At 38.7% G+C, this 57,671-nt stretch carries 60 protein-coding genes and 5 tRNA genes (1 of these 65 running past the window's edge); 1 reads left to right on the forward strand and 64 read right to left on the reverse strand.

Annotated features, from left to right (window positions below):
- Window positions 1-109: 109 nt before the first annotated feature.
- The 33 genes from EO115_RS06575 to EO115_RS06735 form a co-directional block, all read right to left on the reverse strand.
- Window positions 110-198: transfer RNA gene (locus EO115_RS06575), tRNA-Leu, on the reverse strand.
- Between the two features lie 15 nt (window positions 199-213).
- Window positions 214-288, reverse strand: a tRNA-Cys gene (locus EO115_RS06580).
- 7 nt (window positions 289-295) lie between these two features.
- Window positions 296-370 (reverse strand) — tRNA-Gly (locus EO115_RS06585).
- A 3-nt stretch (window positions 371-373) separates the two neighbouring features.
- Window positions 374-449 (reverse strand) — tRNA-Phe (locus EO115_RS06590).
- Between the two features lie 6 nt (window positions 450-455).
- Window positions 456-531: transfer RNA gene (locus tag EO115_RS06595), tRNA-Asp, on the reverse strand.
- Window positions 532-657: 126 nt separating this feature from the next.
- Window positions 658-1,257: an MBL fold metallo-hydrolase gene (locus EO115_RS06600; protein WP_126938165.1), complete on the reverse strand. Its 600-nt coding sequence runs from the start codon at window positions 1,255-1,257 to the stop codon at window positions 658-660.
- The gene (locus tag EO115_RS06605) at window positions 1,223-2,737 is read right to left on the reverse strand and encodes a TrkH family potassium uptake protein (protein ID WP_126938166.1); all 1,515 of its coding nucleotides are present in this window, start codon (window positions 2,735-2,737) and stop codon (window positions 1,223-1,225) included. The genes EO115_RS06600 and EO115_RS06605 overlap by 35 nt, the downstream gene beginning before the upstream one ends.
- A 29-nt stretch (window positions 2,738-2,766) precedes the next feature.
- Window positions 2,767-4,110 (reverse strand): Trk system potassium transporter TrkA, encoded by a 1,344-nt coding sequence (trkA, locus tag EO115_RS06610; RefSeq protein ID WP_240628983.1) that lies wholly within the window; start codon window positions 4,108-4,110, stop codon window positions 2,767-2,769.
- Between the two features lie 9 nt (window positions 4,111-4,119).
- Window positions 4,120-5,031, reverse strand: coding sequence for a S1 RNA-binding domain-containing protein (locus EO115_RS06615; RefSeq protein ID WP_126938167.1), 912 nt, complete (start codon window positions 5,029-5,031; stop codon window positions 4,120-4,122).
- 1 nt (window position 5,032) lies between these two features.
- Window positions 5,033-5,392 (reverse strand): ribosome silencing factor, encoded by a 360-nt coding sequence (gene rsfS, locus EO115_RS06620; RefSeq protein ID WP_126938168.1) that lies wholly within the window; start codon window positions 5,390-5,392, stop codon window positions 5,033-5,035.
- A 9-nt stretch (window positions 5,393-5,401) separates the two neighbouring features.
- Window positions 5,402-6,502 (reverse strand): LCP family protein, encoded by a 1,101-nt coding sequence (locus EO115_RS06625; RefSeq protein WP_126938169.1) that lies wholly within the window; start codon window positions 6,500-6,502, stop codon window positions 5,402-5,404.
- A complete protein-coding gene (gene yqeK / locus EO115_RS06630; protein WP_240628985.1) occupies window positions 6,503-7,087 on the reverse strand; it encodes a bis(5'-nucleosyl)-tetraphosphatase (symmetrical) YqeK in 585 nt (194 codons plus the stop codon).
- A gap of 107 nt (window positions 7,088-7,194) precedes the next feature.
- Window positions 7,195-7,806, reverse strand: coding sequence for a nicotinate-nucleotide adenylyltransferase (gene nadD, locus EO115_RS06635; protein WP_126938170.1), 612 nt, complete (start codon window positions 7,804-7,806; stop codon window positions 7,195-7,197).
- Window positions 7,807-7,935: 129 nt separating this feature from the next.
- Window positions 7,936-9,192, reverse strand: coding sequence for a glutamate-5-semialdehyde dehydrogenase (locus tag EO115_RS06640; protein WP_126938171.1), 1,257 nt, complete (start codon window positions 9,190-9,192; stop codon window positions 7,936-7,938).
- Between the two features lie 3 nt (window positions 9,193-9,195).
- On the reverse strand, window positions 9,196-10,323 hold the full coding sequence (gene proB / locus EO115_RS06645) for a glutamate 5-kinase (protein ID WP_126938172.1): 1,128 nt from the start codon (window positions 10,321-10,323) through the stop codon (window positions 9,196-9,198).
- A 22-nt stretch (window positions 10,324-10,345) separates the two neighbouring features.
- Entirely contained in the window at window positions 10,346-10,633 is a 288-nt protein-coding gene (gene yhbY, locus EO115_RS06650; protein WP_126938173.1) for a ribosome assembly RNA-binding protein YhbY, read from the reverse strand.
- Between the two features lie 8 nt (window positions 10,634-10,641).
- Window positions 10,642-11,913 (reverse strand): GTPase ObgE, encoded by a 1,272-nt coding sequence (gene obgE / locus EO115_RS06655; protein WP_126938174.1) that lies wholly within the window; start codon window positions 11,911-11,913, stop codon window positions 10,642-10,644.
- 46 nt (window positions 11,914-11,959) lie between these two features.
- Window positions 11,960-13,207 (reverse strand): S41 family peptidase, encoded by a 1,248-nt coding sequence (locus EO115_RS06660; RefSeq protein WP_240628988.1) that lies wholly within the window; start codon window positions 13,205-13,207, stop codon window positions 11,960-11,962.
- Window positions 13,208-13,215: 8 nt separating this feature from the next.
- The gene (locus EO115_RS06665) at window positions 13,216-14,403 is read right to left on the reverse strand and encodes a murein hydrolase activator EnvC (RefSeq protein ID WP_126938175.1); all 1,188 of its coding nucleotides are present in this window, start codon (window positions 14,401-14,403) and stop codon (window positions 13,216-13,218) included.
- Window positions 14,404-14,409: 6 nt separating this feature from the next.
- Entirely contained in the window at window positions 14,410-15,297 is an 888-nt protein-coding gene (gene ftsX, locus EO115_RS06670) for a permease-like cell division protein FtsX (protein WP_126938176.1), read from the reverse strand.
- Window positions 15,287-15,973, reverse strand: a complete 687-nt coding sequence (ftsE, locus tag EO115_RS06675; protein ID WP_126938177.1) for a cell division ATP-binding protein FtsE — start codon at window positions 15,971-15,973, stop codon at window positions 15,287-15,289. Before ftsE ends, ftsX begins: the two co-directional genes overlap by 11 nt.
- A 14-nt stretch (window positions 15,974-15,987) precedes the next feature.
- A complete protein-coding gene (locus tag EO115_RS06680; RefSeq protein ID WP_126938178.1) occupies window positions 15,988-16,920 on the reverse strand; it encodes a transketolase family protein in 933 nt (310 codons plus the stop codon).
- A gap of 2 nt (window positions 16,921-16,922) precedes the next feature.
- Complete coding sequence (locus EO115_RS06685; RefSeq protein ID WP_126938179.1) at window positions 16,923-17,750, reverse strand: transketolase; 828 nt, start codon at window positions 17,748-17,750, stop codon at window positions 16,923-16,925.
- A 38-nt stretch (window positions 17,751-17,788) separates the two neighbouring features.
- The gene (gene csaB, locus EO115_RS06690; RefSeq protein WP_126938180.1) at window positions 17,789-18,880 is read right to left on the reverse strand and encodes a polysaccharide pyruvyl transferase CsaB; all 1,092 of its coding nucleotides are present in this window, start codon (window positions 18,878-18,880) and stop codon (window positions 17,789-17,791) included.
- Window positions 18,873-20,900, reverse strand: coding sequence for a DUF5693 family protein (locus EO115_RS06695; protein WP_126938181.1), 2,028 nt, complete (start codon window positions 20,898-20,900; stop codon window positions 18,873-18,875). Before EO115_RS06695 ends, csaB begins: the two co-directional genes overlap by 8 nt.
- An 8-nt stretch (window positions 20,901-20,908) precedes the next feature.
- Window positions 20,909-21,628, reverse strand: a complete 720-nt coding sequence (locus tag EO115_RS06700) for an LmeA family phospholipid-binding protein (protein WP_164724071.1) — start codon at window positions 21,626-21,628, stop codon at window positions 20,909-20,911.
- Between the two features lie 10 nt (window positions 21,629-21,638).
- Window positions 21,639-22,746 (reverse strand): peptide chain release factor 2 gene (prfB, locus tag EO115_RS06705; protein ID WP_206168432.1). Its coding sequence is split into 2 segments (ribosomal slippage): window positions 21,639-22,688 and window positions 22,690-22,746, totalling 1,107 coding nucleotides; the frame shifts between segments, so codons are not numbered across the junction.
- A 77-nt stretch (window positions 22,747-22,823) separates the two neighbouring features.
- Window positions 22,824-25,262: a preprotein translocase subunit SecA gene (gene secA, locus EO115_RS06710; protein ID WP_126938183.1), complete on the reverse strand. Its 2,439-nt coding sequence runs from the start codon at window positions 25,260-25,262 to the stop codon at window positions 22,824-22,826.
- Window positions 25,263-25,428: 166 nt separating this feature from the next.
- On the reverse strand, window positions 25,429-25,962 hold the full coding sequence (gene hpf / locus EO115_RS06715) for a ribosome hibernation-promoting factor, HPF/YfiA family (RefSeq protein WP_126938184.1): 534 nt from the start codon (window positions 25,960-25,962) through the stop codon (window positions 25,429-25,431).
- Window positions 25,963-26,111: 149 nt separating this feature from the next.
- Window positions 26,112-26,309 (reverse strand): cold shock domain-containing protein, encoded by a 198-nt coding sequence (locus EO115_RS06720; protein ID WP_009354004.1) that lies wholly within the window; start codon window positions 26,307-26,309, stop codon window positions 26,112-26,114.
- A 516-nt stretch (window positions 26,310-26,825) separates the two neighbouring features.
- Window positions 26,826-27,548, reverse strand: coding sequence for an amino acid ABC transporter ATP-binding protein (locus tag EO115_RS06725; RefSeq protein ID WP_126938185.1), 723 nt, complete (start codon window positions 27,546-27,548; stop codon window positions 26,826-26,828).
- Window positions 27,545-28,228, reverse strand: a complete 684-nt coding sequence (locus EO115_RS06730; protein WP_126938186.1) for an amino acid ABC transporter permease — start codon at window positions 28,226-28,228, stop codon at window positions 27,545-27,547. The genes EO115_RS06725 and EO115_RS06730 overlap by 4 nt, the downstream gene beginning before the upstream one ends.
- 66 nt (window positions 28,229-28,294) lie before the next feature.
- Complete coding sequence (locus EO115_RS06735; protein WP_371413264.1) at window positions 28,295-29,110, reverse strand: basic amino acid ABC transporter substrate-binding protein; 816 nt, start codon at window positions 29,108-29,110, stop codon at window positions 28,295-28,297.
- An 808-nt stretch (window positions 29,111-29,918) separates the two neighbouring features.
- Here EO115_RS06735 and EO115_RS06740 point away from each other — a divergent pair.
- Window positions 29,919-30,521, forward strand: a complete 603-nt coding sequence (locus tag EO115_RS06740; protein WP_126938188.1) for an HD-GYP domain-containing protein — start codon at window positions 29,919-29,921, stop codon at window positions 30,519-30,521.
- 3 nt (window positions 30,522-30,524) lie between these two features.
- Here the strand turns inward: EO115_RS06740 and EO115_RS06745 are convergent, their stop codons facing one another.
- From EO115_RS06745 to EO115_RS06895, 31 genes are all read right to left on the reverse strand, one after another.
- Window positions 30,525-31,178, reverse strand: coding sequence for a ComF family protein (locus EO115_RS06745; protein ID WP_126938189.1), 654 nt, complete (start codon window positions 31,176-31,178; stop codon window positions 30,525-30,527).
- Window positions 31,178-33,325: an ATP-dependent RecD-like DNA helicase gene (locus EO115_RS06750; RefSeq protein WP_126938190.1), complete on the reverse strand. Its 2,148-nt coding sequence runs from the start codon at window positions 33,323-33,325 to the stop codon at window positions 31,178-31,180. Before EO115_RS06750 ends, EO115_RS06745 begins: the two co-directional genes overlap by 1 nt.
- On the reverse strand, window positions 33,322-34,089 hold the full coding sequence (locus EO115_RS06755; protein WP_126938191.1) for a shikimate kinase: 768 nt from the start codon (window positions 34,087-34,089) through the stop codon (window positions 33,322-33,324). The genes EO115_RS06750 and EO115_RS06755 overlap by 4 nt, the downstream gene beginning before the upstream one ends.
- A gap of 4 nt (window positions 34,090-34,093) precedes the next feature.
- Window positions 34,094-35,035 (reverse strand): bifunctional riboflavin kinase/FAD synthetase, encoded by a 942-nt coding sequence (locus EO115_RS06760; protein ID WP_126938192.1) that lies wholly within the window; start codon window positions 35,033-35,035, stop codon window positions 34,094-34,096.
- A 278-nt stretch (window positions 35,036-35,313) separates the two neighbouring features.
- A complete protein-coding gene (locus tag EO115_RS06765; protein WP_126938193.1) occupies window positions 35,314-35,820 on the reverse strand; it encodes a hypothetical protein in 507 nt (168 codons plus the stop codon).
- Between the two features lie 44 nt (window positions 35,821-35,864).
- Entirely contained in the window at window positions 35,865-36,764 is a 900-nt protein-coding gene (gene truB, locus EO115_RS06770) for a tRNA pseudouridine(55) synthase TruB (RefSeq protein WP_126938194.1), read from the reverse strand.
- A complete protein-coding gene (locus EO115_RS06775) occupies window positions 36,764-37,705 on the reverse strand; it encodes a bifunctional oligoribonuclease/PAP phosphatase NrnA (RefSeq protein WP_126938195.1) in 942 nt (313 codons plus the stop codon). The genes truB and EO115_RS06775 overlap by 1 nt, the downstream gene beginning before the upstream one ends.
- Window positions 37,705-38,055: a 30S ribosome-binding factor RbfA gene (rbfA, locus tag EO115_RS06780; RefSeq protein ID WP_126938196.1), complete on the reverse strand. Its 351-nt coding sequence runs from the start codon at window positions 38,053-38,055 to the stop codon at window positions 37,705-37,707. Before rbfA ends, EO115_RS06775 begins: the two co-directional genes overlap by 1 nt.
- A gap of 9 nt (window positions 38,056-38,064) precedes the next feature.
- Complete coding sequence (gene infB / locus EO115_RS06785; RefSeq protein ID WP_126938197.1) at window positions 38,065-40,680, reverse strand: translation initiation factor IF-2; 2,616 nt, start codon at window positions 40,678-40,680, stop codon at window positions 38,065-38,067.
- Between the two features lie 13 nt (window positions 40,681-40,693).
- Window positions 40,694-41,005 (reverse strand): ribosomal L7Ae/L30e/S12e/Gadd45 family protein, encoded by a 312-nt coding sequence (locus EO115_RS06790; RefSeq protein ID WP_126938198.1) that lies wholly within the window; start codon window positions 41,003-41,005, stop codon window positions 40,694-40,696.
- Entirely contained in the window at window positions 40,998-41,264 is a 267-nt protein-coding gene (gene rnpM, locus EO115_RS06795) for an RNase P modulator RnpM (RefSeq protein WP_126938199.1), read from the reverse strand. The genes EO115_RS06790 and rnpM overlap by 8 nt, the downstream gene beginning before the upstream one ends.
- A 1-nt stretch (window position 41,265) precedes the next feature.
- Complete coding sequence (gene nusA / locus EO115_RS06800) at window positions 41,266-42,375, reverse strand: transcription termination factor NusA (protein ID WP_126938200.1); 1,110 nt, start codon at window positions 42,373-42,375, stop codon at window positions 41,266-41,268.
- 13 nt (window positions 42,376-42,388) lie between these two features.
- Window positions 42,389-42,847: a ribosome maturation factor RimP gene (gene rimP / locus EO115_RS06805; RefSeq protein WP_126938201.1), complete on the reverse strand. Its 459-nt coding sequence runs from the start codon at window positions 42,845-42,847 to the stop codon at window positions 42,389-42,391.
- Between the two features lie 106 nt (window positions 42,848-42,953).
- The gene (locus tag EO115_RS06810) at window positions 42,954-43,322 is read right to left on the reverse strand and encodes an arsenate reductase family protein (RefSeq protein WP_126938202.1); all 369 of its coding nucleotides are present in this window, start codon (window positions 43,320-43,322) and stop codon (window positions 42,954-42,956) included.
- 79 nt (window positions 43,323-43,401) lie between these two features.
- Window positions 43,402-43,770: a hypothetical protein gene (locus EO115_RS06815; protein WP_126938203.1), complete on the reverse strand. Its 369-nt coding sequence runs from the start codon at window positions 43,768-43,770 to the stop codon at window positions 43,402-43,404.
- Window positions 43,771-43,774: 4 nt separating this feature from the next.
- Window positions 43,775-45,160, reverse strand: a complete 1,386-nt coding sequence (locus EO115_RS06820) for an aminopeptidase (RefSeq protein WP_126938204.1) — start codon at window positions 45,158-45,160, stop codon at window positions 43,775-43,777.
- A 97-nt stretch (window positions 45,161-45,257) separates the two neighbouring features.
- Window positions 45,258-46,115 (reverse strand): 3'-5' exonuclease, encoded by an 858-nt coding sequence (locus EO115_RS06825; RefSeq protein WP_164724072.1) that lies wholly within the window; start codon window positions 46,113-46,115, stop codon window positions 45,258-45,260.
- A gap of 59 nt (window positions 46,116-46,174) precedes the next feature.
- The gene (locus EO115_RS06830) at window positions 46,175-47,218 is read right to left on the reverse strand and encodes a glycosyltransferase family 9 protein (RefSeq protein WP_126938237.1); all 1,044 of its coding nucleotides are present in this window, start codon (window positions 47,216-47,218) and stop codon (window positions 46,175-46,177) included.
- Window positions 47,218-48,237, reverse strand: coding sequence for a glycosyltransferase family 9 protein (locus EO115_RS06835; protein ID WP_126938206.1), 1,020 nt, complete (start codon window positions 48,235-48,237; stop codon window positions 47,218-47,220). The genes EO115_RS06830 and EO115_RS06835 overlap by 1 nt, the downstream gene beginning before the upstream one ends.
- A 209-nt stretch (window positions 48,238-48,446) precedes the next feature.
- On the reverse strand, window positions 48,447-48,965 hold the full coding sequence (locus EO115_RS06840) for a hypothetical protein (RefSeq protein WP_126938207.1): 519 nt from the start codon (window positions 48,963-48,965) through the stop codon (window positions 48,447-48,449).
- 224 nt (window positions 48,966-49,189) lie between these two features.
- A complete protein-coding gene (locus tag EO115_RS06845) occupies window positions 49,190-50,119 on the reverse strand; it encodes a zinc ribbon domain-containing protein (RefSeq protein WP_126938208.1) in 930 nt (309 codons plus the stop codon).
- A 17-nt stretch (window positions 50,120-50,136) separates the two neighbouring features.
- Window positions 50,137-50,877 (reverse strand): DUF805 domain-containing protein, encoded by a 741-nt coding sequence (locus tag EO115_RS06850; RefSeq protein WP_126938209.1) that lies wholly within the window; start codon window positions 50,875-50,877, stop codon window positions 50,137-50,139.
- Between the two features lie 16 nt (window positions 50,878-50,893).
- Window positions 50,894-51,568 carry a zinc ribbon domain-containing protein gene (locus EO115_RS06855; protein ID WP_164724074.1) on the reverse strand — a complete coding sequence of 225 codons (675 nt, stop codon included), beginning with the start codon at window positions 51,566-51,568 and terminating at the stop codon, window positions 50,894-50,896.
- A gap of 278 nt (window positions 51,569-51,846) precedes the next feature.
- Window positions 51,847-52,380 carry a D-glycero-beta-D-manno-heptose 1,7-bisphosphate 7-phosphatase gene (gmhB, locus tag EO115_RS06860; RefSeq protein ID WP_126938211.1) on the reverse strand — a complete coding sequence of 178 codons (534 nt, stop codon included), beginning with the start codon at window positions 52,378-52,380 and terminating at the stop codon, window positions 51,847-51,849.
- A complete protein-coding gene (gene rfaD / locus EO115_RS06865; RefSeq protein WP_126938212.1) occupies window positions 52,380-53,345 on the reverse strand; it encodes an ADP-glyceromanno-heptose 6-epimerase in 966 nt (321 codons plus the stop codon). The genes gmhB and rfaD overlap by 1 nt, the downstream gene beginning before the upstream one ends.
- Window positions 53,342-54,826, reverse strand: coding sequence for a D-glycero-beta-D-manno-heptose 1-phosphate adenylyltransferase (rfaE2, locus tag EO115_RS06870; RefSeq protein WP_126938213.1), 1,485 nt, complete (start codon window positions 54,824-54,826; stop codon window positions 53,342-53,344). The genes rfaD and rfaE2 overlap by 4 nt, the downstream gene beginning before the upstream one ends.
- Window positions 54,819-55,391: a D-sedoheptulose 7-phosphate isomerase gene (gene gmhA / locus EO115_RS06875; protein ID WP_126938214.1), complete on the reverse strand. Its 573-nt coding sequence runs from the start codon at window positions 55,389-55,391 to the stop codon at window positions 54,819-54,821. Before gmhA ends, rfaE2 begins: the two co-directional genes overlap by 8 nt.
- A complete protein-coding gene (nrdR, locus tag EO115_RS06880) occupies window positions 55,384-55,857 on the reverse strand; it encodes a transcriptional regulator NrdR (RefSeq protein ID WP_126938215.1) in 474 nt (157 codons plus the stop codon). Before nrdR ends, gmhA begins: the two co-directional genes overlap by 8 nt.
- 11 nt (window positions 55,858-55,868) lie before the next feature.
- Entirely contained in the window at window positions 55,869-56,786 is a 918-nt protein-coding gene (locus EO115_RS06885; RefSeq protein ID WP_126938216.1) for a DUF535 family protein, read from the reverse strand.
- A 190-nt stretch (window positions 56,787-56,976) separates the two neighbouring features.
- The gene (locus EO115_RS06890; RefSeq protein WP_126938217.1) at window positions 56,977-57,426 is read right to left on the reverse strand and encodes a dUTP diphosphatase; all 450 of its coding nucleotides are present in this window, start codon (window positions 57,424-57,426) and stop codon (window positions 56,977-56,979) included.
- Between the two features lie 12 nt (window positions 57,427-57,438).
- Window positions 57,439-57,671: the 3' end of a polyribonucleotide nucleotidyltransferase gene (locus tag EO115_RS06895; protein ID WP_126938218.1), read on the reverse strand. It continues 1,837 nt past the right edge of the window; only the last 233 of its 2,070 coding nucleotides appear in the window; its start codon lies beyond the right edge, outside the window; its stop codon occupies window positions 57,439-57,441.

Below are 57,671 nucleotides of genomic sequence, written 5' to 3' on the forward strand. Positions count from 1 at the left end.
AAGAATAGCGCTAGCTATTTAGATAGCTAGCGCTAAGAACTTCTTATATGAGCAGCCCCCACATTTGACAAAGAGCCAAAAAAAATAGACCAACCGAAGTTGGTCTAAGTGGTGCCGAGGACCGGAATCGAACCGGTACGGTTATTTCTAACCGACGGATTTTAAGTCCGTTGCGTCTGCCTGTTCCGCCACCCCGGCATGGGTGGAATTTTGTGGAGGCGGCACCCAGAATCGAACTGGGGAATAAAGGTTTTGCAGACCTCTGCCTTACCGCTTGGCTATGCCGCCAAAAAAGTGGAGCGGAAAACGAGATTCGAACTCGCGACCCCCGCCTTGGCAAGGCGGTGCTCTACCGCTGAGCTATTTCCGCAAATGGTGCCTCAGGGCAGAATCGAACTGCCGACACACGGATTTTCAGTCCGTTGCTCTACCGACTGAGCTACCGAGGCAAGTAGTGGCGACCCCGATCGGATTTGAACCGACGATCTTCGCCGTGACAGGGCGACATGTTAACCGCTACACCACGGGGCCAATTGACTACTTTGTTAGTATACCCTATTTCCAATATCTCGTCAATACTTTTTTATAATTTTTCCATACTTTTTATAAAGTTTTAAAAATATGGAAGAAAACAAGTACTTGTGAGACCATTTATTTCTATACATTCGCTAAAAATGGATTTGTTTGACATTCTATATCCAAGGTCGAACTCGAGCCATGACCTGGGTATATAGTATACGAACTATCTAACTCTACCAACTTCTTTAATGTCCTCTGCATATCCTCTGCATTGCCATTGAATGTTTTCACTCTTCCTATAGTCCCATTAAACAGTGTATCTCCCGTAAATAAGGCCTTCTTATAGGCAATGCAAACACTGCCTGCACTATGCCCAGGAGTTTCCCAAATCATAAGGTCAAAAGGACCTACTGATAAATTCCCTTCACGTAGGGGCAGATACGGTGCCACAAATCGTTCCTTATAAGCTGAAGGCATACGTCTCTTTACACGCAACAGTTCATCATCCTTTGGATGCATATATACAGGAATATCGTAGACCTTTACAATCGCATCGACAGCACAAATATGGTCCGCATGTCCATGCGTTATGATAATTCCTACCAGTTCTGTATCTCCTACTTCTTTCATAATATGCGCTCCATGAAAGCCAGGATCAATAATCAATGCTTGCCCTTTATCTTTTATAATATAGCAATTTGTTTTATACAGTCCTTGTGGCGTTCTTACGATGTCCATCGAATCGTTGATATCCTTTCCCAGTCTTGGCAAAATACCCTCTCCAAAATCCTGGATGTAACAATACTAGCAAAGTAAATAGCTCCAGCCTACCCAGCAACATATCAACAATGCAAACTAATTTTGCCACTGGAGAAAGTATAGTAAGTGTTTCTGTAGGTCCATATGTACCAAATGCAAGGCCTACATTTCCTAAACTACCTGCTACTAATGGTAATGTATCTCCCACCGATACACCTGTTGCTGCTATAATAACGCAAGAAATACCAAATACAAGCATATATAAGAAGAAAAATTGTTGAGTAATCTGTAGCCATTTATTAGGCAATACATATCCATCAAGTCGTACCATTTGAACCATATCAGGGTGAATCGCCTTTCGTAGATAAGAAACACTACTTTTCGCTAAAATAATAATACGAATGATTTTCAAGCCACCAGCCGTAGAACCACTACAACCACCAAAAAACATACCCATAAATAAAACCATCTGACCTAAACTTGGCCATAAGTTATAGTCCACAATGGAAAAGCCCGTCCCTGTCTGCATGGAAACAAGCGTAAAGATCGCATCAGAAAAATGTGTTCCCACTATACGACCTTCATCTACTGCCAAAGAAATTAGCACCAATGTAGAACCAATACTTAAAGTTATCAAATATATGCGATATTCATAATCGTGCCAAATCTCTTTAATACCACGTTGCCATACAGATTGATACACCGCAAAATTACCACCTGCCAGTATCATAAATACCGTAAGTATAATAGAGACCGCATAGGAGTCTGCATACCTAAAAAGACTTCCAGTCATAGGCGCAAATCCACCAGTAGCAACCGTGGAGAAAGTTAAATTAATAGCTTCGAATATACCTACTCCTGCCACCCATAACAATAGGGTGCATACAGTAGTAAAAACGAGATAAATACGCAATAAGTTTCCTGCTACAGAACGTATTCTAGGTAGTACAATGCCTGGTCGTGGAACAGATGCTTCTGCCTCAACTAATGATGCCATCCCAGTTCCTAAGTTACGAAGGAAGGAGAGAACTAATACAATCATCCCCATACCACCGATCCAATTAGTAAGTCCGCGCCAAAGAATAAACGCTCTTGGCAATGCACTTACATCATCAATCATAGTTCCACCGGTAGTGGTAATACCTGACACTGATTCAAATAAAGCTTCAATATAACTATCAAAGATACCACTCAAATAGTATGGCAAGGCCGCAAAAATTGATGCTAATATCCATGTGGAACTAACTACTAAAAATCCATCGCGCAAACTATAGGTATTCGATTTCGTACCAAATCGATATAATAGTAAACCTAATACTCCAGTCATCAAAGAAGTGACAGGGAAAGAATAATATGGAACCCTTTCATCTAAAAGACCAAAGAAAAAAGGAATTAAGATGAATGCAGCTAAAACAAATAAAACTTGGCCTACAACACGCATAATAGTTTGAATGCGCATAGTCAGTCTCCTTTCTTCTTCCTAATTCCTTAATCACTTACATAGGAAAGTAAAGCATTTACATGTTCTGGTAATGTAAAGATAACTATATGATCCCCTTCCAGTAGCAGGGTATCCCCTTTAGGTACGATGGTATGATTGCCTCGTACTACTGCTCCTACCAAAGACTTTCCAGGGAACTTTAAATCTTTCAAATACTGATTCATCAAAGAGGAAGTCGCAGTAATTTCAATCTCCACAGCCTCTGCCTTAGAACCTTCAAAGGTAGATATATTAATTAAATTTTCCCCTTCCCGAATCAACCTTAGAATTTGACCAGATGTTAATAGGCGAGGTGAAAACGCTACATCAATACCAACTTGTTCCATCAAGGTAATATATTCTAATCTTCCTACGCGTACAAAGGCTTTAGGAACACCTAAATGCTTCGCCAACAACGCTACCAAGAGGTTTAATTTATCATCATCTGTCAAACAAATAATCACATCATTATCGCTGATTTCTTCTGCTTCCAATAAGTCAATATCTGTACCGTCACCATGAATGACAATGGATCGATCGACTTGCGCTGCTAATTGCTCACAACGATCTAAATTTTTGTCAATAACCTTCACATCATAGCCATCTTTTTCTAACAGAAGTGTCAAGTTTCGACCAATCAGACCTGCTCCAATAATAACCACTCGTTGTGTTGGTCGGCTCGTTTCATGTAACCATTCCTCCACTTCTCCAATGCTGTCCTTAGCACCAAGAAAAAACACGTTATCTCTATATTCTAACGTACTTTTACCATGAGGAATAATCATTTCTCCACCACGCATGATACCTACAACAAGAACGTTGGAAGGCAATGTTAAAGAATACAAGGGAATACCTGTAATATCTAGATTATTTCTGATTTTAAATTCTGCTAATCGCACAGCACCGCTGGCAAAATCTTCCACATCAAGAGCTGCCGGTGTCTTTAAGATTTTATAAATCTCACGGGCCGTTACCATTTCAGGATTGATAAATAAGTCGATACCAAGTCTTTCTCTAATAGATGCATTGATATTACTTTCATATTCATTATCCCGTACGCGAGCAATCGTTTTAGGAATCCCCGCTGCTTTTCCTATCATACAAGCTAATATGTTGACTTCATCTGAATCAGTGACTGCAATTAACATCCCAATATCTTCAACACCGATTTCTTGCAACAAAGAGATGCTACTACCATTTCCTTGCACTAGATTCACATCGAGATTATTTTCCAGATTTTTAATACGCTCTGGGCTTTTTTCAATCAAGTATACATCATGTTCATCTTGTACTAAACGCTGTGCGAGGGAATATCCTACTTTACCAGCTCCTACTACTACAATTTTCATCATGTAGCCTCCTTATTCAGCTGCATCAGATGTAACATGCTCTGCCTCTGCTACGATGGCTTTTCCTTTATCAGTCAATACAGTCCAACCATCTTCTTGCACAATCAATCCAGCTTTCATCAGATGTCCTAGAGCCCGTTTAAAAGCAGCCTTACTGATGTTAAATTTATCTTTAATAATCGGAGCTGACGTAGTATCACCATACGGCATACGACCATGTCGGCCACCTAAATAGGTCATGATGTAGGCTCCATCCGTAGCCAACGCCTCTTCTTTGACAGGGCGCATTGAAATATTGATACGTCCATCGTCACGTTTAAAAGTAATTCGGCCTTCGACCATTTCGCCCACCTTCAAACTTCTTGTCATTTCACTACGATGCATAAAAGCAATCCAACGTTCTGGTGTAATTAAAAATGCCCCTTCTGATGTCATATTATAAATGGCACCTTTCACGGAATTACCAATTTTCGCCTCTGTAGCCGGTTTAGAAGCTCGGCGCATTGCGTCATCCACATCCATAGACACAGCTAAACGTCCCGATTTATCACTATATAGTCGTACCCAAACTCGTTCACCATTTTGTGGCCGGCCACGCATTTCTGCATGGGGCATAAAAATCCCACGTTCTGTTCCCACTTCTACGAAGCAACCAAAGTTTGTTGTATTAATGACCTCTACATATCCAATTTGTCCTTCTTTCATAGCTGGCAAACGCATACTCGCAGTTAAGCGGCCCTTTGGATCTTTATATAGAAATACTGTAACTTCCTCACCTATTACTACTTCACTAGTTTGTTGATCTTTATGCAATAGAATATCATCATTCGTATTTCCCGTTTGTCCATCTAAAAAAGATCCTTGCTCACTTTGTCGAAGTACTTTTAAGGTTGCAATTGTATTTTCTGATAAGCTTGTTGCCATATTAGACTCCTTCAAAGGATTCTCTCGGTGCATCCTTCCATAATTCTTCTAATCCATAGAAGTGACGATATTCTCCTGAAAATACATGGCAGATGATATCCCCAAAATCAAGAAGAATCCAATCTCCCTCACGATAACCTTCGCGATGTAATACAGTCATGCCCTGTTCTGCTCCTGCATCTTCAATAGCATCTGCTACACTTTGGGAATGTTTGATATTATTGGCAGATACCACTAAAAAGTAATCTCCTAGCATGGTTAGTCCTTCCATATCCATAATGGAAATATCTTCACCTTTTTTATCGTATCCTGCTTGGGCTAAAACTTTTACTACCTCTAAAATTTCTTGCTTCTTTTTCATTCTAACTCCTTATCTACTTGTGGGACTTCCTGGCTCTGTAGTCACACCATCTTCATTTTTCCGTTGTATATCATCTTGTGCATTTTTATCATCATGTACATTCTTATCATCATGTTTCGGTGACTCTCCTATAACAGGTGTCACCTCTCCATCAATAGGGATATCTCCTACTGTGATTCCTACCAATTGTTGTAACTCGATAGGATCTACATTCCAATAGTCAACCCCTTTAATAGTCTCCGGTGATCCTGGCAGAATATACCAACGAACTTTTTCTTTTGGGAAATCTACTACTTTAGTTAACAATCGAATCCCATCCCAAGTGCTTACGTTAGTACTCATATGGCTCCATTGTCGCCACACACGGAAAGCTGTTCCTAGACTAACATGATTTCTTTCTCGCTCAAAAATAGCCTTTAGCAATCGTTCCTGATGCATTGTTCTAGTTAAGGTATTAGTACCATCATCTAAATAGCGCATATAACCATAGGCTGTTTCACTGGTCAAATCTTGATATCCTTGGTGAATATTGATGTCAATTTGCCCCGTTGTATCATCACGATGAACCATAGATTTTTCTACATACAAGCTAGGCGTCCCAAATATATCTAGCATCGAATGAAAGCTATTACGATCTACTACTGCATAGTAGGGAATCGTGATATGAAACATATCCTCTACCACTGCTTTTGTTAACTCTAATCCTCCCTGCGTATACATAGTGTTAATCTGTTGAGGTTCATCATTATGACGGTTTATAATTTTGCTATTACTAGGAATCCCAATAATCTGCATTGTCTTTGCATCCATATTAAAAGCTACCAAGTAGATAGCATCTGCTTGTTGCGGTTGACTGGAGTCTACACCAACAATAAGCATATAGGAAGTTTTAATTGAGTTCAAATCTACAGAGGCCGTAGCATTAACAGCCGGTAAATTTTGTATTTCATTATTACTTGTATCTGTTGAACTAGCAACTCCTAGTAGACTTCGTATACCGATGATTAGCGCTCCTACCAAAGCGATTGCTACTACTAGAGCAGTAAGTATACGCCCCCAACGCATTGATTTGCGCTTTGGTCGCACCTTGCGTCGTCTTTGTTCTTTCATTTATAATTCCGACCTTTCTAGTAGTACACTATTTCTACCTCGAATTGTATCTAAATGTATAGTAAGACCAAGATCTAGCAAGTGTCGAATTGTCCCATCATAGGCTGATATAACTGCTCGATTTAAATCTATAAATGCCAACTGTCTCAATTCGTCTACACCAGGAAAATTACGGTTAGGCTCAATGTAGTCAGCTAAAAATATAATCTTATCTAAGATGCTCATAGACGTGCTACCTAATGTATGTACACGAATGGCTTCACAAATATCTACATCCACGATCTGAAGACGTAACTTTGCATAGGCAGCTCCTGCTGGACCATGTAAGAGTGCTCCATTGTTCAACATCTCCTGGTCTACTTCTATATGCCCCTCTTTCACCATGTCTTGCATCTCCTGTAATGGTGATTCTTTCATCACATCATGTAATAATGCAGCCATGTGCGCTTGTGTTTCATCGACATGATACGTTCTTGCTAACTTTTTCGCCATTTCCACTACACCTAATGTATGTGTAAAACGTTTAGGTGACAATTTTCCTTTTACATGTTCTGTTGCTTTTTCTATTGTTATAGTTTGTATCACAAATCTATACCTTTCTATTTACCTAAAGCTTTGCATTAACTTCATGATCTAAATACATATGTACCACTATTAACTACCACTAGGGCATATACTACAGAGAGCCAAATTTATACACCATACATCTTATGCTCCTTAATATATTGATATACCAATCGTGGTAGCATATATCTTGTGGATAATCCATGTCGCAAACGATAGCGAAGATCTGTAGCCGATAATTTCATTTCAGGTACTTCTAAGATATGAATTCGACTGCCCCGTTGACCAAACCATTCAATAGTCTCACCTATATCATCAGTAGCACCAGGCCGAATAGCACCAATAAACTCGCATATATCCAATAGGTCTTCAATATATTTCCAAGAGGGTAAGCTCTGTATTGTATCAGTACCAGCAATAAAGAAAAATTCCGTATTCTCTCCATATACCTCACGAAAATAACGCAGTGTATCAATAGTATAGGACTTACCGTCACGTTTCATCTCCACATCAGATACCACAAAATTAGGATTATCCAATACTGCTACTTGTACCATGTCCAATCGATGCTTTGCATCAATTACATCAGTCTCTTTATGCGGAGGTTCTTTTGCTGGCACAAAAATAACTCTATTTAAACCAAATGCTTCTAACGCCATTTCTGCAATCATCAAATGTCCTAAATGAATAGGATTAAAGGTGCCCCCCAAAATGCCGATTCTCTTTTTCTTATCTACCATGTAACCACGCCCCTACACACACTAGAGATACCATGAAAATTATAGCTAATACAAGGCCATAGTACTTCCATTCATAAGCCCCTTTAGGCGATTTCATATACTGAAAGTATGCTTTTATATGCACTAGTTTCATCGTACCTGCCCATAGCCATAGACAAAATATTTATAGCTTGTTAAGGCATCTAACCCCATTGGTCCACGAGCATGCAGTTTTTGTGTACTAATGCCAATTTCAGCTCCTAAGCCAAATTCGAATCCATCTGTAAATCGAGTAGATGCATTCACATAGACTGTAGAAGCATCCACTAAGTTCATAAATCTCTCTGCCTCTATTGGTTTTTCTGTAATAATCATTTCAGAGTGTTTTGTACCAAATGTATTAATATGAGCAATAGCATCATCAATGGAAGATACTACTTTGAAGTTCACAATATAGTCATTATATTCTGTAGACCAGTTATCTTCTGTGGCTGTCTTCACTCGCGAAGACAAACTTTGCACTTTTGTATCTCCATATATGGTAACGCCTTTTTCTTCTAACATAGATACAATCTTAGGTCCTAAATCTTGGAATCTCGCTTCATGTAATAGAATTGTTTCCATCGCATTACATACAGATGGTCTTGATAATTTTGCATTTTCTAGCACTTTTAGAGCCATTGATTCATCAGCAGAAGCATCTACATAGCCATGAACAACACCACTACCTGTTTCTATAACAGGAATTTTGCTGTTGTTCACTACAAATTGAATCAATCCTGCTCCACCACGTGGAATCATTACATCAATCCATTTACGTTGTGCTAAGAATTCACCTACAGCTTCTCGCTCAAGAATAGACACTAATTGAACCAGCTCTTTAGGCGCCCCACAGCGTTCTAAGGAACCTTGCATAATGCCTACCATCGCTTCACTTGTGTGGTATGCTTCTTTACCACCACGAAGAATGATGGCATTGCCTGTCTTTATAGCTAAGGCAGCTGCATCCACTGTCACATTGGGGCGTGCTTCATAAATCATGCCAATGACACCAATAGGGATTTGGCGCTTTTCTATACGCAATCCATTGTCTAAAGTTCGAGTTTCTAACACAGTACCAATTGGATCTCGTAAGGTAGCTACCTGACGAACTCCTTCACAAATTCCTTCGATGCGTTCCTTCGTCAAACGAAGACGATCCATCATCACAGATGGAACTCCATTCTCTTTAGCTTGAGAACAATCCATAGTATTCGCTTCCAAAATAGTTGGGATTGCCGTTTCTAAATCACAAGCAATTTGTTCTAAGATACAATTTTTATCTTCTGAACTTAACACTTGTCCTGCCATAGAAGCCGACCGTGCTGCTTTGCCTAAACTTTCAAAATATGCAGTATATGGATTCATAATTTACTCCTGTCGTAAGACAACTAAGTTATCTCGATGTACCACTACATGATAGGTATCACGAACGCCTAATATAGTAGGGATATCCTGTGATTTACGTCCTTTAATCTTTAATAAATCAGAAAGATTAAAATTTACAATACCACGAGCAATTTCTTCCCTATCGTGAACAATCGAAATCGTATCCCCTTCTTCAAATTGTCCTTCACAAGATAGAATACCTACTGGCAACACGCTAGATCCATTAGTGAGTAATGCATCGCGGCATCCCTTATCTACATGAATGGTACCTTGCAAACGTGTGCCAAATGCCATCCACCGCTTTTTAATTTGTGGTACATCACGATGAGGCCAGAAGTGCGTGCCTCGTTCTTCTCCATTCATAATGGCTTTAATGCTATCTGAATGATCCCCAGAGGCAATCACCATATGAACACCAGAATTTGTCGCAATATGAGCAGCTTGTATCTTCGTATACATACCACCTGTACCTAAAGAGGACCCAGCACCACCTGAAATTTCATAAATATAGGGTGTTAATGCCTCTACTTCGTGGATTAATGTAGCATTTGGATCCGTAGATGGATTAGCCGTATATAGCCCTTCGATATCAGATAAAATAATTAATGCATCTGCATCAATAATGCTGGCAATGTTAGCAGATAATGTATCATTATCACCAATTTTAAATTCATCAATAGCCACCACATCATTTTCATTAATAATAGGAATTACACCTAACCCAATAAGGGCCGTCAATGTATTCCTTAAATTTAGATAATGACTGCGTTTCACCGTATCTTCCCGTGTTACCAAAATTTGTCCTACTGTATGTCCATACTCAGCAAATAGTTTTTCATACATATGTAGTAAAATCCCTTGTCCCACAGAAGCAGCTGCTTGTTTCAAGGCAATATCATCAGGCCTAGATGTAAATCCCAATGAGGGAAGACCGGCGGCAGTAGCCCCAGAAGAAACTAAAATCATTTCTTTCCCTGCATTGGCTAAATTACAAATTTGGCGGACTAATACTTCCATTTTATCAATATTAATTCGTCCATTTGCATGCGTTAGTGAACTTGTCCCTACTTTGACAATCACACGCTTCGCCTGTCGTAGCTCTTCTCTCATCGCTTCACCTCATCTAAATAGATTATCTTGGCAACTCAATTTTTGGATCTTTTGCTTTTTTGTACAACACACCATTATGTCCAATAATTTGTACTAATTCTGCGCCTAACATATCTGCTAAGTCTGGTAAAATTTCTTTTGGGTCTTCTAAGCAGTTATTTAATACTTTCACTTTAATTAATTCACGCTTTGTAATGGCTGCTCTTGCACTGTCGATAACTGGATTTTCCAATCCTCCTTTACCAATCATAACCACTGCTGGCATAGTGCTGGCCAAAGCACGCAAATATCGTTTTTGTTTTCCTGTCATTCTATCTCCTAATCATGGAATGTAAATCGCTGTTCACCGATGACTACTTCATCACCATCTTGGATGCCACGTTTTTTCAATTCCGCATCTAAATCCATGTATCGCCAAATTTTTTGGAATCTTCGTAGAGCTTGCTCATCATCAAGATTTGTCATAGCCACCAATTTTTCAATACGGGAGCCACTAATAATGTAGGATGCATCGTCACCTCGAGTGATGACAAAGTCTGTATCAGGTTTTGCTTCATAGTATACAGTGTCATCCACTACTTCTGGCTCTGGTACATAATTTTCCACATAGTACCACGCACGTTCTACTAATGCAGGCAAGCCTTCTCCAGTCAATGCATTCACCGCAAATACTTCGTAGTCTTGATCAGCGAAGTATTTTGTCACTCTTGGCAATGTTTCTTCATCTTGTAACAAGTCCGTTTTGTTCAATACAATTAATTGTTTTTTCTTACTTAATTTTTCGCTATATTTGGCTAATTCTTCGTTAATTTTATGGAAATCTTCGATAGGGTCACGACCTTCTAATCCAGATACATCCAACACGTGTAGCAGAATATTACTACGTTCTACATGGCGCAAGAAGGAATGTCCTAAGCCAATGCCTTCACTAGCCCCTTCAATCAAGCCTGGAATATCTGCCATAACGAAGCTTTTACCTGGTGCTACAGATACGACCCCTAATACTGGAGTTAAGGTAGTAAAGTGGTACGCAGCCACTTCTGGTTTTGCAGAAGACACTTTGCGGATGATAGAAGATTTACCCACGCTTGGGTACCCCAATAATCCCACATCAGCTAACACTTTTAATTCAAGGTTTAACCAACGTTCTTCACCTGGCTCTCCTTTTTCAGCAAAAGTTGGTACACGATTGGCACTGTTTTGGAACCGAGCGTTACCACGGCCACCTCGACCACCTTTGGCAACCATGTAGGTTTGTCCATCTTCCACTAAGTCCGCCATTAATTTACCAGATTCTTCATCTGTTACCGTTGTTCCCAAAGGAACAGAGACAATTAAATTTTCAGCGCCACGGCCATGCTTGTTGGCACTTTGTCCAGCACCACCAGTATCGCCTTTGAATTGACGTTTATATCTAAAATCAACAAGTGTATTGATATTTCTGTCAGCTTTTAAAATGATGTCAGCACCTTTGCCGCCATCGCCACCATTCGGTCCCCCTTGTGGTACATATTTTTCTCGACGGAAACTACTCATACCGTTACCGCCATCTCCCGCTTTCACTAATATACGGGCACGATCTATAAACATATTTTTATCCTCTAGCCCTATAGATAGAGCGGCCGAAGCCGCTATATCATAGAGTTTTTACAATTTCTAAAGCTCGATCCAATTGCACATCTTGTTTTGGATTTACTTTGGACGGCTCTACTAATTCGTCTGGTTCAATACCAATACCATCAATCACTCTATCATTTGGTGTGTGATAGCGAGCAATAGTAATCTTTAAACCTTCTCCATTTAAACCTTGTATAACACTTTGTACTGTACCTTTTCCATAACTCTTAGTACCAACAATAGTACCTGATTTGGTATCTTGTACAGCACCAGCAATAATTTCAGAAGCGCTCGCAGAATTGCCATTAATCAGCACAACTAACGGTAACTGCTTGTGCTCTCCATCAGACATATACATTTTTTGCGTACTATGTCGTGTTTTTACTGTCACAATTGGCCCCTTAGGAACCACATATTGACCGATCCCTTGTGCCGTTGTTAATAAACCACCTGGGTTATCTCTGAGATCAAGAATTAACCGTTCCATTCCTTGTGAAAGTAACTCTTCGTAGGCAGTTTGAAACTCTCCTACTGTTTTTTCTGCAAACTGAGATATGCGAATATACCCAACACCTGGTTCTACCATACGACTTTTAACAGTAGGCATAACAATCGTTTTTCGCTCAATCTTAACATCTTGAGTTTCACCGTCACGTACAATACGAAGCACCACAAATGTACCAGCCTCACCTCGAATATGCGTTGCTGCCTCTTCTCGTTTAATCTCTGAGACTGGCACTCCGTCGATGGCAATGATTTCATCACCCTTTTGCAACCCAGCAGCCTCCGCTGGTTGGCCTTCCATCGTAGCCCCAACTTTGAGCTTGTTCTCTTCCGATACATCTAGAAGTAGACCAATTCCACTATAGGTAGAAGAAGTATGCATCTCCAATTCTTTCATTTCTTCTTGATCCAAATAGGAGGTATGCTTATCATTCGTACCTTTTACTAACCCTTTTAACATGCCTAAAAAGAGTTCTTCCTTAGGTGGCTCATCCATAGCCATTCGTGTAGTTAAAAAGTATGTATAGGAAAATTTTGCAAATCCTAAGGGAGATCCTGAAATATACCAGAAAAAAGCTGTTAGAACCATGAGTGAAGACGCAATTGCTATAACAACACCAAGTGCAATAAGCTTTACCTTACTCCATTGTGATACCTTGTTTGCTAGTCCCATTCCCTCATTAGTATGAGGATACGGAGGCATAGGTGCCCCCGTATATTCATTTACATCGTTCCAAGATGATTTTTTATCTTGTTCTGTCATAGTATCCTCTATAAGTATCCCATTGGATCATGAGGCTCACCATTGATACGCACTTCAAAATGAAGATGCGGACCAGTAGATCCACCTGTATTACCCGAGTAGGATACTACTTGACCTTTAGAAACAGTTTGACCCGCACTGACTGCGACTTCACTATTATGAGCATATAAGGTAGACATACCATTACCATGGTCAATGATAACGGTGTACCCATACCCACTGATCCAACCTGCTTCAGCTACAACACCACCATCAGCGGCATGTACTGGTGTACCTTCGTCAACACCGAAGTCAGTACCCGCATGTAAACGACTTGTACCATAGATTGGATGAATACGCCAACCAAAATCAGAGGTAATTGGAGCATTAACTGGTGCAGCCAATTGACCAGTACCTTGTACCCATGTAGTAGCTTCTGATGAGCCGCCACCACCGCCAGAACTACCAGCTGCATTTGCCGCTGCTGCACGTTCTGCCGCACGTTGTTGTAACATCGCTGTAATACTTGCAGAGGAAGCCATTAATTCATTATACGCCCGTTCAGCTGTGTCACGGTCATTCATAGCTTTTTCTAATACAGCTTGACGTTCTGCTTTTTTCTTATTAATAAGATCTTCTTTTTCTTGTTTTACTTTTTCAAGTTCCAATACTTTGGCACGATCTTCTTCAAGCTTTGCTTTTTTACTAGCAATTTCTTCTCGCTCTACCTTAATTGTATTAATTAATTCTGTATCGGAATGAAGAATGCGTTTTAACATCTCCATACGATTTGCAAAATCACTAAAGTCTTTAGAACCAATCACCACATCTAGATAACTAAGTCGACCATTAATATAAATATCACGCACTCGTTTATAGAATACTTTTTCTCGAGCTTGAAGTTTATCTTGCGCCGCTTTTAATTCTGCTTCCGTTTTTGTGATCTCTTGGTCCAATTTAATACGGTCAGCTTGAACTTGCTTTAATTCAGCTGTGGCTGTATCTAATTCAATTTGTATAGCATGTAACTGTTCATATACGGTACCAATGGTTTTTTCTGCTTCCGACTTTTTATTCGCTTCATCTGTCATCTGTTGTTGAATATTTGACAATTGATTCGTTAAGTCTTCGTCTTCTGCATGATACCAATACGGTGTAGCCATCATAAGAGAACCGCATAGTAAACCAGCCACTAGTTTAACTGTTTTTCTATCCATGAGTTCCTACACTTTCATATATTGTTTTAACGAAATAGTACTACCGATAGCACCCACAATAATACCAACACCTACTAATCCACCAGATAGCTGATAAATAAATGGCATTAATGGTACCAATGGCATAAATGCAAAGTTAGCAACTACTTGAGCCGTCACATATTGATAGAACTGCCATGTAGCAAGGCCTGCAATGATACCACCAATAGCACCTAAGAACATACCTTCTAATAAGAATGGCCAACGGATAAATCCATTCGTAGCACCCACATATTTCATGATTCCAATTTCTTTACGACGCGCGAACACAGTCAAACGAATTGTATTGGAAATAATAAATAATGTTGCACCCGCTAAGAAGCCAATCAAGATAATTCCACCGATACGAATAATCTTTGTCACTTCAAAAATTTGCTCAATTACATCTTGTCCATAATGGGCACTCTCTACTTCAGGATATTTAGAAACTAATTCTGCTGTAGATTTAACTTGATCTGGAGTATTGAACGTCAACACATATGATGTAGGTAGTGGATTATGTCCATCTAGAGAGTCCACTAATTGTTGTTGTTCTCCCAAACGTTCTTTAAAGCGTTTCATCGCTTCATCTTTGGTAACAAATTCAATTTCCTTTAAGTCTGGCAAAGCTTTTAGCTTTTTGCCTAATTCCATCACTTGTGGTGTTGTTAAATTATCTTTCAAATAGATACTAATTTGTACTTGGCTTTCTAAATGGGATGCTAAATTATTTAAATTCACTACCCCACAAGCAAATACACCTAAAATAAACAATGACAATGCCACTGTGGAAATAGATGCCAATGACATCAATCCATTACGTCGCATAGACTTAATGGCTTCTTTTATAAAATAGATAAATGTTCTAATTTTCATGGAATTCGGCACCTCTCATTTGATCACTCACTACACGGCCATTTTCTAAGGCAATGACGCGTTTATTCAAATATGACACCATATCCATATCATGAGTCACCATGACAACCGTTGTGCCAGAATTATTAATCGCTTTGAATAAGTCAGAAATATCACGACTCGTTTGAGGATCCAAGTTTCCTGTAGGCTCATCCGCAATGAGTACTAATGGTTTGTTGACAATAGCTCTAGCAATAGCGACACGTTGTTGCTCACCACCACTTAGATCTTGTGGTAAATCGTTAGCTTTATCACTAAGTCCAACTAAATCAAGAACATTCAACACTTTATCTTTAATAACTTTTGGTTTTTCTTCAATAACTTCCAAGGCAAATGCAACATTTTCAAATACTGTTTTAGATGGCAATAAGCGGAAATCTTGGAAAACAATACCTAGTTTTCTACGCAAATATGGTACTTTGCCCGACTTGATACGCGTTACATCTACATCATTTACAAAAACCGTTCCAGAATCAGGTTTTACCTCATGTGAAAGAAGTTTAATAAATGTGGATTTACCTGCACCAGAGTGTCCACAAACTAGTACAAATTCTCCTTTTTCAATATGAATGGATACGTCCTCTAAAGCGACTGAACCATTATCATAGACTTTATGGACATTTCTAAATTCAATCATTTTATCCTTCCCTTCTATTTTCTTGCTATACCGCGTTTTGTAGCAGCCACAATGTCAGCAGCTGTTAAGCCATATTTAGCCATCAACTCTTTTGGTGTACCAGATTCACCAAATGTATCCTTTACACCTACAAATTCCATAGGTACTGGAGCTTCTTTTACTACCACTTCTGCCACAGCACTGCCTAAGCCACCGATAATATTATGTTCTTCAGCTGTAATAATCAATCCCGTTTCTTTCGCTGCTGCTACAATTGCATGTGTATCAATTGGTTTAATAGAAGCCATATTGATAACTCGCACAGAAATACCTTCTGTTTCTAATTGCTGCGCTGCTTCCACAGCTGGTCCTACTAAGGCACCACATGCAATGATGGTAGCTTCCTTACCGTCCCGTAATTGCTGTGACTTACCTGGTACAAACGTGTATCCTTCTGGCGTTACATCCTCTACACTAGCACGGCCTAATCGTACATATACAGGACCTTTATACTCAGCTGCCCATGTAATAACTGCTTCTGTTTCTGCGGCATCAGCCGGTACTACTACCGTCATATTAGGCACTGTACGCATACAAGAAATATCTTCTAAACTTTGATGGGTCGCACCGTCTTCACCCACTGTAATGCCAGCATGAGTTGCACATACCTTTACATTTAATTTAGGGTAGCATACAGCATTACGCACTTGTTCAAAAGCACGCCCTGTAGCAAACATAGCAAAGGAAGATACGAAAGGAACTTTTCCTGCTGCCGCTAAGCCAGCACCCACAGAAATTAAATTTTGCTCTGCAATCCCTACATTGAAGAATCGCTCAGGGTATACTTTTTTAAATTCATCAGTTTTTGTAGATTTTGATAAATCTGCATCTAATACAACAACATCTTTGTTCGTAGCGCCTACTTTAACTAACGCTGTACCATATGCTTCACGAGTCGCTTTTCCCATGATTACACCTCCAACAATTCAGCAACAAATTGATCACATTCTTCTTGTGATGGTGCTTTGCCATGCCAACCTGCTTGGCCTTCCATAGCTTGTACACCTTTGCCTTTTATAGTATTCATAATCACCATAGTTGGTTTATCTGTCGTTGCTTTTGCTTCTGTAATAGCCGCATGCAATGCCTCTACATCATGTCCATCTACAACAATGACATGCCAACCGAAGGCTTTGAACTTTTCATCAATTGGCAATGGACTCATAACTTTCGTAATGTCTCCATCGATTTGCAATCCATTAAAATCTACGAATGCCGTTAAGTTAGACAATTTGTAATGAGCTGCAAACATAGCTGCTTCCCATACTTGACCTTCTTCTATTTCTCCATCTCCCAAAACGGAATATACACGGTACGATGCTCCATCAATTTTTCCTGCTAGTGCCATACCACAAGCTGCAGAAATCCCTTGTCCCAAAGAACCTGTAGACATATCTACACCTGGAGTATATTTCATATCTGGATGACCTTGTAAAATATGGTCAATTTTACGCAAGTTTAATAATTCTTCTGTTGGAAAAAATCCTTTTACCGCCAATGTTGCATACAAAGCTGGTGCAGCATGTCCTTTCGATAAGACAAAACGATCACGATTTGGATCTTTTGGCTCATTAGGATTCACATTCATCTCTTGAAAGTATAACAGACTCATCACATCAGCAATGGATAAGGATCCACCTGGATGACCAGATTTTGCTGCTGTTACAGCTTTCACGATGTTCACACGAATCGCTTTTGCTTTTTCTTGTATCAATTGTTTTTGTTCAAGTGTTAACATACTATACCCTCCCGTGTTATACACAATTTTAAGGTAAATTATTTATCATGCAGCATGCCAATGGCAATGCGGGCATTCTCTAAGGCAGTTCTTCGTAATTCATGGATATTTTCTAATACAGTTTCTGTGAAAGTTTTTCGATCCAAAGCTTCCACTGTACGCGCCACAATAGGTTCTACTTCTAATGTATGTAAATCACCTATTGGGTCTTCACCAATCATATGAAGAAAGTTTAAAATTTTAGGGTCATAAGAGATCCCTAAACAAGGTGTTTCCATTAACGCACTAAATACTAATGCATGGAGTCGTACACCTATCATGACATCCACACAACTACTCAACGACAATAACTCTGTCGTAGTATAGGAATCAGCCAAAACTATTGAAGTAACTGTCATACGTTTGGCAATGGCTTCAGCCTCTATCGTGTCCTCTCTATGTTGCATCGGAATGAATACAATTTGGGCATCCTTGGCTATCTGAATTTTATCAAGAGCCTCAGCCAATATAGTTTGATACTCTGTGCAATCTTTCCAAGCACGTACAGATACCCCCACAATAGGTCGGTCAAAGTCGACACCATAGGCCGCTAATATTTCACGACCTGACGTGGTATCCACTGGATGCATTCCTAGCACCGCATCAGCCGTTACAGTAATCGGTACATTATGAAGACCTAGTGAAATCAACTCTTCTTTCGATGCATAGTCACGTACAGTAATCATAGACACTTGATTCAGCACACGTCCAACTGTAGCACGAGCCAACGATTTTCGCAGAGGTCCAATACCTTGTGCATAAATCATCACTCGTTTTCCCAATATATTGGCTAAGCTAATAATACTTAAATAGTAGTAAAGACTCCGAGTGCTCGTTACATCTTGTAACAAGCTCCCACCACCACTGATGAGCATGTCGCAAGAATACACAGCTTGGTATATCTTCCACATATCGAAGCGGCCAATGGCTTTCACTTTATGAGTATTCATAGTTTCTACTGGGTTTCCAGAGATTACGGTAATCTCAGCTTGTGGTTCTAATTCCAATAATGCTTGTAAGATAGCACTTAATAACGCTTCATCTCCGGCATTACCGAATCCATAATAGCCGGAAATGAGTATCTTACACATGATGATCACCTCTGGAATGATACCATCGAATACCATAACCTAAAAAGCGGAATGCAATAATGGCTAGCACACCTATAGTAATACCCAATAAGATTCCATCATATCCACGTGCAATTGACATATAGACAGGAGTTCGTAAATGGCAGAATGTTTCTACCATGGAAGCAATACCAATCACTGCAGCCACAGATAAGACAAAGTGCAAGACCATAGGAATGCGTTTTCCTACAGCATAGGCTGCCAACATAAATGCTGGATGGCCAATTAAAAACTCTTTTTCACGCGGTCGAGCATACATAGTGTTTTCTAAGAAACGTCGCAATGCAAGTTCCCAAGATGGCACTGGTACACCCGCTGTATGACCACTACGACCTACAAAGACATAGGCTACCACAGCCAAAGCACCAACAATTAATAAACTATAGACTTTAATATCAATTTGAACAAACTCTGTAATAAATGTTTTTACATCACTAACGGAAGAAATCGTTCTACCTTTCCAAATTGGAAAACGCTGTAAATAGGCAATAGCCGTTAATATCACAGGTGCCACAAACGTTAGTTTTACACCATGGAATAAAGCAAACTCCATAAAGAACTGTGTACTTCCCAATAATGCAGCAATGCTTATGCCACCAATGGCAGCAATAGTAGCCGCTACTAGTAGATATACAATAGCTTCTATAGTACTTCTCCAGGGAGATAATCCTTCATGATTACGTTTTGACCAACAGTCCAACACTAGCGTCATCGCCAATACAGGTGCTGCAATGGCCGCAACCAATGCCCAAGCTGTAACAATTTTTGTGCCCGTTGTCATCAAGTAGATCCCTACTGATAGCAAAGTTCCTACGACGAATACACTGAATAGATAGGATCTGCGCAAGCGTATAAATTGCCCTAATGTTAGCGTACCTAAGCTAATAACTCCAATCATAGTCAATACGCGCAGTAGTGTATTTGGTGTATATGCTGGATATATCGAAGCTTCTCCAATAGTAAAGCCCCGTTCCTTTAATCGTTCCGTCACACTCTTGGCGACAAATAAAGTGGTTTCCAAAGCTGTTCGATTATCAACACCTTGTTCATAGAGTGGGAAAAGATTATATCGAATGTTCCGTTCAATATCGCTAATATAAAACCATTGTATAAGCTCACCTGGAGTTAATTTCTTAACTTCTTCTTTAGATACAGAATATAGTCTTCCCACCTTATAATGGTTAGCATTTGCCATCTCTAAAAAGCCTGCTTGTGGAAAGTATTGCAACTGATTCATTGCTTCAATTCCCACAAGTGGAATATTACGTTGTTCCAGTTGTTTTAATGTACGATCTGCATGAAGGGGGTATCCTAAGGCTTCCTTACCTACAAAGACCATTCCCGTCACACCTTGTATCCCATCAATACGTTGGAATACATGATCCACATCTTCCACAGTCACACCTTTGTAATTAGTAGGACGTACGATAACATGGAAACCTAAATCAGATACTTCTTGTGCCTGTAATCGTGAAATTCCCAAATTCATATCTTTTAAAGAATCACTTGGTACAGCTAATCCTATCATAGGTCCTATAGATGTTTCTATGACATTAACTTTATCCGCCCCTAAACGACGCACCAAGTCTTCTTGTATTTCTTTAAAGTATGCTTCTTTCCCAGTGATAGCTCCTATATAGGTCATCCCTGGCTGTCCACCTGCAATCTGCATTTGCTCTAAATCATTCACATCATAGATACGAATATGACCTGCATCTTTTTCTTTCTGCAGCGTTCTATCATAAATAGCCAATGCGGTGATTCCAGACTCTTTAGCCGCTTTCACAGCATCCGTGAAAGACCGTTTTTCATACGAATTAGATCGAATCAACCCATCATAATCAATGATGTTCTCAACTCGTTCTTGTTCTACCTCTATTAGGTGCCGTTCACGCACTAATATAAGTCCACTCACTATACCAATCGCTAGGAAGGCAAGGAGAATCCATGTATATACGGATAGTTTTTTATGTGGTTTCATTATTCCTCCTATGGTTCGACAGGATGTACATACACATGAATTTCTTCACGTCCCGTTTCTACCCGATCCAAAACGACTGGAATTGGAAAGTCATTAAAATTATACACCGGAATTGATTTTACAGCTCCATTAGATAACCCATGTAAACTAGAGCCTCCGATTGAAAGCTTTTCTGTAGCAAATTGTAAGGTATTCCCTTCAATCTCCAGTTGACCTTGTAAGATTAATTTACCGCTTAAAAAACCACCTACATTGATGTGACCTTCCATAATCACACCTCGATTTGTAACTTCTACTGTTTCAATTGTTAATGCGTTAGCATTTTTATCAGACAAGCGTTGTTCAATAAACTGCTTCAAATCATCCTGATGAATCACAGCTTCTATATGACCTTTTCCTAGATTTGTAAACTGTAACCTTTGGTTCATATACAAGTCGGTAGGTGATACTTTCATTTGGCGTAAATCAAAATGCAATCGCTGTACACGTAGTTGACCTAAAGTAACACCATCTAAATCACCTCTAAACGTGTCAATATCACCAAGGGCAAGTTTAATTCCTGGAGATGATTCCACTCGCAATGATTGTCCTTCCGGATGTAATGTATCTTGCAAATGTGATTCTAACTGTTCACTAGCCAATCTTGGTAACAACAATGAAGATCCGCCTATCACGATACCAACAATGGCCAAACATACAACAATTGTTTTAAAAAAGAAATTTCTCACTGTCACTCCATTATATTGATAAATTCGCTTCTTTCTTTAAAAAGCCTTCCATAAATTGATCTAAATTACCATCCATGACAGCTTGTACATTACCTGTTTCCACGCTTGTACGATGGTCTTTTACCATATTATATGGGTGGAACACATAGGAACGAATTTGACTGCCCCACTCAATCGCTTGGTATGTACCACCTAGTTGTTCTTTTAATTCTGCTTGTTTTTCAAGTTCTAATTCAAACAACTTAGCTCTCAATAATTTTAAACATTGCTCACGATTCTGAATTTGAGACCGCTCACTTTGACATTGCACAACGATACCTGTAGGAATATGAGTCATACGAACAGCAGAGTCTGTTTTATTAATGTGCTGTCCACCTGCACCACTGGCACGGTACGTATCTACCTGTACGTCCTTCATGTCCAAATTAATCTCCACAGTTTCATCAATTTCAGGCATCACATCTACAGCACAGAATGATGTATGTCGGCGCGCTGCTGAATCAAATGGAGAGATACGAACCAATCGATGTACCCCTTTTTCTGATTTCATGTAGCCAAAAGCATTTTCACCCTTGATCAGGAATGTAGCACTTTTAATGCCTGCTTCATCGCCTACTTGTTCATCCATAAGGGAAATACTATATCCTTGTTTCTCTGCCCACCGCAAGTACATGCGAATCAGCATAGAGCACCAGTCTTGTGCTTCTGTACCACCTGCACCAGCATGAAATGTTAAAATGGCATTATTTTTATCATATTCACCACTTAGTAACAACAATACTTCACGACGCTCTACTTCTTCGGTCAATTGCTTTACGATGGTTTCCAGTTCACTCTCCATAGAAGCATCTTCCTCTTCTATAGCCATCTCTAACATCAATTTCGCATCTTCAATGTCTGTGACTAGCTTTTGATAGCCTTCTACGGCATCTTTCAACTGTGTTGCTTCTTGCGAAATATCACGAGCAGAATCCGGATCATTCCAAAATTCTGGATCACTCATTTTTATATCTAGTGTGAGGATACGCTCTTCTTTTTGAGCGATGTTAAAGTGAATCCCTCATTCCAAAAATACGCTCCTCTAAATTGTCAATAGGACCTTTTAAGTCTTCTAACAATTCTTTCACCTCTTTCTATAGTACAATAAAAATGGCCACACAGGAGATGGTATCACCTCGCTGTGGGCCATGAAAGTCTAGTCTACGTTTTGTGGTTCCAACACGTCTTCATGGTGGGTCTTAGCATCAGCTAGATGATCAACCGGTTCTTCTTCTGCTATTGTTTCCACATTGATTTGGATTCGGTATAAATACATAATTGTATCATCCGTAATAGCTTCTTTCATACGTTCAAACATGTCAAAGGCTTCAAATTTGTACTCTACTAATGGATTTTTTTGTCCATAAGCACGCAAACCAATGCCTTCTTTTAACATATCCATAGAATCTAAATGTTCCATCCATTTGCTATCCACGACTTTTAGCATAATTGCTTTTTCTAATTCTCGCATATTTGCTTCACCAATCATGGCTTCTCGTTGTTCATACTCGCGATGAGCAATATCAATCAAATGTTCTTGTAATTCAGCTCGACCAAACTCTTCCATTTGTTCTACTGTTAACATACCAGGCTCTAAGAAGTAAATCTCTAAATGTCTTAATAAGCCTTCATAATTCCATTCTTCTGGATATAATTTTTCATCTGCATATTGGTTCATGGAACTGATAATAAGGTTATCTACCATATGCAAAATTGTTTCTCGCAAGGATTGATTATTCAAAATCAAGCGACGTTGTTCGTATAATACTTCCCGTTGTTGATTCATAACATCATCATATTCCAAGATATACTTACGAATATTAAAGTTATGATTTTCTACTTTTTTCTGTGCTCGTTCAATAGATTTCGTAATTAAGGAATGTTCAATTGGTTCATCTTCTTCCATTCCTAATTTATCCATCATACCAGCAATATTATCGGCTCCGAAAATACGCATTAAATCATCTTCCAAGGACAAGAAGAATTGAGAAGATCCGTTATCTCCTTGACGACCGGAACGGCCTCGAAGCTGATTATCGATACGACGACTTTCATGTCGTTCTGTACCTAAAATATGCAAGCCACCTAGTTCAGCCACTCCTTCTCCTAAGGAAATATCTGTACCACGGCCCGCCATATTGGTAGCAATAGTTACCATGCCATATTGACCAGCATTGGCAACAATCTCGGCTTCTTGTTCATGATGTTTTGCATTCAATACGTTATGTGGTATACCCGCTTTTGTCAGCATATCACTAAGCATTTCAGATTGTGTAATCGATGTAGTTCCCACCAAGATAGGCTGTCCTGTTTTATGTCGTTCTACTACATCGCGTACAACAGCTCGATATTTTGCTGCTTTAGTTTTGAAAATAAGATCTGGCATATCAATACGAGCCAATACTTTATTTGGTGGAATTTCATATACTTCCAATCCATAAATATTATTGAACTCTTGTTCTTCCGTCTTCGCTGTACCAGTCATGCCAGATAATTTTTCATACATACGGAAATAGTTTTGGAACGTAATGGATGCCAATGTTTGGCTTTCACGTTCTACTTTTAAACCTTCTTTTGCTTCAATAGCTTGATGCAATCCGTCAGAATAACGACGACCAAACATAAGACGTCCAGTGAACTCATCGACGATAACAACTTCGCCATCTTTCACCACATAATCTTTATCTCGCTCCATCATAGCATAGGCACGAAGAGAAGCGCTCAGCAAATGATTTAATTCCAAGTTAGAAGAGTCATATAAGTTTTCTATGTGTAACATTTTTTCGACTTTAGTGATCCCCTCTTCTGTAGGAGCAATTGTTTTTTGTTTTTCATCGATTGTATAGTCTTCATCTTTTACAAGGTGCGGTACAATCTTAGCTAACTCATAGTAACGTTCTGTAGAGCGTTCACCTGGACCAGAAATAATCAACGGTGTACGAGCTTCATCGATCAAAATAGAGTCCACTTCATCCACAATTGCATAATTTAGAGGTCGTTGTACCATTTGGTCAGCATGCACTACCATGTTGTCACGTAAATAGTCAAAACCAAATTCATTATTTGTACCATATGTAATATCAGAAGCATAAGCTTGTTTACGTTGGTCATAATCTAAACCAGCCACAATAAGACCCGTTGATAAGCCCAAGAAATTATACAGCCGACCCATCCATTCGCTATCACGACGCGCTAAATAATCATTGACAGTAACAACATGAGCACCTTTTCCTGATAATGCATTTAAGTACACTGGTAATGTAGCTACTAATGTTTTACCTTCACCTGTACGCATTTCAGCAATATTACCGCGATGTAACACTACGCCACCAATCATTTGTACATCAAAATGACGCATCCCCAAAACACGTTTAGAAGCTTCACGAACAACTGCAAAAGCTTCTGGCAAAATATCATCTAATGTTTCACCTTCTGCTAATCTTGTTTTGAACTCTTCTGTTTTTGCTTTCAATGATGTATCACTTAAGGCTAACATGGACGGTTCTAATTCGTTAATTTCATCTACGATCAATCGAATTCGTTTAATTTCTTTAGCATTTTTATTTCCTAGTAGTTTTTGTATAAAACCAAACAACTATATCAACTCCTTATATTAGTGGAACGAATTTCTTTTCAATACTATGTATCTAGATTATTATAGCCTACTAGGCTGTAATAGTCAAAAAAAGAACTGATATTATCTATTAATATCAGCCCTTTTTATATATTTCGGGTAAAAAATCACAAATGTATGGAATCACTTAACCAACTTCAGGTTCTAACAATCCATATTTACCATCATGACGTCGATATACTACATTCATTGTTTCAGTATCATCATTGAAGAACATAAAGAAATCATGTTCCAATAAATTCATTTGTAAAATAGCTTCTTCCACACTCATAGGTCGTACTGTAAAGTGTTTGCGTTTTACCACTTCTAATTCTTTTTCTTCTTGTACTGGTTCTACAGGTGCTACATCTATATGGAATCCAGTTTCCTTGCGGAAACGTTTTGCTAATCGCGTTTTGTGTTTATGTATTTGACGAATAATTTTATCTACTACTAGGTCGATGGCTGCATACATATCAAGATTGCTTTCAACGCCTCGCAACACTACACTTTCTACAAAACAAGTTACTTCTACTTTGCGCTCTTCTTTTTCTAAGGACAATAGCACTTGAACTGTTACTGGTGTTTCGAAATAACGAGATAACTTTTCCAACCGTTTTTCAATATATTCACGTAACGCTACTGTTACTTCAAGATTTTTTCCTCGTACCGATAATTTCATAGTACTCACCCTTTCTTATATTTCATATATTATGGTTGTATTTATAGTATTCGCCATAAGATGAAAAACTCCTTTAATTAGATCATATATTTTTTGTTAACACTAGTAACAAAAAAAGACTTAGGAATATCCTAAGCCTTTTCTTGATATTATGCTTTATATACGTTAGCCGCTTGAAGACCACGGTTACCATCTACAATTTCAAATTCTACTTGTTGTCCTTCAGATAAGGACTTAAAGCCATCTTCTTGGATTGCAGAAAAATGTACGAATACATCGCTACCATCTTCTCTTTCAATAAAGCCATAACCTTTTTCTGCACTGAACCATTTTACTTTCCCAAGCATGATAATTCCTCCTACCTTTAATACTGCAAGTGATTTAGATTATCTAAATCTTGCTTTCATGTTATCACTATAAATGTATGGTGTCAATCAAAATTTAAGTTTATTTTCAAGTATTTGCTATATCGATATAATTCATTAGCATTATTATTCAATTATGCTAATTTTACTTATAATATAGGTATTTTTTAGACGTTCAAAAGTTTTTTTATTTAATATATTTTTCAATTTATATTCACTTTAAACTTTATTTTTATGAATTTTAAAATTTATCAATTATCAAGTATACATCTTTATAATATTTTTCATATCGTTGTTATTTCTCCATTCGAATACCCATTGATTACAGAATACATAACAAGTTATTTTCAAGCAGACCTTCTTTTAATTATTATAAATGAACATTTTATACATTCTGTATATTTTACACAAACCCATCTACATAATAAAAAACTCTCAAGCAGTTATACCTTGTATAAAAACTAGCTTGAGAGTTATCTATCTCTATATAAATTTATTTTATCTAATCACTTTAGACAAGAAAGATTGTGTCCGCTCATGTTTTGGTGTATCAAACACTTCTTCTGCAGTGCCTTCTTCTAGAATCTCGCCACCATCGACAAATAAAACTCGCGTTGCTACTTCTTTGGCAAAGCTCATTTCATGAGTGACAACTACCATTGTCATACCTTCTTTTGCAAGATCTTTCATAACATCTAATACTTCACTAACCATTTCTGGATCTAACGCAGAGGTTGGCTCATCAAAAAGCATCACCTTAGGTTTCATCGCTAACGCACGAGCAATAGCTACGCGTTGTTGCTGACCGCCAGACAATTGTTCTGGGTAGGCCTCGGCTTTGTCTGAAAGTCCTACTTTTCCCAACAAATCATGGGCAATTGCTTCTGCATCTGCCTTGGAAAGTCCTCTAATTTTTTGTGGTGCCAATGTAATATTATCTAACACTGTCATATGAGGGAATAAATTAAATCGCTGGAATACCATACCTACTTCCGCGCGTACATTGTTGATGTTTTCTTTTACATTCAAATTCATTCCATCTACAATGACATCCCCAGATGTAGGCTCTTCTAAATAGTTCATACAACGAAGCACGGTACTTTTCCCTGATCCAGAGGGACCAATGATAACCACTACTTCACCTTTATCGATTTCAGTATTAACACCTTTCAGTACATGTAATTCACCGAAATATTTATGTACATCAATTAATTTAATCATTTAATATTATATTTCCTTTCTAAGTATGCAACGAGTCGGGAAATGGTTAATGTCATAATTAAGTATATCACCGCTACGGCAGTCCATATTTCAAAAGAGCCATAGGTACGCGCAATAATTAATTGACCACGACGTGTCAATTCCTCAAACCCAATAACTGCTACCAGAGATGTATCTTTCAACATGGCAATAAATTCATTTCCAAGTGGTGGAATAATTGCCTTGAAAGCTTGTGGCATAATAATATAACGCATCGTTTGGAACCACGTTAATCCCAACGAACGACCAGCTTCCATTTGTCCTTTGTTGATCGATTGAATCCCTGCACGGAATATTTCTGACACATAGGCTCCAGAATTAATAGAACATGCCAATACAGCTGCTAAATAAGGCCCAATAGGTTCTGGTGCACCATTGGCATTCACAATAGCTCCTAATAGTTTTGGCCCACCAAAGTAAATCATAAAGATTTGTACTAGTAATGGGGTGCCTCTAAATAATTCTACATAGCATTTTGCAATGAGTCGAATCACTCTAAAGCGAGATAAATTCATCAAAGACACCACGAGTCCAATAAAGAATCCAAATCCCACACTCATAAGAGTGATCTGAATTGTAATTCCCGCTCCTCCGATCAGTAGAGGTAGAGAATCTACAATCAACTTCCAATTAAAATCCATCGTCAACAATCCATCCTTTCATATACACACAGGTAAGGAGGCTAAAAAGCCTCCTTATATAGTACCTTATTTCCCTTCGTATGTCACGGGCATATCTTTCGGCATATCTGTTTTAAACCATTTCTGGTATATTTTGTTTAATGTACCATCTTGCTTCATCTCTGTCAATGCTTTATTCACACTTTCAATAAGGGCTGTATTCTTCTTGTTCATAGCTAACCCAAAGTATTCTTTTGTATTAGGGTACTCAATGACTTGCAATTGTTCATCTGCGTGCTTAGCCACGTAGTATTGCGCCACTGGAAGGTCGATTAAAGCACCTTCAACACCGCCATTTTTCAATTCTAATAAAGCATCACTTGTGTGATCAAAGTTTTTAACCACCGCTCCATCAATTTTGCTCGCTAAATCAGCTCCTGTAGTTCCCATTTGTACAGCAATAGTTTTTCCACCTAAATCCTGTAACCCTTTAATGGGACTACTATTCTTAACAACTACAGCCATACCTGATTCGTAATAAGGCATGCTGAAACCAACTTTTTCTGTCCGTGCTTTAGTGATGGTCATACCAGAGGCAGCTATATCAATTTCTCCATTATCTAATGCAGGGACTAACCCATCAAAAGGGACATTTTTAAATTCAATTGTTTTACCTGTCCGTGCAGCAATCTCTTTTGCCACATCAATATCAAAGCCTTGTACCTCTTCTGAACCTTCATTTTTAAACTCAAAAGGAACAAAGGTTGCATTGGTACCTACTTTTAATACATTACCAGTCTGTGCTTGTTCTGACCCTTGAGATCCACATCCACCTAACATAGCCACTACACCTAATGTTACTAATCCTGTGCATATCCATTGTTTTACATTCATTTTCATCACCATTCTCCTTTACTTCTTAATTGTGTTCTGTAATGTATGCACTGATTATACATCTAATTGTATATTTAGTCAACATAAATTTTCATATTTTTTGTATTTTTATTTACCCCCCCTATATATAAACTATAACAACAAAGAATATCTGAAATATACGCTATATCCTAACTACTTACAAATACGTTATCCTATTATTAGCTTGAATATCTCACTGTATGCCACCAATTTTTATTCATAGAATAAAAAAAATACACAGCAGAACAATTTCTGCTGTGCTTCATACGGCTGACCTGGTCTTTGCCCCCACACTCGCCTGCTGGAAGGTTCGCTCATAAGCTGTGCTCCCCACTACTACTTCTCTCGATATCTCGGCAGGACTTACATCTAAGCCGCACCATGCTCACAACTTTTCGTTGCTTATGTGGATCGTTTTGCCTGCGACTGGCCTCGACTTTCAACCACAGACCCGTAATATGATTTTATTATAATCGAAAGAAATATATTTGTCACTCTTCTTCCATCATGATTTTTTACATGTTTCCTATATCATTTTTGTATAGCAAACTTAAAAAAAAGACTTGCTTTTTTTCATCAAATATACATGTATATCAATCTATCCCTTATCTATCACATTCTCACTAATACTATCAGTTTCTCTAAAATTTCAGTGCATTTTTGTCCACTCTGTAGGGTATATTCAAGGCCTTTAAATTATTGTATAATGTGTGTACTAAAGTAAACGAAGAATTTTAAAACGGTGCTATTTCTAATGGAATTATCACCGTTTCAGTAAGTTAGGAAGGGTTTGCACATGTTTATGTTATCATTAATTCAAGAGTCAGGAGCATATGAGCAAGAGTCTAGCAGCTTAGAAGTCATCTCTGCTCAACTTTTGCAAATGATTCAAATGAAAAGCCAAACTTTATATGTGCACTCTGTGCAAGTGGCCAACTATGCAGTTGCTATTGCAGCCAAGATGGGCTTGCCAAAAGGTGAAATTGAATTAATTCGTCATGCTGCTTACCTTCATGACTTAGGATTAATTTGCTTACCTACCACAACATTAATGAAGTTCCCTTACTTCAATCGTCAAGAACTTTCCAAGTACAAACAACATCCAGTGTTTGGTGCCAGTATGATTGAAAATTATCCATGTTGCCAGCCAATCATTCCATACATTAAATATCATCATGAAAGATGGGATGGCACAGGATTTCCTAAACATTTACGAGGAGCTAATATTCCATTAGGTGCTCGCATCATTGGAATTGCTGATTACTATGTCACATCTATTGATCCTTCATCAGATACGACATTACAACCTCGTAGCCAAATAAAGCAAGACTTATTCCGTCAATCGGGAACACAATTTGATCCAGAAATTGTTAAAACATTTATAGAAATCTTAGGATAACCATTAGGCTCCACTTGCTAAAGTGAGAGCCTTTATGTTTGCTCTAGGAAAATAGTTTTTTAAAGTATCTGCCGCTTCTACTAAAGTTGCTCCCGTGGTATATATATCATCCACAATGAGTATCTCTCCTGGCACTGCTACCAATGACTTTACCTTAGATATAGAGACTAAAAAATGACCCTTCATATTCTGCTTGCGTTCTTCTTTCGTCAATGTCCACATCGGTTTCGAACCATCTAATTTAATAAGAATATCTTCCCAACACCATTGCTGTTGTATCACCCAATTTTTAAATAATAGATCTACTTGATTGTATCCACGTATCTGACGTTTACTTTCACTAATAGGAATAGGCACCACTATATCAGGTGTATAATGGATATCTGAACAAGTAATTGTAAAACGTTGCAAAAAAGGAGCGGCTCCTAGAGCTCGCTCCTTTTTTCCATTAAATTTTATATCATGTAACATCGTTTTGATGCCACCTATATAATCTGCAAGTATATATATACACTCTAAAGAAGAATACCTAGATCCTTCTATGCGTCGTTCATGCAACACTTTTTGAAAACAATCAGTACACCATTCTCCTTGCGTATATACATCATTTCCACAATGAACACATGTGGGCGGACACAAAATATCCCAAATTCGCATTAGAATCCCCCCTCTAGTCGCTCTTTAAATAGAGTATATCGATATTGGTTATCTTCTCGAGATACAGCAGTTCCCAGCGCTTCTTGACTGCCGATAATTAGCACCTTATCTTTTGCCCGTGTGATAGCTGTATATAATAGATTTCGTTGCAGCATAATATTGTAAGCTGAAATAAATGGCAACAAAATACGAGAATATTCACTCCCCTGCGCTTTATGAACGGTAATGGCATACGCTAAAGACATAGATAGCATATCTTCTTCATTCATCAGTACTCGTTTATCTGGAAATTGTATATGTACACACTTTCCAAGGATACTCGTAATTAAACCAATCTCTCCATTATACACATCTTGCTCGTAATTATTTTCCATTTGGATGACTTTATCTCCTACTCGGAAGATGTTACCATCTACTTTCATCTCTTCTCGATCTGGATGTTTCGGATTTAGCAATTCTTGCAAATACTTTGAAATGGCACTACTACCGATAGGACCTTTACGCATAGGGCATACAATTTGTATATCTAAATCAGATTCCACAGATTTTAATTCTTTTTTATAAAACTCTTGTAATGCTGAAAGTACACTGTCCACACTATGAGCTTCTTCAAAGTGAAACTCCTCACACTGGGTCAATTCCGGCATCTCCCCATGGTTAATTCTATAGGCATTATCAATGATACGATGCCCCTCTTGTTGACGATAGATATGATGTAATTCCTGATACGGAACTACTGTACTTTGTAGCATATCACGCAATACAAAACCGGCTCCAATAGGTGGCAACTGATCAACATCACCGACCAATATCACAAAAGCCGTTGGTGGTATCGCTTGTATTAAGGCATAATAAAGTTCTAAGTTCAACATCGATGATTCATCAACGATAACAACATCTACATCTAACTGATCATCTTGGTTTCTGCTAAATTGGTACCCACCTGCCACCGCCTCTGGTTCTAGCAACCGATGAATAGTAAACGCTTCTTGTTCTGTCGCTTCTGATAAACGTTTGGCTGCTCGACCTGTTGGGGCACAAAGTACAATACGCTTTTTATTCCCTTGTCGAAATCCTTCCACTAAGGCTTTAATAATGGTGGTCTTACCAGTACCAGGACCACCTGTAATAATAGAAAAACGATGGCTAAGAGCCATAATAATAGCCTGTTTCTGCTCGTCTCCCAAAGTCATCCCATGCCTAGCTTCATATTGGTCGCACAGCATATGTCCATCAATAGTTGTATCTGAATCCGACTCTAAAAATTCACGCGTAAATGATACACTATCATCCTCTGCTCGGTATAGTTCAGGGCGATAGATATACACTACACCATCATACTCCACCTGATAATACACTTTAGCCTCTAATAAATATTCTAATCGTTCAACAATAGAGTCAATATAGTCATCACCTAATAGATTCGACAGTTGCACCATTAATTCCTCTATGGGCATACAAGTATGTCCATATTCAGTGATCTGCTTCATCGTATATAGAATACCTGCATCTAACCGGTACTCACTATGAAAAGGAAACTCTAGGGCATCTGCGAATCTGTCTACTACGGAGAATGGTAAGCTTTCATCAATGCGAAGCAATTGGTACGGGTTATGTCGAATGACCTCTACCGCTTTCGCACCGTATACCTCATATAGCTTACGGCTCCAACGATTACTCATATGGTAGGTGGCAAAAAATTCATTAATATCTTGCAGAACCCCTTCTCCTAGCAAGGTGCGATATAAATCTTCTCTCACGCGTTTTCCTACATTGGGAATCCCCAAAATAGCCATAGGGTTTTCTTCTTGCAATACATCTAAAATAGATTCATTAAAGTAGTCTAGGATTTTATCTAGCGTTTTAGGCCCTAGCCCTTTGACACCTAAATTTTCTAGGTATCGCCTAGCCCCGGCCATAGTATCAGGCATAATGCGCTGCATACTTTCCACTCGTATCTGTCTACCATATTTTTTATGTACTACCATCGTGCCTTTAACTTCTAACTCATCTCCCACTTTAGGAGCTTCTATATTACCAGCACATGGATGATCTTCATTTTGAAAGTCTCGTACGATAAATACGCAAAAATCATTCTTTGGTGATGCATATATGACACGGTATACAGTTCCTAATATAGTGATCATAGGGATGCATTGGGTAACGCTGCAATGACAGCTTTCACTACATCTGCTACATTGCTGATATTTTCAATTTTAATATGGCTAACACGCTCATAAATAGGCTGTCTTTCTTCATATAAACGGAAAATATATTCAATGCTTTCTTTTAATAAAGGACGAATTTCCATATCTAAATCATCAAGGATTTGCTTTACATCACGTTGGATTAACACTACATAACCAGATTCACGCATCAGTTCAGCTGTGGCATCACACAATACTGTACCACCACCTGTAGCAATGACACTCGCTTTTTTGTGGCCCACTAAATCTCGAATGACTTCAAGCTCTAATTGATGGAATTCATCTTCTCCATCATGAATAATAATATTTTGAATAGATTTCCCTGTTCGTTCTTGAATCTCTGTATCTACATCGAAAAACTCAAGTCCCAATGTTTGTGCCAAGGCTTTACCAATGGTAGTCTTCCCTGCTCCAGGCATACCAATTAAGAAAATATGTTGATGAATATGGTTTTTTTCGTACTCTTTACAAATACGGATGACTTCCCCCATAAACTCTTTGGCATAGTCCTCTAAATCAGGATTATTTAAAGATGTAACAGCTAAATTTAACACTTCTTCTTCTCGCTTTGCATCATGAATTTGCATTTGATGCTCTTCCTTATATTTAGCAATGTCTACTACAATCGATAAACGTTCCTCGAATAAACGAATCAACTCTTTATTAATAGCATCAATTTTTTGGCGACTTTCTTGTAACTTCATATCTTTATCCTCTTTTATATTCTGTATGCTGTAAATGCTCTAAGGCAAAAGCTTTATCATCTTCCATTTGATCGATGAGTGCTTGCAACGAATCGAATTTTACCTCTCCTCGAATGAATGCAAGAAACTCTACAGTGGCCACTTTTCCATATACATCATCGGAAAAATTGAACAAATGGGTTTCATAGCGATGGTATTGGTTCGTAAACGTTGGATTATCCCCCATATTTCCTACTGCTCCATACCATTTGCCATCTATCTGCACTTGATTTACATAGACACCATCTGCCGGTATTGCCATCTCATCTGGAAAATGAAAGTTCAACGTAGGAAATCCTAGGGTGTGACCTCGTTGATCTCCTTTCACTACAGTCCCTGTAAATCGATATGGTCTACCTAGCATTTGGTTGGCCAGTTCAATATCACCTCGTAATACACTACTGCGTATAGCTGTGCTAGATATGGGCGCATCAATCCAATCATAGCGCACCAACTCTTGATCATGGACTTCTATGCTTGGATACAACTCTCGAATCAGTGCTGAATTACCTTGTCCCTTATATCCAAAATTAAAATTGGTACCTACCACAATTTTGGGTACATTACGGTTGGCACAAAGATGATGAATAAACTCTGTTCCAGATTGTGCCAATAATGCTTCTGACATAGGTAGCTCTAACAAATAGTCAACACCTAGCTCTGCAAATACAGCATACCGTTCTTCCCTTTGCAGTAAACGAGGAGGAATGTGATTAGGTTGTAAAATAGTAAATGGGTGGGCATCGAAGGTAACAATCACAGAAACTCCCTTATGCTCTTTGGCACAATCAACAACTTCTTTAATGATCGATTGATGACCTAAATGCAGTCCATCAAAGGTTCCCATACCATATACAATGGGTTCTTGTATCGTATCTAACTCTGATATCGTATATAAAACGTTCATACTAATCCTTATCTTTTGAAATATGAAATAGAACTTTTATTTCAGTGTACTCTTTATTATATCACAATCCTAAAGGATAAACAGTAGTACCCATGTATACATGTCTTTCAAAGATATTCTAATGATAAACTTGAACTCATATAAAAAGATGTAAACCTAGACAATACTATGAAGTCATACATATAGTATGGTATATAAAGAAAACACCTAATATACAATACTGTATGTTAGGTGTTTGATAGGTCTATGTATAATCTAATTATTATAAATTGAACTGATTACAATACAGCTTTGTAATTTAAATACGGTAAGTTAAAGAACTTTAATCCATAGACTTGGAAGAAGGCTAGTTCTGCAGGGTTTAAGGTTCCTCTAGTCCTAGCCATACCCTGACCAGGTTTTATGTTAGTTTCATACCACCATTGACCAGTAGAATGGTTGTAAAAAGCCACATCTAATGTTCGATTTTCATAATCATAAGTAAAATATTGTGTAGTAACATTACTAATTGCGGTATTTCCTCTCGCAACATTAGGAACATATACTGTATTCACCGCTATTTTATAATACGGAGGATTATATGACATATTCACCACAGATGACTTATCATAATAAGTACCACTATCCATATGACCATCCGTTAAAATAAGATTAGGATTATTATTCAAATACTCTGGATAATGTGCCTCTGTATAACTATTGGAAGCAAATAGTGCACAAAATGCTACTAATACCATAAAAATTCTTTTGATAGTTAAAAATTTTTCTACTTTAAACATCATCATATCCCCCTTACATGTATTACTACAAACCTACGTTTATATCTCTTCTAAATATATATATTTTTTTCCACTTTCAAAGTACTTTCCAACCGTCGCAAGATACTCATAAACCCATTTGCATCATAGGCTCTTACCAATGTGTCGACTGGGATTTCATCTGGTGACACACAGAATGTTCCATTCGGTTTGATTGTATGGGTTGGAACTTGTTTCCCTTGTACCAAGCGTGTGCGGTTGATGTCGTTGATATATACCGCTGGCAAGTGGGTCAGCAAGGTATCCACTGGCTGTACAGCTTGTTCCACCAGCGTTTCTAGTTCTTCGATGGTCACAGACTGTTCGATATCACATCGTCCTACTGCAGTACGGCATAATTGTGTCATCATACCACACAAGCCTAATTGCTGGCATATATCTCGTAACAAAGCACGTACATAGGTGCCCGCAGAGCATCGTACACGAATGGTAAAAAATGGAAATGCATAAGCCAATAACTCAATATCATAGATATGAATTAAACGAGATGGCAGTTCAAACTCTACTCCTGCACGTGCTAAATCATAGGCACGTTGCCCATTGATTTTGATAGCCGAATACTTGGATGGCCGCTGCTCAATCGAACCTTTGAAGGACTGCACTGCTTGTTCTAGTTCATCCCAACTAGGAGCCTCAGTCATATCTAGAGTATGCAGTACATTGCCAGTACTATCTTCTGTATCTGTTTCCACACCAAATTTACATTCTGCCACATAAGTCTTACCGATAGATTCTGTGTATTCAATGGCACGTGTTGCTTTTCCTACAAAGATAGGCAACACTCCGTACGCCAAAGGATCCAAAGTCCCACTATGACCAATACGGCGTTCTTTCAAAATGCGTCGACAAATCCCAATCGCATCATGACTAGTAATACCTGGCGGCTTGATTAAAGAAATAACTCCATCCATTAGTCAATCACCGCTAAGATTTGTTCCAAGGCCTCATGGATAGGACTTTCTATGGAGCAACCTGCTGCACGAATATGACCGCCACCGCCAAAGTGACTAGCAATTTGATTCGCATCACGCACTTTAGATCGAATACTTGCACGAGTCAAGGTATCGGTTTTTGCTTTCAATACGATGGCCACATCCACACCTTTGATATTTCGAATCATATCCACAAATCCATCGGTATCATCACCGACACGCTCCATAATAGGCAATGTCAAGGACATGGAAACCACTTGTCCATCATGATGAAAACGAACTTGCTCTAGTACCTCTTTTAGCACTTCGATACGGGCCTGTTCTACTTGTTCTATAGCTTCGGAAATCACATGTGGTTGTGCTCCTGCTGTTAAGCATAATCCAGCCATGTCCATCGTATGGGCTGTGGTATTAGAGAATTTAAAGAATCCTGTATCTGTAGCCATCGCCATATACAAGGCTTGTCCCATCGACTGAGTAATCTCCCAATTCCACATCTTACATAGATACGCCACCGTTTCTCCCGTAGAAGAAAAATCGGAGCGCAAGTATAAACCGTCTGCAAATTCTGTATTAGAAATATGATGGTCTATATTAAAAGTAGGTGCACTCACTCGTACACCTACTTCTCCAATTCGTTCAAATGTGCTAGCGTCCAAAATGAGTAACATATCTGATGTATAACCATTTTCTAAACTTTCCATAGGCTCAATCTTGGAGCATAAAGGAAGAAAAGAAAACTTTTCAGGAATTACATCATCTACTACCATGCGAACGACTTTCCCTTGGGCTACCAAAGCTTCATACATTGCGAGCATGGAACCAATAGCATCTCCATCAGGACTAACATGAACCGTAAGAAGAATGGAATGGGCTGTATCAATCGATGCTTTCAGTTGATCAATACTAATTTTCGCCATTATTGTTCCTCTTGTTTAATAGAATTTAATAATCCTTCGATGTGCATACTGTAATCTAAGGATGTATCTGCATCAAAGGCAATGCTAGGAATGTGGCGCAATTGGAGTACCTTTCCTAGTTCAGAACGGAAGTAGCCAGCGCTTCTACGCAAAGTCTCTAAAGACTGTTTTTTCTCCGCCTCACTGCCGAATAAGCTTACGTAAATCGTAGCTTCTCGCAAATCACCTGTCACACGCACATCGGTAACAGTAACAAATCCGATGCGAGGGTCTTTCAACCCACGCAATAAGATTTGACTTGCTTCTTGTTTAATAAACTCTTGTAATTTTCGTACACGAACTTCGCTCATGGATACCTCCTATAATGCTGGGGCAATTTCTTCCATTTTGTACGCTTCGATGACGTCGCCTTCTTTCACATCGCGGTAACGTTCCAAGGAAATACCACATTCAAAGCTAGTAGCTACTTCTTTCACTTCATCTTTGAAACGGCGTAAGGAATCGATGTGACCTTCGTGGATAACGATACCATCACGGATTAAGCGAATTTCAGAGTTATTTGTGATTTTACCTTCTGTTACATAAGAGCCAGCTACGATGGCTTTCGGTGTAGAAATGACTTGGCGAACTTCTGCACGACCTAGGATAACTTCTTTAAATTCAGGAGTTAACATACCACGCATAGCGGCTTCGATTTCATTGATTGCATCATAGATGACACGGTATGTACGAAGGTCAACACTTTCTTTTTCTGCTTCTTTACGTACATTCGCATCTGGACGCACGTTAAAGCCGATAATAATCGCACCCGATGCAGAGGCTAACATCACGTCAGATTCGTTGATAGCACCTACTGCGCTGTGGATAATATTGATGCGTACTTCTGGGTTTTTAATGCCCTCTAAGGATTGACGTAATGCTTCTACAGAACCTTGTACGTCACCTTTGATAATAATATTTAAGTCTTTCAATTCCCCTTGTTGCATTTGGTTGAACAAATCATCAAGAGTAACTTTTGTTTTCGCATTCATTTCAGTAATGCGTTGTTTTTCAATACGTTTTTCTGCAATAGAACGAGCTTCGTTGTCATCTACAGCGAACATCACTTCACCAGCTTGTGGCACATCGGATAGACCTAAGATTTCCACAGGCATGGATGGACGAGCTACTTTTACTTTTTCTCCACGTTCATTCGTCATAGCACGTACTTTACCGTATGCTACACCAGCAAGGATCGTTTCCCCTACACGTAAAGAACCTTTTTGTACCAATACAGTACATACTGGACCACGGCCTTTATCCAATTGTGCTTCGATAACAATACCTTGTGCCTTACGGTTAGGATTTGCTTTCAATTCTTGTACTTCTGCTACAAGCAAGATTGTTTCCAATAGGTCTTCAATACCTTGGCGTTGTTTCGCAGATACAGGAACCATGATAGTATCGCCGCCCCACTCTTCTGGTAATAAACCGTGTTCGGACAATTGTTGTTTTACATGGTCAGGGTTAGCACCTGGTTTATCCATTTTATTGATAGCTACAATAATTGGCACCTCTGCGGATTTCGCATGGTTGATGGCTTCGATGGTTTGTGGCATTACACCGTCATCAGCAGCTACGACAAGAACTGCAATATCTGTGGATTGAGCACCACGTAAACGCATCGCTGTGAAAGCTTCATGGCCTGGTGTATCTAAGAATGTAATTTTATTACCTTCATAGCGAACTTGGTACGCACCGATATGTTGCGTAATGCCACCTGCTTCGGAAGCTGTTACATTGGTAGAACGAATCACATCCAATAAAGATGTTTTACCATGGTCAACGTGACCCATGATCGTAACAACCGGAGGACGAGCTTGTAAGCTTTCTGGGCTGTCTTCGATTTCCACGATTTCTGTAGGATCTTGTTCAGGTTCTACTTCTACTACTTCTACCCCGAAGTCTTCCGCTAATACCATGGCGGTTTCCACATCAATTTCTTGGTTGATCGTAGCCATAACGCCTAACATCATCAATTTTTTGATGATTTCAGATACTTCACGGCCCATTTTTTCAGCTAATTCTTTCACTGTCAACGGACCAGACAGTTCGATGGATGTAGCAATCGCTGCCTCAGCCTTACGACGTTCTTCCTCTTTTTGTTTGATGTGTTGCTCATTACGTTGTTTAACTTTATTCTTATTTTTTTGCAACGCAGAAGATACTAGAGATTGGCTACGTTCACCTTTTTTCCCTTTTTTATCTTTTTTGTTACGACGTTCATTGCGGTTTTCATTACGATGTTCCGATTCAAAACGGCGATTTTCTTTTTGACGATCTGCTTCACGGCTCGCTTGACGATCACGACCTTCTGGTTTTGCGGTCATCGCTGGATCCACTTGAGGAATCTCTAAGCGACGTTCACGACGTTGTCCATCATTGCGACGATCATTATTACGGTCGTTATTGCGGTCAAATCGCCCACCATTATTAGGACGATTGCCCCCATTGCTATTATCTGGACGTTGGTCATTGCGCCCTTCTGGACGACGGCCATCACGGTTTTGACCATTGCGTTGATTAAAACGAGAATCTCCTTGTCTATCATTGCGGTTATCTCGTTGACCATTGTTTTTACCAGCTCGATTGAAAGGACGATCGCGTTTTTCACCACGATCATTACGGTCATTACGATCATTTCTATCATTACGATGGTTTCTATCTTGTTTAGGACCACGTTTTTGATCACCTTGGTCGTTGCGATGATATTCATGCACTTTCTTTTGTGGTGCTCCTTGTGTTTCTTTTGGTGCTCCACCTTGTGCCGGTTTTCCACCATTTCCTAAAGATTGTTTAATCATAGACAATTGTGAATCCTCCACTGTACTCATATGGCTTTTCACATCAATGTTATGTTTTTTTAACGCGTCAATGACTACTTTATTTTCTACGCCTAATTCTTTTGCTACTTCATATACTCTTTTTTTGGACATCTACATTCCCCCTCTACTGATTCTTATCTATTTCAGCTAGCAAGGATTTAGCAAATCCAGCATCATTTACTAATATAACTGCTCGCATTTCTTTTCCCAATGCTCTGCCAAGTTCTTCCTTTGTACCTACCAAGCGCAAAGGAACCTTGTGCGATTCGGCTAAGTGTATATATTTCTTCGCATTATTAGGGGCACAATCTTCCGCCATAATCAACAATGGATAAGCCTGTCGCTTCACAGACCGTTCCACTATAAAATCGCCGGATAACAAACGACCTGCTCGTTGTGCTAAGCCTAATATGTTCAACACTTTTTCTTTATTCATGGGATATTTGTTCCTTTAAAGATTCATAAATTTCTTCTGAAACTTTATGTTTTAATGAACGCTCTAATCGCTTTGCCTTATAAGCCATATCTAAGCATTCTATCTTCGCTTCCATGTAGGCGCCCCGACCAGGTGCTTTCCCTGTCGGGTCAATGGATATTTCTCCCGTCGGACTCAATACAACACGAGTCAACTCTTTCTTGGGATGAAGCTCTCCACATCCCACACAAATTCGCATAGGCTGAGACTTCTGTTTCATCTTATTCGTCATCTCCAAACGCATCTAGAGATACAATATCTTCATCATATGCTGCAGATTCTACATATTCTCCAGCTTCTGCCGCTTGTGTTTCACTCTTAATATCAATCTTCCAGTTTGTCAACTTAGCTGCCAAACGTGCATTTTGTCCTGCTTTACCAATCGCTAGTGACAGTTGATAATCTGGTACTACTACAGACGATGTTTTTTCTTCGTCACGAGCCACCACACTTACTACTTTTGCTGGACTTAAAGCATTTGCAATATACACAGCTGGATCTTCATCCCACTTTACGATATCGATTTTTTCACCATGTAACTCATCCACAATGTTTTGTACACGTTGTCCTTTAGGTCCTACACAAGCACCTACTGCATCAACTTCTTCTTCACGAGAAACAACAGCAATTTTAGAACGCATACCTGGCTCACGAGCTACTGATTTCAATTCTACAGTACCTTCAGCAATTTCTGGCACTTCCAGTTCAAACAAGCGTTTTAATAGGCCTGGATGTGTACGAGAAATCATAATTTGAGGCCCTTTTGTAGTTTTCTTTACTTCTACAATATAGCATTTAATACGATCCCCTACTTGGTATGTTTCTGATGGAATTTGTTCAGACACAGGCAAAATAGCCTCTGTTTTACCTAAATTGATGAATACATTCCTACCTTCAATACGTTCTACCAATCCAGTCAAAATATCGCCTTCACGGCTGGAATATTCATCGTATACGATATTGCGTTCTGCTTCTTTCAATCGTTGGATCAACAATTGTTTTGCCGTATGCGCCGCACTACGACCAAAGTTTTTTGGTGTTACATCCACTTCAATAATATCGCCAGTTTCCATACGTTTGTCTAACATACGGGCATCAGCCAAAGAAATCTCTAACTCTTCATTTTCAGGAGTTTCCACCACTGTTTTCTTAACAAGAACTTTGTAATCTCCTGTTTCACGGTTAAAGTAAATATATGCCTCTTGATTAGAACCTGGTTCTTTACGATAGGCTTGTAATAAAGCTACCTCAAGAGAATCAAAAATAATTTCTGGTGCTACACCTTTCTGTTTAGTAACTGCTAATACCGCCTGTACTAATTCTTGACTCACTGCTTTCCTCCCCTTAAAAATCCAAATGTAGTCGAATCTGTGCAATGGCTGCACGCTCAAGATCGATGGTCTTCTCTTGAACTTGAATCGTTATTGTGTCATCAGAATATCCTTGTAAGGATCCTGTATATTGCTTTTTACCATCAATAGGTTTAAATAGTTGAATGTCTACATCTCTACCATGATAGCGAATAAAGTCTTTTTCTTTTTTCAAAACTCTATCCAATCCTGGAGATGATACTTCCAATAAGTAGTTTTCCTTAATTGGGTCTTTCGCATCCAATACTTCACTTAACTTTTCACTTACCATCTGGCAGTCATCTAAGTCGATACCGCCTTCTTTGTCTAGGAATACGCGCAAGTACCATTCCCGCTCATGTACATATTCCACATCCACAAGCTCTAGCTCCGTAGATTCAATAATTGTTTCTACTACACCGGACACAAACTCCTCCACGGCGTCTCGTTTCATCTTATCCCTCCTTGCTACAGTATAAGAGAAAGAGTGAGCCTGAGCTCACTCTTTTAATAGATTCTATAAAAGTTACTTATAGTATACCACAAGTGTGTGAAAATAGCTACAGTAAACCATTACGTTTTAATGCTTCTTCCCACTCTGCTTCTTTAAATCCCACTAGTACTGTATCTTCCAATACAAGAATTGGTCGTTTCACTAGCATACCATTCGTTGCAAGAAGTGCTAACTTTTCATCTTCTGTCATGGTTGGCAATTTATCCTTGATACCTTCTCCACGATAGATTTGTCCAGATGTATTAAAGAATGCCTTAATATCAGCTTTCTTACTCTTAGGGTACCACACCCCCAGCTCTTCCGCCGTAGGATTTTCTTCTTTAATATCTCGATGTGTATAAGAAATACCATGGTCATCTAAATATTTTTTTGCCCGCTTACAAGTCGTGCATTTTGGATATTCTATGTATAGCATATATTTTCCTTTCTACTGTACTATCAATATCTTCTATCCTATATCAATACTACACCTTATTACATATATCAACACAACATTATGATTTAATAAATTCTTGTTTCAACATGTTGAATAAAACTTCTGTCATCTCGCTAGCAGCAAAGATATACTCTTTTAATCTACCACGTTCTTCGGCTACTTTCATGGCAGATACTTCAAATGGATCCAATACAACTGACAACACAAAGGCTCTATCTTGCGCAGTTTCTTCTGTAAAATATCCACTAATACGTTCCCCTTCTGTAGGTTCAAAACGTTCCACCTTCACAATAGGACAATATTCATACATCATTTTACGAATCACAAGCATAAAATGTTCCTTATCTTGTAGGAACTGTTTCGCTTCGTCTTTAGTCATGCTAAAAATATCTACTTTCACTCGCTCTGTATCCTGATGAGTTGTCATAGAACTATGCTCCTTTCGCAGCTAAGAAAGATAGGTAACAGCGTTTTGCTTCATAAATATCTGCCTTGCTTGTCACTTCCCAAGGTGAGTGCATACTAAGTACGGCTACGCCACAGTCGATAACATCCATACCATACAATGCCATAATATAGGCGATAGTACCGCCACCACCAAGGTCAACACGACCTAACTCTGCAGTTTGGTAAGAAATATTATCGGCATCCATCAACTTGCGAATCAATGCCATATATTCTGCATTGGCATCATTGGATCCACTTTTACCTCTGGAGCCAGTAAATTTATTAAACACCACGCCACGACCTAAGAAAGCAGCATTTTTCTTTTCGAAAGCGCTTGCATACAGAGGGTCAAAGCCAGCACTTACATCGGAAGATAGCATGCGGCTATTAGACAATGTGCGGCGCACTGCTAATGGAGACGTATGTCCCATAGCTTCTAGCAGTTCTGCCATAAAGTTTTCAAAGAATCGAGATTGCATCCCCGTTGCACCAACGGAACCAATTTCCTCTTTATCAACTAATAATGTGCATGTCGTTCTAGATACGGATTCTGTTTCCAACATAGCAACTAATGATGTATACGCACATACGCGGTCATCTTGCCCATAGCCAATAATCATTGAACGATCAAAGCCTAATTCTCGAGCTGCACCAGCTGGTACAATTTCTAACTCTGCAGATAGGAAATCTTCTTCTTCAAAACCATATTGTTCTTTTAAAACTTGTAACACATAGGCTTGTACACCTTCTTTGAGTTCTCCTTTTACAGGACGACTGCCGATAAGAAGGTCTAATTGTTCCCCTTCTACTACTTTGGCTGCCTTTTTCTCCATTTGTTCTTGTCCCAAATGCGGTAATAAATCGGTAACGCAGAACACTGGATCTGTTGGACTTTCACCAATCGCTAGTTCCACCACGGAACCATCGCGCTTCGCCACTACACCGTGGATAGCCAAAGGCATTGTCACCCATTGGTATTTTTTGATACCTCCATAGTAATGTGTATCTAATAGCGCTAAATCACTATCTACGTATAATGGATTTTGTTTAACATCCAATCGTGGAGAGTCAATATGAGCACCTAAAATATTCATACCATCTTCAATAGGTTCAGTACCAATATGAACCATAGCAACTGCTTTTTTCATGTGCACATAATACACCTTGTCGCCAGCTTGCAATGTATCTCCTGATTTCACTACATCTTGCATATTGCGATAGCCTTTTGCCTCAGCAGCAGCCACAATTTGCTGTACACATTCACGCTCTGTTTTACCATGATCTAAAAAATGACGATACGCTGTAGATAACGCCTCTACTTCACGTAATTGTTCTTCTGTATATTCATGCCAAGCATTTCTTCGTTCCATATTTCATTCCTTTCTAGATATCTAACACTATATATTTATTATATATTATCTAAAATTACATGTGTAGCATTACAGTCCACACTTTTTCATGTACATATTATTTTTTTCGAGCATATAATTCCTGCAAGCCTTTCGGTGCATTAGTAACAACCTTTGAAATAAAATATCGCAAACCTACATGTTTGCTCACTGATTTTCCTACATACCAATGTACTCCAAATGTACCATGCTCTTTGCAGGACCCCATCGATAAAAACCTATGCTTTACAACACCAACTATAGGGTCTAGCCGCAACTGTTCTTTACACTGAGGACATCGAGTTTTCGCCCGAGTGCTTTGCCTAAATATTCTAGGCTGGGTTACGATAGATTCAAATATTTTTTGTTCATGCCGTGAAAGTCCATAAAAATAACGAGTGCGCCCTTTCTGAGCCTCTTGCACGGCTTGTAAACCTTTTACGAAGGGAAATCGTTGAGCAATCATCGCGGCACATACTGCATCATGCAATCCATTATGAGCCATTAGGTTAGGTGCCGTTACGCCTAACTCATCCATCGCCTTTTGTAAGGCATATTGTTGTGATGTATGGTGTACCGTTCTAGCATAAATGCCTTGCAAATCGTACCACGGTACTTCTTTATGCACATGCACCTTGTGACATAAGGCATTATCCATTAAGACCTCAATATCATCGGGACCCCAGGATAATAGGATGCCGTCATCCCCGATAAACTGCAAAAAACGTTCACAGCCTCGTTTAAAAGACACGCCTTCTCGACGTAGTTTCTCCATCGTAATATGAGTTAACTGCTCGACGGAATGATGCATAACTGGCAAAAACTTAGGTGTAATAAACACCTCAAATCGGTCCACAATATCCAAACTTTCATCTAACTTAACAGCTCCTATTTGTATGATTTCTCCTGTAAATGGAAAGCCTGATCGTCGTATCATATTCGGTTCTATGCTATATGGCTGATTCCACTCTAAATCAAATACAATATAGTGCATGCTTATTTCATACCCTTTCTGGCTAACATCGTTCGTACTGCGTCCAGAACTTCTTGCTCTTGAATCATGGATAATCCGATATATTTTCCAGATCGTAATACTTGATTCATGTTTTTACTTACATCATAGGTGTCCATCGTTTCCAAAACAATCGCATCCTCTGTAAATGGTCCATATAAGGATGGATTCGATGGTCCAAATAAAGCGATGACAGGCACTTTTTGACTTACCGCTACATGCATAGGGCCAGAATCATTCGTAACGAGGCAAATGCATCGTCTCATAGCGGCCGCCAATTCACCAATGCTAAACGCACCTGTAGCCTTAATAGCAGGTTCTTGCATTTCATCAATGACTTCCTGTACCATCTCTTCATCCATAGTCCCACCAAAGAATACGATGCGATATCCATCTCTTGCCAATGTATCTGCTACATGAGCAAAGCGCTCTTTATTCCATCGTTTCTGTGGCACTGCACTTCCTACATTAAAGCCTATCAATACATCAGATTCTACTACTCCTTGTGTTGCATAGAACTGCGTCGCTTTCTCTTCCCATTCTGGAGACGTAAATAGCTCCAAGCCTTGATGTTCTACAGGATACCCCAATTGCTCCAATACATTCATATACATTTCAGCAGCATGCACTGTTTTTCGATTCAGTGGTGTCACCTTAGTCATAAATAGGCGGAATAAAAAATGACTCATTCCCGTAGTCACTTTTCCACCTAATTTCCATGCTAAATAGGATGCTCTTTCATTAGGATGTAAATTAATCACTACATCAATAGGCCCTTCACTACGAATTTGCTTCGCAATCGCATTGAGGCCACTAATGCTGTTATGAACACCTTTTTTATCCACTTCGACTAACTGATCAATATAGGGATTATGACGATATATATCAGCTAATTTCTTATCAATCACATATGTAATATGGCTTTCAGGTGCTATCTTACGCAAAGCATGGATAAACGGCGTGGTAATCACCACATCACCTAAATGCATCAAATAGGTCACAACTATGCGTTTCCCATTTAACTCTATCATAAATTCCTCATTTCCTTTACATGTTGTAACACAGTCTCTACGGAAATTTGATCCATACACTCCATATCCTCTACTAATGGATTATCCAAGGTGGCTTGATACGTAGGCGATTTAATAATGCGAGCATATTCATTTCCATATGGTCCGGTTCGCTCTGCACAAGTGGTTCCAAACAATGCGATCAAAGGCTTTTTCAAGGCACTAGCGATGTGTAATGGTCCTGTATCAGCACTAATATAAAGTGCACTATGACGAATGACCTCTATCAGTTCAAGGACATTCGTCTGCCCAATTAAACTAACTACATCATTACTATCCACGCCGGCCATGATGGCTTCTCCTTTAGATGTGTCATCTGCCGCACCTACCAGCACTATTTTTTCGCCTAATGCTGTTAGCTCCTTACACAACTCTATGAATTTAGGTATAGGCCATTCTTTGGCAATCCATCTGGCACCTGGTGCTATGGCAATATATGGTCGATCCATAGAGATTCCAAGACTCTGTAACTTGCCAATGACTTGCTCTTTTGCCTCATCAGATGTAGGTAATGGAAATATCACTTCATCTACATCACATCCTAGAGCTCGTGCCGTATCTAAATAACCTTCTACGAGATGGTCTCGTTTATGTTGTCCCACCAATGGGGTATTGACTAGCCAACTGCCTTCTCGTTGCTCCCAGTAAGAATATTTTTTCTTAGCACCGCTCACAAGTGCGACTGCTGCACTTTTTGCCCAAGATTGTAAGTCTAATGAAATATCAAATTTTTTCTTATGTAATATTCCCCACAATTCTATCAGATAAGGGATTCTTTTTAATCGCGTTTTATCAATCAGAATGACTTCATTTACCCATGGTTCACCAGGGATAATATCCTTAAAGCGCTCATGAACTGCCCATGCAATATGTGCGTTTGGGTATTGCTTTCGGATGGCATATAAAGTTGGTAGTGTATGAATGATATCACCTAACGAACTCATTCTGATGAATAAAATTCGTATATCTTCTTTCATATAGTATCCCTTTCTTATCTCTTGATGTTTATTCTTCTCTAGTATACCATATATCCTTTATTTTCACACTATGCCTACAAGAATCAAAAAAGGCTGTAATAAAATTTGTTTTAATTTCATTACAGCCTCTATTAAAGTAATCAACACCAACTACATCTATGACTCAATATAATTGTAAATCCATGCCCTCGGCACGGTATACTAGCATATCATATAATCCCTAGTATCTGTGACAATATCACAATTCCATATATACTTAGCACTGTATATATGACATGTAATGCACGTACTACATTTTTTTCTAATCTTGGTCTTCCAAACAGATTTTCATAGCGAACAAAGAAGACATCTGGATGTTCCTGTTCCGCTGATCTACCTATGACTCGATACACCACCATACTCGTTCTAATGGCTAAAATGACTGCCACACAAGCAAGTACAACTAATCCATAATGAATCCACAATGGCTCTCGAACAAAGGCTTTCACCACTAAGATACCGATTACATCTACAGCCCCAGTACATCCCATCGCAATCGCAATGAGAATTGCCACCATACGGCCAGACATAAAATGTAAAATACTTTCTAACGTTGTCCCTACGGTTTCTGCTGTTGTCTCTTCTTTAGGAGTAGCAAAAGGATTAAACCCAATCCAACGATTCAAACACCATAATTGATACATAGCCCATACTGTAACATAGGCTAAACAAATGTGTAATTCTGTCATATCCTACCTCCGTTACTGTAACAATGTCTTATCCATGCACTGCAAATAGAATCTTTGTAATCCTATTTGTATTGGTTATCTTGTCTATATTATAACACAGATTCCTAACTAACTTCATACAATCATAAGTAACCGCCACATTGGATGAAAGAAAAACGTCTAGTCCTTATTGACTAGACGCTTTCAGAATATAGTATTTTTTAAACTATGGTATATATTAGGTTTTAAGCATCAAACAAATCAAATAGCGTATCTAACAAATCTCCACCACTATCACCAGCGTCTGCTAACAAGTCACCAGCATCATCCAGCGATACGGAATCTGCTATAGAATCATATTCAAGATCTGCATTTTCAAATAGACCTGTATAATCCCCTGATGCGGGTGTATCCATATCCAAACCTAATTGACCAGACGCTAAGGCATCAGAAAATCCCAATGATGGATCCCCAGGGTATACATCTGTACCTATAGGAATATCATTTAATCCCTGCACGCTATCAAATGGAGTCGACAAGCCTAAGTCAGGATAACCGGTAAATATATCCGTTAATGAGTTCACACTATGATCCATTAAAGATATATCTGATAAGTTCAGATGACTTAAACTACTCGTTGTATCTCCTACTGAATGGCTGTGTAAAAAACGACTCAATTCATGGGCTAAGAAAGTTCCACCAAACGATGCTGCAGCTAGTCCAGCATAATGGCTCCATTGAGATCCAGTTCTAGGTACAGTATTATTCTGATTAGCTGGTGGAAGATTATATTCTAATGTATTGGCACCATTTGTTGTATTAGATGCATTCAACGTCGCTCCTACATTAGCCTTCGGTTCTATTCCTAAATTATGATATAGCACATCGATACGACTATATAAGTAGGCTATCTCTTGTAAATCATCTACCTGCTTAGAAGGTTCGGTCTCACGAATTTTGTTCAACAATAAACTGATTCTATAATAATCAGGTAGTGCCCCTGCCTTTTTATACTCTTCCACAATAGCCGGCACATACATTTGAGTCATGGTTGCTGTAGAAGCCACAGTTGTAGTCTCTGTAACACCTTCTAACGGTTGCGATTGACATCCACATTGAAAACAAAACTTATCTTCTAGTTTGAGTTGTGTTCCACAATTTGTACAAAATTTCATATATTACCCTTTTTAAACTATTGATTTGGTTGTTTTCTCACTTTACCATATTGATTTGGCACTGGATCACTTTCTGCAAACATCAATAAATACTGGCCATAAAATGGTATAAAACAATACCATCCTGGATGATTGGAATCATGAACTCTTCTAAAAGCAAGAGCTATTCGTGGAACCAAGAAAAGTAAAGATGCTAGTGCGCCTATCGTAGAGTCTATTGCTTCACATACGATAATTATAACAGTTACTATAATTTCAAAACTCCAATACTCCCAACGTGTTGCCCGGCCATTAAAATCAGTAAATTTCTCTGTTAATGCTACCTTAAAGTTTTCAAACATATTTGATGATACTACATACTCAACAGCATCCGTATTATACATCCCTTGTTGTGGATTACCATAGGCCGCCCCTGCAGGGTTTCCATTCATTTGATAATTAGGTTGCCCTTGTGGCTGACCATAGTTAGGCTGTGTATACTGCGGTTGTCCTTGTGGCTGTTGATTATAATTCGGTTGTGCATATTGCGGTTGACCCTGTGGATATTGATTATACGTAGGTTGAGCATATTGTGGAGGCACATTCGTATTTTGTTGTAGTGGCATTTGACCATTCATTTGGCCTTGTTGACCAGGGTTAGGTGTCGTCTGATTGTTTGGCTGCCCCTGATTCGAAGCTTGATTCGCATTTAAATTGCCACAAGTAGGGCAAAATTTATCCGTTTCATTCATTCCATTACCGCATTTTGAGCAAAACATAATAGTCTCCTATCTTTTAAAATAACTCTGTTAATGTAGACGTTTTTCCATTATACGAAACAGTAATCCGATTTGAGTCTGATGTTACATAATTGTTCTTTTCACGGGTATACGCTTTTATAATAACCTTTCCTTTAGGTCCATCACAAGTAGCTGTTACAACAACATTTTTACCATCTTCATCATAATCCCACTCAAAATCATCCTTAGTGATTCCTTTTTCGCCAGTCACATATCGTGCCATTGCAACTACAATCTCTTCATATCTCCGATTACTGTAGGAACCATTTTCAAATTGCATACCTTTTACGTTATCAATATATTGTTCTTCTACATGCATCTGATACGCGCCTAACCCTAAGATAAGAACCACTACCATAACAACAGCAATTAAAATAAATTTAATAACATTCTTAGACTCTTTATCACCTTTAGGGGTTGGATAAGAATTCGTAGGCATTTGAGGTTGTCCCATTGGTTGTTGTGCACTTTGGAGTGGCTGATTCTGTAAAACTTGCTGGTTTTGTGGAATACCTTGTCCATGCATAGGCTGTTGTGAATGCTGCATATTTGGATTTGGTATCTGCGAGATTGAATTTGTATCAATCGTTAGGTTTTCATTCTTCGTTCCGCATTCAGGACAAAAAGCAGAACTATCCTCCATTTGCTTGCCACAATTAGAACAAAACACGCTCTCGCCTCCTTTCTTCAACACTTTAGAACTGATCAAGTACACTGTCACGTATACTTTTTCATATATTTATTTAATTATATCAAAACATATATGACATTTTTTGTCACTATTACATTTTTTTATAATATAAATAAAAATATTTTCTAATACACATGACTCTTCAAAAAGAAACCCTTAGATGTACATACACATCTAAGGGTTTCTCACATCCTGATTATATAATTTTCCTAGGTACTATAGTAAATATTAGGACTAGCCATATAAAGAGTTCTTAATTATAATCCCAATAACTTACGCCCTTCTTCCCATGCGAAGATAGGCTCTAAGAAGGTCATTAAGTTTTCTTCTTCAAATGGATACGCACGCATGCCAATAGATTCAGCTGCTTGCACATCAGATGGTTTATCTCCTACAAGAAAACTACCATCTACATCCACATTCCATTCTTCAATAGCTTTTCTAAGCATACCTGGACTTGGTTTACGGCACTCACATGTTTTTGTGTAGGCTTCTATCTTTCCTTCTGGATGATGTGGGCAATAGTAATACGCCAAAATTGTAACACCTTGCGCTTCTAAACGACGAGACATCTCTTCATGCAAAGCCACAACCTCTTGTTCTGTATAGAAACCACGGGCTACACCACTTTGGTTGGTCACCACAATAATATCATACCCTCGTTTTTGAGCCTCTTTCATAGCGTCAATAGCCCCTGGAATAAACTCCAATTGCTCTGGATTTGATAAATATCCCACATCAACGTTAATGACGCCATCACGATCTAAAAATAATACCTGTCTCGTTTCCATTATTTTACATACCCTTCATTATCTCGTAATAATGCACAATATTCATGAACCGCTTGCTCTAATGGTGTAAATCCTTTGTCATAACCTGCACCTAATAACTTTGTAGTATCTGCTTGCGTATAACTTTGGTATTTCCCTTTTAATACTTCTGGGAAGTCAATATAACGAATCTCACCTTTTCCAGCGAAGGAAATAACAGCTTTCATGAATTCATTAAATGTATGGGCATGACCCGTTCCACAGTTGAAAACACCACTGATCTCAGGATGTTCCCAGAAATAGAAATTGACATTCACTACGTCCTTCACATAAATGAAATCACGAGTTTGTTCTCCATCTCCATACCCATCGATTCCTTTAAACAACGTAATTTCGCCAGTTTCCATCAATTTATAGTACATTTGACGCACTAAGGAGGCCATCTTATCCTTATGTGTCTCGTTAGGACCAAATACATTAAAGTAACGTAAGCCTACACATTGAGATTCTAAGCTGTTTCTATATTTTGCCACATATCGATCAAATAATAATTTTGAATATGCATAGGGATTCAATGCTTGCTCGCATTCAGGATCTTCTCTAAATCCTTTTGTACCATGGCCATAGGTAGATGCAGAGGATGCGTAAATGAATGGTGTTCTTCGTTCTTGACAATAATGAAAGAGATTTTTAGACCCTTCATAGTTGTTTTTCATCATGAAACGACCATCATAATTCATAGTGTCTGCACAAGCACCTTCATGAAATACCACTTCAATAGGGCCGCAGTCAAAAGTATTTTGTTCTACTGCTGTATCGAAATCTTCATAATCAATATAGTCTGCAAAATCAAGCATTTCGATGTTGCGAATTTTACGACCATCTGTCAAGTCATCCACGATAAGTATATCGTTACGACCTTTGTTATTTAACTCTTTTACAATATTGGAGCCGATAAATCCAGCGCCACCTGTAACAATAATCATAGTGTTCCTTCCTCTACTGATCCTTGAATTCGTTCAATGATGCTCGTCGTAGAATATCCATCTTGAAATGGTAAAATTTGAACCTCTTCTACAAACTCTTTTCCAATCACATCTTCTGGCTTATAATCGCCACCTTTAACCAAAATATTTGGGTGCAACTTTGAAAGTATTTCTGATGGTGTATCTTCTTCAAATAATACAACCCCGTCTACAAATCCCAACGAGCTCATTAATAAAGCTCTATCTAATTCATGGTTAATCGGACGACTTTCACCTTTTAAACGCCGCACGGAAGCATCAGAATTAAGGGCCACTATTAAATGATCACCTAAATTAGCCGCTTCTTTTAAGTACGTCAAATGTCCACGATGCAAAATATCGAAACATCCATTAGTAAATACAACGACTTCTCCTCGATTCTGCCAGGTGCGGATTTTTTTTGCCAAAGCCTCTACAGAATACAGCATTTCTTTTTCTTCTTTTTTTGCTTTGATCTTAGATAGTAAGTCTAATAACTCTTGACGATGAATTGGATAGGTTCCTACCTTAGATACTACAATTCCCGCGGCTGCATTAGCTGCTACTAGAGCGGCACGTACAGAGAGTCCTGCTATCAAGGTAGTTAACATCATAGCCACCACCGTATCACCAGCACCGCTTACATCAAATACATCCTGTTTCTTTGTTTCTCCATTGTGCCATATATTACCATCTTTACGAACGAACGTAACGCCTTTGGCTGATCGTGTGACAACGATGAATTCCAAATCCATTTGACTTAAGATTTGATGCGCTGCTTGTACAACAGCTTCATCTGTATTTTCCACTTCATAGCCAACAGCCACACTTAATTCTTTCACATTGGGGGTAATACAAGTCGCCCCATTATATTTTGACCAATCAGATCCTTTAGGATCCACAATCGTCATAATGCCATGTTTTTTAGTACGTTCAAATACTTGTGCTAATAAGGGCGGTTGGCAAACACCTTTACCATAATCCGAAATTACGAGCCCTTGTAATTTCTTTTCGATTAATACATCTAGCCAATGTAAGATATGCTCTTCACTTTCTTCTGTAAGAGGTTTCGTTACTTCATAATCAAGACGAACAATCTGCTGTTGTCCTCCTAGAATGCGTGTTTTTGTTGTTGTGGGAATTCCATCCTCTACAAATACTCCATGACTATGGATTCGATTATCCTGTAATTGTTGTCGCACAATCATGCCATGTGCATCATTACCAACACGAGCTGCCATATGTACTTCACAATCTAAACGAGCTAGATTATTGGCTACATTCGCTGCTCCACCTAGCACCTCTGTTTCTCGCTCAACCAAATTCACTGGTACTGGAGATTCTGGAGATATACGTGTCACATTACCAAAAATATAGCGATCCAACATGCAATCTCCAATGACACCCACTCGTAAAGAGGGTAGCTCTTTCGTTAAAAAGGATTGTAATGTGCGATTACGCATACTCTTCTTCCACCAATTCACATAAAATATGACCTGCTAAAATATGCATTTCTTGAATGCGTGCTGTCACCTTAGAGGGCACAGCAAACGTTAAGTCACAAAGTTCTTCTAATTTCCCACCGCTTTCACCAGTAAACGCAAAGGTATGCATACCCACATTGCGCGCAACTTCTACGGCTTTCACTACATTTTTACTATTACCAGAAGTAGAAATGCCGATTAGAATATCTCCAGAACGACCTAAGCCTTCCACTTGACGAGAAAAGATATCCTCAAATCCATAGTCATTACCCACTGCTGTCAGGATGGATGTATCTGTGGTCAATGCAATGGCAGCCAAAGAGCGTCGTTCCTTTTGAAAACGACCAATTAACTCCGCTGCTATGTGCTGTGAATCCGCTGCAGAGCCTCCATTTCCACAAAATAATATCTTATTTCCTGTTGCCAATGCTACTTTACATCGTGCTGCCATTTCTTCTATGACATTCATGACCTCAAATGTAGCACTTAAGGTATCTACATGGTCAGAAATACTAGCACCAATAATCGGATGTAACTCACTCATGCTTTAAATCCTTTCCATGATTATCCAATAATTCATGTAGTTCTTGTAAAAAACTTTCTACATTATTAAATTGACGATACACAGAAGCAAATCGAACATAAGCGACTTGGTCTACGTCTTTTAATAAAGATAATACAATTTCTCCAATACGCTCAGTACTAATTTCTTGTTCTACTTCCATGCGAATTTGTTTTTCTGTTTCATTGACAATGGCTTCCAATTGATCTGTAGATACACCACGTTTACTACAAGATCTCCAAAGTCCATTCATCAATTTAGACCGATCAAATAATTCTTTTTTTTGATCTCGTTTAACAACCATAATAGGTAGATCTTCGATGACTTCATACGTCGTAAAACGTTTTCCACAATTCATGCATTCTCTACGACGACGAATGTTGTTATCATCTGTGGAGCGAGAATCTGTTACTTTAATTTCATCATGATGACAATATGGACATTTCATAGGCAATCCTCCTATTTTCTTCGCAAGAATGTATCTACTTGACGACGAATTTCCTCTATAAAAGCATCTAGCATCTCATAGCGCTTGCGATACATATTGCGCTTATGTGTCTTAGCTGTTTCATACGTTTTTCGTTCTTCTTCAACAGGAATCACAAAAAATCTAGAATCCTCGTCCCATACATGACCACCTAGCTCTTGCCAAAACTCATCAAAATTCACTAATTTATGTCGATGAAATCGCAGTGCATGTGAATTAGAAAAAAATCCTTCATCAGATACCGCATATATATGTTGAATCCCCATATTAGTTGCTAATTGACGAAGCAAGAAAAAGATAAAGTTTTTAGGTCGATATCCATGCATTTTTTTTGTTAACTGTTTGGCCCTACTTAGTCCATCTTTATATCCTTGAATGGTACCTACCCAAATACATGGGTTTCCCTGTGTATCCTTACCAAATCTAAAATTAATGTGGTATAAGCCATGCTCTTCATAACGCAACACTAATGTCAGAAGACCTTCTTTTCTTTGTCCTGGAATAAAGCAAAGCTTTGCATCTAATGCTAACTCTTCAGAGTTCCAAAATATGATGCCTTCCTCATTAGGATTATATAATTGTTGAATCGTACTCTCTAAAAAATAGTCTGGCAATAAGGAAAAGTGTTGAATGATTGCATCTGCACGTTCAGAGGCTCTTGAATTCTTATACAAGAATACTCGCGTTACTACTTCCCATATGCCTTCCTGTACTTTTAATAAACCAGGATATGCCTCATAGGAGTCGAAAAACTCTTGTAGCTGTGTCATTTCTGCTCTATTCTTAATAGCTCGAAGGGTAAAGACTAGCGTTCTTCGTTTTTCTTGCCAACTTTGACTTCTATATATGGTTTTTCCTAATTTCCATTGTTGCTTTGCATAACTAAACACAGTACGTCCTCCTCAGGATATTCTACATTACATTACATTATACCCCAAATTCACAATGAAATTCAATCTTTCAAGATTCTATCCCCTATCCATGTAAAAGAACCTAAACTATAACGCTTAGGTTCTTTATGTATAGTCCTATCCAATAAAGGCTCAAGGTACTACTTACAGTATTGAATTAGAAATATACTTATTGGCGTCCTGTACTACCAATGCCACCGACACGAATACCACAAGCATCATCATCATGCGTCAATAGATATTTACAGAAAATCCCTTGTGCAATTCTTTCACCTTTTAACAAAGCTACAGGCTCATCAGTCATATTGTACATAGCAATCATAATATGACCTTCATTATCTTCATTGTTATAATAGTCGGAATCAATGATACCTGTACTATTAACTAAGATCAAACCTCGTTTAATAGCCATACTAGAGCGAACATGAATCGCTAAATATTCATCATAGTGCATGAATGCTTTTAATCCGGTGGGAATCAAAACTGTCTCTTTAGGCTCTATTACAATAGCTTCTGCACACTCAATGTCATACCCTGCACTCTCAGAAGTTTTGCGCTTCGGTAAGTTAATATCATGTCCCTCAAACGCAGATACCACTTCAAATCCACGAATATCCATGTTACACCTCTACTACTTCAATAGTTCTTTACGGGATAAATTGATACGGCCTTTGTCATCAATTTCGATAACTTTTACCATAATTTCATCGCCTACATTCACTACATCTTCTACTTTTTCAACACGCTCTCTTGCTAGTTGAGAAATATGTACTAATCCTTCTTTACCAGGTAATACTTCTACAAAAGCACCAAAGTTCATCAAGCGAGTCACTGCACCCATGTACACTTCACCAGCTTCAACTT

This window comes from Veillonella sp. CHU740, from assembly GCF_003992055.1.
GTDB lineage: Bacteria > Bacillota > Negativicutes > Veillonellales > Veillonellaceae > F0422.

Bases quoted from the DNA above. Each gene is read 5' to 3' on its own strand.
- EO115_RS06600 (WP_126938165.1), bottom strand. From the start codon at position 1,257: ATGGACATCGTAAGAACGCCACAAGGACTGTATAAAACAAATTGCTAT.
- EO115_RS06605 (WP_126938166.1), bottom strand. From the start codon at position 2,737: ATGCGCATTCAAACTATTATGCGTGTTGTAGGCCAAGTTTTATTTGTT.
- trkA (WP_240628983.1), bottom strand. From the start codon at position 4,110: ATGATGAAAATTGTAGTAGTAGGAGCTGGTAAAGTAGGATATTCCCTC.
- EO115_RS06615 (WP_126938167.1), bottom strand. From the start codon at position 5,031: ATGGCAACAAGCTTATCAGAAAATACAATTGCAACCTTAAAAGTACTT.
- rsfS (WP_126938168.1), bottom strand. From the start codon at position 5,392: ATGAAAAAGAAGCAAGAAATTTTAGAGGTAGTAAAAGTTTTAGCCCAA.
- EO115_RS06625 (WP_126938169.1), bottom strand. From the start codon at position 6,502: ATGAAAGAACAAAGACGACGCAAGGTGCGACCAAAGCGCAAATCAATG.
- nadD (WP_126938170.1), bottom strand. From the start codon at position 7,806: ATGGTAGATAAGAAAAAGAGAATCGGCATTTTGGGGGGCACCTTTAAT.
- EO115_RS06640 (WP_126938171.1), bottom strand. From the start codon at position 9,192: ATGAATCCATATACTGCATATTTTGAAAGTTTAGGCAAAGCAGCACGG.
- proB (WP_126938172.1), bottom strand. From the start codon at position 10,323: ATGAGAGAAGAGCTACGACAGGCGAAGCGTGTGATTGTCAAAGTAGGG.
- yhbY (WP_126938173.1), bottom strand. From the start codon at position 10,633: ATGACAGGAAAACAAAAACGATATTTGCGTGCTTTGGCCAGCACTATG.
- obgE (WP_126938174.1), bottom strand. From the start codon at position 11,913: ATGTTTATAGATCGTGCCCGTATATTAGTGAAAGCGGGAGATGGCGGT.
- EO115_RS06660 (WP_240628988.1), bottom strand. From the start codon at position 13,207: ATGACAGAACAAGATAAAAAATCATCTTGGAACGATGTAAATGAATAT.
- EO115_RS06665 (WP_126938175.1), bottom strand. From the start codon at position 14,403: ATGGATAGAAAAACAGTTAAACTAGTGGCTGGTTTACTATGCGGTTCT.
- ftsX (WP_126938176.1), bottom strand. From the start codon at position 15,297: ATGAAAATTAGAACATTTATCTATTTTATAAAAGAAGCCATTAAGTCT.
- ftsE (WP_126938177.1), bottom strand. From the start codon at position 15,973: ATGATTGAATTTAGAAATGTCCATAAAGTCTATGATAATGGTTCAGTC.
- EO115_RS06680 (WP_126938178.1), bottom strand. From the start codon at position 16,920: ATGGGAAAAGCGACTCGTGAAGCATATGGTACAGCGTTAGTTAAAGTA.
- EO115_RS06685 (WP_126938179.1), bottom strand. From the start codon at position 17,750: ATGTTAACACTTGAACAAAAACAATTGATACAAGAAAAAGCAAAAGCG.
- csaB (WP_126938180.1), bottom strand. From the start codon at position 18,880: ATGTGTAAGATACTCATTTCCGGCTATTATGGATTCGGTAATGCCGGA.
- EO115_RS06695 (WP_126938181.1), bottom strand. From the start codon at position 20,900: ATGAAACCACATAAAAAACTATCCGTATATACATGGATTCTCCTTGCC.
- hpf (WP_126938184.1), bottom strand. From the start codon at position 25,962: ATGAAATTATCGGTACGAGGAAAAAATCTTGAAGTAACAGTAGCGTTA.
- EO115_RS06720 (WP_009354004.1), bottom strand. From the start codon at position 26,309: ATGCTTGGGAAAGTAAAATGGTTCAGTGCAGAAAAAGGTTATGGCTTT.
- EO115_RS06725 (WP_126938185.1), bottom strand. From the start codon at position 27,548: ATGATTAAATTAATTGATGTACATAAATATTTCGGTGAATTACATGTA.
- EO115_RS06730 (WP_126938186.1), bottom strand. From the start codon at position 28,228: ATGGATTTTAATTGGAAGTTGATTGTAGATTCTCTACCTCTACTGATC.
- EO115_RS06740 (WP_126938188.1), top strand. From the start codon at position 29,919: ATGTTTATGTTATCATTAATTCAAGAGTCAGGAGCATATGAGCAAGAG.
- EO115_RS06745 (WP_126938189.1), bottom strand. From the start codon at position 31,178: ATGCGAATTTGGGATATTTTGTGTCCGCCCACATGTGTTCATTGTGGA.
- EO115_RS06750 (WP_126938190.1), bottom strand. From the start codon at position 33,325: ATGATCACTATATTAGGAACTGTATACCGTGTCATATATGCATCACCA.
- EO115_RS06755 (WP_126938191.1), bottom strand. From the start codon at position 34,089: ATGAAGTTACAAGAAAGTCGCCAAAAAATTGATGCTATTAATAAAGAG.
- EO115_RS06760 (WP_126938192.1), bottom strand. From the start codon at position 35,035: ATGAACGTTTTATATACGATATCAGAGTTAGATACGATACAAGAACCC.
- EO115_RS06765 (WP_126938193.1), bottom strand. From the start codon at position 35,820: ATGATGATGTTTAAAGTAGAAAAATTTTTAACTATCAAAAGAATTTTT.
- truB (WP_126938194.1), bottom strand. From the start codon at position 36,764: ATGGATGGAGTTATTTCTTTAATCAAGCCGCCAGGTATTACTAGTCAT.
- EO115_RS06775 (WP_126938195.1), bottom strand. From the start codon at position 37,705: ATGGCGAAAATTAGTATTGATCAACTGAAAGCATCGATTGATACAGCC.
- rbfA (WP_126938196.1), bottom strand. From the start codon at position 38,055: ATGAGCGAAGTTCGTGTACGAAAATTACAAGAGTTTATTAAACAAGAA.
- infB (WP_126938197.1), bottom strand. From the start codon at position 40,680: ATGTCCAAAAAAAGAGTATATGAAGTAGCAAAAGAATTAGGCGTAGAA.
- EO115_RS06790 (WP_126938198.1), bottom strand. From the start codon at position 41,005: ATGAATAAAGAAAAAGTGTTGAACATATTAGGCTTAGCACAACGAGCA.
- rnpM (WP_126938199.1), bottom strand. From the start codon at position 41,264: ATGAAACAGAAGTCTCAGCCTATGCGAATTTGTGTGGGATGTGGAGAG.
- rimP (WP_126938201.1), bottom strand. From the start codon at position 42,847: ATGAAACGAGACGCCGTGGAGGAGTTTGTGTCCGGTGTAGTAGAAACA.
- EO115_RS06810 (WP_126938202.1), bottom strand. From the start codon at position 43,322: ATGCTATACATAGAATATCCAAAATGCACGACTTGTAAGCGGGCAAAA.
- EO115_RS06815 (WP_126938203.1), bottom strand. From the start codon at position 43,770: ATGACAACTCATCAGGATACAGAGCGAGTGAAAGTAGATATTTTTAGC.
- EO115_RS06820 (WP_126938204.1), bottom strand. From the start codon at position 45,160: ATGGAACGAAGAAATGCTTGGCATGAATATACAGAAGAACAATTACGT.
- EO115_RS06825 (WP_164724072.1), bottom strand. From the start codon at position 46,115: ATGATACGACGATCAGGCTTTCCATTTACAGGAGAAATCATACAAATA.
- EO115_RS06835 (WP_126938206.1), bottom strand. From the start codon at position 48,237: ATGAAAGAAGATATACGAATTTTATTCATCAGAATGAGTTCGTTAGGT.
- EO115_RS06840 (WP_126938207.1), bottom strand. From the start codon at position 48,965: ATGACAGAATTACACATTTGTTTAGCCTATGTTACAGTATGGGCTATG.
- EO115_RS06845 (WP_126938208.1), bottom strand. From the start codon at position 50,119: ATGAAATTTTGTACAAATTGTGGAACACAACTCAAACTAGAAGATAAG.
- EO115_RS06850 (WP_126938209.1), bottom strand. From the start codon at position 50,877: ATGTTTTGCTCAAAATGCGGTAATGGAATGAATGAAACGGATAAATTT.
- gmhB (WP_126938211.1), bottom strand. From the start codon at position 52,380: ATGGAAACGAGACAGGTATTATTTTTAGATCGTGATGGCGTCATTAAC.
- rfaD (WP_126938212.1), bottom strand. From the start codon at position 53,345: ATGATTATTGTTACAGGTGGCGCTGGATTTATCGGCTCCAATATTGTA.
- rfaE2 (WP_126938213.1), bottom strand. From the start codon at position 54,826: ATGCGTAATCGCACATTACAATCCTTTTTAACGAAAGAGCTACCCTCT.
- gmhA (WP_126938214.1), bottom strand. From the start codon at position 55,391: ATGAGTGAGTTACATCCGATTATTGGTGCTAGTATTTCTGACCATGTA.
- nrdR (WP_126938215.1), bottom strand. From the start codon at position 55,857: ATGAAATGTCCATATTGTCATCATGATGAAATTAAAGTAACAGATTCT.
- EO115_RS06890 (WP_126938217.1), bottom strand. From the start codon at position 57,426: ATGGATATTCGTGGATTTGAAGTGGTATCTGCGTTTGAGGGACATGAT.